The organism is Roseibium sp. AWQ4_290 (assembly GCF_056160985.1).
In genome coordinates this window covers 1-56,224 of sequence record NZ_JBSWYG010000026.1, presented here as the reverse complement: position 1 = coordinate 56,224, position 56,224 = coordinate 1, and the positions used below count along the sequence as shown (strand labels likewise).

General features: G+C 59.6%; 51 protein-coding genes, 1 tRNA gene and 4 pseudogenes. 29 read left to right on the top strand and 27 right to left on the bottom strand.

Annotated elements, in window-relative coordinates:
• Positions 1–125: 125 nt before the first annotated feature.
• From ACXAH0_RS22130 to ACXAH0_RS22115, 4 genes and pseudogenes are all read left to right on the top strand, one after another.
• Positions 126–803, top strand: a complete 678-nt coding sequence (locus tag ACXAH0_RS22130; RefSeq protein WP_475180554.1) for a carbonic anhydrase — start codon at positions 126–128, stop codon at positions 801–803.
• Between the two features lie 68 nt (positions 804–871).
• Positions 872–1,372: a DinB family protein gene (locus ACXAH0_RS22125; RefSeq protein ID WP_475195100.1), complete on the top strand. Its 501-nt coding sequence runs from the start codon at positions 872–874 to the stop codon at positions 1,370–1,372.
• 187 nt (positions 1,373–1,559) lie between these two features.
• A complete protein-coding gene (locus tag ACXAH0_RS22120; protein ID WP_475195097.1) occupies positions 1,560–2,321 on the top strand; it encodes a hypothetical protein in 762 nt (253 codons plus the stop codon).
• A 96-nt stretch (positions 2,322–2,417) separates the two neighbouring features.
• Positions 2,418–2,468: pseudogene (locus ACXAH0_RS22115) on the top strand (DinB family protein); the annotation flags it as partial.
• A gap of 187 nt (positions 2,469–2,655) precedes the next feature.
• On the opposite strand, the gene ACXAH0_RS22110 reads toward ACXAH0_RS22115, so the two are convergent.
• Positions 2,656–3,450 (bottom strand): MipA/OmpV family protein, encoded by a 795-nt coding sequence (locus ACXAH0_RS22110; protein ID WP_475180358.1) that lies wholly within the window; start codon positions 3,448–3,450, stop codon positions 2,656–2,658.
• Between the two features lie 125 nt (positions 3,451–3,575).
• Between ACXAH0_RS22110 and ACXAH0_RS22105 the strand changes: the two genes are divergently transcribed.
• Both ACXAH0_RS22105 and ACXAH0_RS22100 read left to right on the top strand, forming a co-directional pair.
• Complete coding sequence (locus ACXAH0_RS22105; RefSeq protein WP_475180363.1) at positions 3,576–4,202, top strand: TetR/AcrR family transcriptional regulator; 627 nt, start codon at positions 3,576–3,578, stop codon at positions 4,200–4,202.
• A 358-nt stretch (positions 4,203–4,560) separates the two neighbouring features.
• Entirely contained in the window at positions 4,561–7,353 is a 2,793-nt protein-coding gene (locus ACXAH0_RS22100) for a bifunctional aconitate hydratase 2/2-methylisocitrate dehydratase (protein WP_475195095.1), read from the top strand.
• 366 nt (positions 7,354–7,719) lie between these two features.
• Here the strand turns inward: ACXAH0_RS22100 and ACXAH0_RS22095 are convergent, their stop codons facing one another.
• The gene (locus ACXAH0_RS22095; RefSeq protein ID WP_475195093.1) at positions 7,720–8,040 is read right to left on the bottom strand and encodes a hypothetical protein; all 321 of its coding nucleotides are present in this window, start codon (positions 8,038–8,040) and stop codon (positions 7,720–7,722) included.
• A gap of 42 nt (positions 8,041–8,082) precedes the next feature.
• Here ACXAH0_RS22095 and ACXAH0_RS22090 point away from each other — a divergent pair, with 42 nt between their 5' ends.
• The 8 genes from ACXAH0_RS22090 (at position 8,083) to ACXAH0_RS22055 (ending at position 18,264) form a co-directional block, all read left to right on the top strand.
• Positions 8,083–8,730, top strand: coding sequence for a helix-turn-helix domain-containing protein (locus ACXAH0_RS22090; protein ID WP_475180377.1), 648 nt, complete (start codon positions 8,083–8,085; stop codon positions 8,728–8,730).
• 133 nt (positions 8,731–8,863) lie between these two features.
• Complete coding sequence (locus tag ACXAH0_RS22085; RefSeq protein WP_475180383.1) at positions 8,864–9,751, top strand: class II glutamine amidotransferase; 888 nt, start codon at positions 8,864–8,866, stop codon at positions 9,749–9,751.
• 2 nt (positions 9,752–9,753) lie between these two features.
• Complete coding sequence (locus tag ACXAH0_RS22080; RefSeq protein ID WP_475180389.1) at positions 9,754–10,482, top strand: protein GlxC; 729 nt, start codon at positions 9,754–9,756, stop codon at positions 10,480–10,482.
• 10 nt (positions 10,483–10,492) lie between these two features.
• The gene (locus tag ACXAH0_RS22075; protein WP_475180394.1) at positions 10,493–11,818 is read left to right on the top strand and encodes an FMN-binding glutamate synthase family protein; all 1,326 of its coding nucleotides are present in this window, start codon (positions 10,493–10,495) and stop codon (positions 11,816–11,818) included.
• Positions 11,819–11,889: 71 nt separating this feature from the next.
• A complete protein-coding gene (gene glnT / locus ACXAH0_RS22070) occupies positions 11,890–13,209 on the top strand; it encodes a type III glutamate--ammonia ligase (protein WP_475195091.1) in 1,320 nt (439 codons plus the stop codon).
• 1,027 nt (positions 13,210–14,236) lie between these two features.
• The gene (gene purU / locus ACXAH0_RS22065; protein ID WP_475195089.1) at positions 14,237–15,121 is read left to right on the top strand and encodes a formyltetrahydrofolate deformylase; all 885 of its coding nucleotides are present in this window, start codon (positions 14,237–14,239) and stop codon (positions 15,119–15,121) included.
• A gap of 258 nt (positions 15,122–15,379) precedes the next feature.
• Positions 15,380–16,336, top strand: coding sequence for a TAXI family TRAP transporter solute-binding subunit (locus ACXAH0_RS22060; RefSeq protein ID WP_475180412.1), 957 nt, complete (start codon positions 15,380–15,382; stop codon positions 16,334–16,336).
• 131 nt (positions 16,337–16,467) lie between these two features.
• Positions 16,468–18,264 carry a TRAP transporter permease gene (locus ACXAH0_RS22055; protein ID WP_475195087.1) on the top strand — a complete coding sequence of 599 codons (1,797 nt, stop codon included), beginning with the start codon at positions 16,468–16,470 and terminating at the stop codon, positions 18,262–18,264.
• A 114-nt stretch (positions 18,265–18,378) separates the two neighbouring features.
• Here ACXAH0_RS22055 and ACXAH0_RS22050 read toward each other — a convergent pair whose 3' ends face one another.
• From ACXAH0_RS22050 to ACXAH0_RS22020, 7 genes are all read right to left on the bottom strand, one after another.
• Positions 18,379–20,031 (bottom strand): methyl-accepting chemotaxis protein, encoded by a 1,653-nt coding sequence (locus ACXAH0_RS22050; protein WP_475195084.1) that lies wholly within the window; start codon positions 20,029–20,031, stop codon positions 18,379–18,381.
• A gap of 512 nt (positions 20,032–20,543) precedes the next feature.
• Entirely contained in the window at positions 20,544–21,257 is a 714-nt protein-coding gene (locus tag ACXAH0_RS22045) for a TenA family protein (protein WP_475195081.1), read from the bottom strand.
• An 85-nt stretch (positions 21,258–21,342) separates the two neighbouring features.
• Entirely contained in the window at positions 21,343–22,377 is a 1,035-nt protein-coding gene (locus tag ACXAH0_RS22040; RefSeq protein ID WP_475180435.1) for an aspartate-semialdehyde dehydrogenase, read from the bottom strand.
• Between the two features lie 109 nt (positions 22,378–22,486).
• Positions 22,487–22,636, bottom strand: a complete 150-nt coding sequence (locus tag ACXAH0_RS22035; RefSeq protein ID WP_475195079.1) for a hypothetical protein — start codon at positions 22,634–22,636, stop codon at positions 22,487–22,489.
• 131 nt (positions 22,637–22,767) lie between these two features.
• Positions 22,768–23,517 (bottom strand): maleate cis-trans isomerase family protein, encoded by a 750-nt coding sequence (locus ACXAH0_RS22030; RefSeq protein ID WP_475195077.1) that lies wholly within the window; start codon positions 23,515–23,517, stop codon positions 22,768–22,770.
• A gap of 116 nt (positions 23,518–23,633) precedes the next feature.
• A complete protein-coding gene (locus tag ACXAH0_RS22025) occupies positions 23,634–24,770 on the bottom strand; it encodes a M24 family metallopeptidase (RefSeq protein WP_475195075.1) in 1,137 nt (378 codons plus the stop codon).
• Positions 24,763–25,845, bottom strand: coding sequence for a pyridoxal-phosphate dependent enzyme (locus ACXAH0_RS22020; protein WP_475195074.1), 1,083 nt, complete (start codon positions 25,843–25,845; stop codon positions 24,763–24,765). The genes ACXAH0_RS22025 and ACXAH0_RS22020 overlap by 8 nt, the downstream gene beginning before the upstream one ends.
• Positions 25,846–26,019: 174 nt before the next feature.
• On the opposite strand from ACXAH0_RS22020, the gene ACXAH0_RS22015 reads away from it, so the two are divergent.
• A complete protein-coding gene (locus tag ACXAH0_RS22015) occupies positions 26,020–26,352 on the top strand; it encodes an ArsR/SmtB family transcription factor (protein WP_475180455.1) in 333 nt (110 codons plus the stop codon).
• 84 nt (positions 26,353–26,436) lie between these two features.
• Entirely contained in the window at positions 26,437–26,934 is a 498-nt protein-coding gene (locus ACXAH0_RS22010) for an arsenate reductase ArsC (RefSeq protein WP_475180458.1), read from the top strand.
• Between the two features lie 47 nt (positions 26,935–26,981).
• On the opposite strand, the gene ACXAH0_RS22005 is transcribed toward ACXAH0_RS22010, so the two are convergent.
• On the bottom strand, positions 26,982–28,202 hold the full coding sequence (locus ACXAH0_RS22005; RefSeq protein WP_475195071.1) for a multidrug effflux MFS transporter: 1,221 nt from the start codon (positions 28,200–28,202) through the stop codon (positions 26,982–26,984).
• 232 nt (positions 28,203–28,434) lie between these two features.
• Here ACXAH0_RS22005 and ACXAH0_RS22000 point away from each other — a divergent pair, with 232 nt between their 5' ends.
• Positions 28,435–30,648: an esterase-like activity of phytase family protein gene (locus ACXAH0_RS22000; RefSeq protein ID WP_475195068.1), complete on the top strand. Its 2,214-nt coding sequence runs from the start codon at positions 28,435–28,437 to the stop codon at positions 30,646–30,648.
• A gap of 68 nt (positions 30,649–30,716) precedes the next feature.
• Here ACXAH0_RS22000 and ACXAH0_RS21995 read toward each other — a convergent pair whose 3' ends face one another.
• On the bottom strand, positions 30,717–31,619 hold the full coding sequence (locus ACXAH0_RS21995; protein ID WP_475195066.1) for a LysR family transcriptional regulator: 903 nt from the start codon (positions 31,617–31,619) through the stop codon (positions 30,717–30,719).
• Between the two features lie 184 nt (positions 31,620–31,803).
• Between ACXAH0_RS21995 and ACXAH0_RS21990 the strand changes: the two genes are divergently transcribed.
• Positions 31,804–32,214 carry a DoxX family protein gene (locus ACXAH0_RS21990; RefSeq protein WP_475180476.1) on the top strand — a complete coding sequence of 137 codons (411 nt, stop codon included), beginning with the start codon at positions 31,804–31,806 and terminating at the stop codon, positions 32,212–32,214.
• 77 nt (positions 32,215–32,291) lie between these two features.
• A complete protein-coding gene (locus ACXAH0_RS21985; protein WP_475180481.1) occupies positions 32,292–33,089 on the top strand; it encodes a DODA-type extradiol aromatic ring-opening family dioxygenase in 798 nt (265 codons plus the stop codon).
• 303 nt (positions 33,090–33,392) lie between these two features.
• Here ACXAH0_RS21985 and ACXAH0_RS21980 read toward each other — a convergent pair whose 3' ends face one another.
• The 11 genes from ACXAH0_RS21980 to ACXAH0_RS21930 all read right to left on the bottom strand — a co-directional run bounded on the left by ACXAH0_RS21980 (position 33,393) and on the right by ACXAH0_RS21930 (position 41,548).
• The gene (locus ACXAH0_RS21980; protein ID WP_475195064.1) at positions 33,393–33,797 is read right to left on the bottom strand and encodes a VOC family protein; all 405 of its coding nucleotides are present in this window, start codon (positions 33,795–33,797) and stop codon (positions 33,393–33,395) included.
• A 6-nt stretch (positions 33,798–33,803) separates the two neighbouring features.
• On the bottom strand, positions 33,804–34,223 hold the full coding sequence (locus ACXAH0_RS21975; protein WP_475180487.1) for a hypothetical protein: 420 nt from the start codon (positions 34,221–34,223) through the stop codon (positions 33,804–33,806).
• 75 nt (positions 34,224–34,298) lie between these two features.
• Positions 34,299–35,411, bottom strand: coding sequence for a 3-isopropylmalate dehydrogenase (gene leuB, locus ACXAH0_RS21970; RefSeq protein WP_475180491.1), 1,113 nt, complete (start codon positions 35,409–35,411; stop codon positions 34,299–34,301).
• A 148-nt stretch (positions 35,412–35,559) separates the two neighbouring features.
• Positions 35,560–36,324 carry a sulfite exporter TauE/SafE family protein gene (locus ACXAH0_RS21965; protein ID WP_475180496.1) on the bottom strand — a complete coding sequence of 255 codons (765 nt, stop codon included), beginning with the start codon at positions 36,322–36,324 and terminating at the stop codon, positions 35,560–35,562.
• 4 nt (positions 36,325–36,328) lie between these two features.
• Entirely contained in the window at positions 36,329–37,123 is a 795-nt protein-coding gene (locus ACXAH0_RS21960; protein WP_475180499.1) for an AlbA family DNA-binding domain-containing protein, read from the bottom strand.
• 128 nt (positions 37,124–37,251) lie between these two features.
• Entirely contained in the window at positions 37,252–38,427 is a 1,176-nt protein-coding gene (locus ACXAH0_RS21955) for a M20 aminoacylase family protein (RefSeq protein ID WP_475180503.1), read from the bottom strand.
• Positions 38,428–38,590: 163 nt separating this feature from the next.
• Positions 38,591–39,244, bottom strand: coding sequence for a class I SAM-dependent methyltransferase (locus ACXAH0_RS21950; protein WP_475195124.1), 654 nt, complete (start codon positions 39,242–39,244; stop codon positions 38,591–38,593).
• Positions 39,245–39,266: 22 nt separating this feature from the next.
• Entirely contained in the window at positions 39,267–39,692 is a 426-nt protein-coding gene (locus ACXAH0_RS21945) for an EVE domain-containing protein (protein WP_475180507.1), read from the bottom strand.
• Positions 39,693–39,983, bottom strand: a complete 291-nt coding sequence (locus tag ACXAH0_RS21940) for a YciI-like protein (RefSeq protein WP_475180510.1) — start codon at positions 39,981–39,983, stop codon at positions 39,693–39,695. It abuts the gene before it with no gap.
• A gap of 94 nt (positions 39,984–40,077) precedes the next feature.
• Positions 40,078–41,085, bottom strand: a complete 1,008-nt coding sequence (locus ACXAH0_RS21935) for an NAD(P)H-dependent glycerol-3-phosphate dehydrogenase (protein WP_475195061.1) — start codon at positions 41,083–41,085, stop codon at positions 40,078–40,080.
• Positions 41,072–41,548, bottom strand: coding sequence for an NUDIX hydrolase (locus ACXAH0_RS21930; protein WP_475180518.1), 477 nt, complete (start codon positions 41,546–41,548; stop codon positions 41,072–41,074). Before ACXAH0_RS21930 ends, ACXAH0_RS21935 begins: the two co-directional genes overlap by 14 nt.
• Positions 41,549–42,010: 462 nt before the next feature.
• On the opposite strand from ACXAH0_RS21930, the gene pstS reads away from it, so the two are divergent.
• The 4 genes from pstS to pstB all read left to right on the top strand — a co-directional run bounded on the left by pstS (position 42,011) and on the right by pstB (position 45,903).
• Complete coding sequence (gene pstS, locus ACXAH0_RS21925) at positions 42,011–43,066, top strand: phosphate ABC transporter substrate-binding protein PstS (RefSeq protein ID WP_475180522.1); 1,056 nt, start codon at positions 42,011–42,013, stop codon at positions 43,064–43,066.
• Positions 43,067–43,194: 128 nt separating this feature from the next.
• On the top strand, positions 43,195–44,172 hold the full coding sequence (pstC, locus tag ACXAH0_RS21920) for a phosphate ABC transporter permease subunit PstC (protein ID WP_475195122.1): 978 nt from the start codon (positions 43,195–43,197) through the stop codon (positions 44,170–44,172).
• Between the two features lie 10 nt (positions 44,173–44,182).
• The gene (gene pstA, locus ACXAH0_RS21915) at positions 44,183–45,025 is read left to right on the top strand and encodes a phosphate ABC transporter permease PstA (protein ID WP_475195060.1); all 843 of its coding nucleotides are present in this window, start codon (positions 44,183–44,185) and stop codon (positions 45,023–45,025) included.
• A gap of 86 nt (positions 45,026–45,111) precedes the next feature.
• Positions 45,112–45,903, top strand: coding sequence for a phosphate ABC transporter ATP-binding protein PstB (pstB, locus tag ACXAH0_RS21910; RefSeq protein ID WP_475195121.1), 792 nt, complete (start codon positions 45,112–45,114; stop codon positions 45,901–45,903).
• A 90-nt stretch (positions 45,904–45,993) separates the two neighbouring features.
• Here the strand turns inward: pstB and tsaD are convergent, their stop codons facing one another.
• The gene (gene tsaD, locus ACXAH0_RS21905; protein ID WP_475195057.1) at positions 45,994–47,100 is read right to left on the bottom strand and encodes a tRNA (adenosine(37)-N6)-threonylcarbamoyltransferase complex transferase subunit TsaD; all 1,107 of its coding nucleotides are present in this window, start codon (positions 47,098–47,100) and stop codon (positions 45,994–45,996) included.
• 98 nt (positions 47,101–47,198) lie between these two features.
• Here tsaD and hemC point away from each other — a divergent pair, with 98 nt between their 5' ends.
• Both hemC and ACXAH0_RS21895 read left to right on the top strand, forming a co-directional pair.
• Complete coding sequence (hemC, locus tag ACXAH0_RS21900; RefSeq protein ID WP_475180534.1) at positions 47,199–48,125, top strand: hydroxymethylbilane synthase; 927 nt, start codon at positions 47,199–47,201, stop codon at positions 48,123–48,125.
• Positions 48,126–48,128: 3 nt separating this feature from the next.
• A complete protein-coding gene (locus tag ACXAH0_RS21895) occupies positions 48,129–48,845 on the top strand; it encodes a uroporphyrinogen-III synthase (RefSeq protein ID WP_475195055.1) in 717 nt (238 codons plus the stop codon).
• Here the strand turns inward: ACXAH0_RS21895 and ACXAH0_RS21890 are convergent.
• Positions 48,831–49,460, bottom strand: coding sequence for a hypothetical protein (locus ACXAH0_RS21890; RefSeq protein WP_475195052.1), 630 nt, complete (start codon positions 49,458–49,460; stop codon positions 48,831–48,833). The two genes, ACXAH0_RS21895 and ACXAH0_RS21890, sit on opposite strands and share 15 nt — an antisense overlap.
• 85 nt (positions 49,461–49,545) lie before the next feature.
• On the opposite strand from ACXAH0_RS21890, the gene ACXAH0_RS21885 reads away from it, so the two are divergent.
• From ACXAH0_RS21885 to ACXAH0_RS21870, 4 genes are all read left to right on the top strand, one after another.
• Positions 49,546–50,811, top strand: coding sequence for a COG4223 family protein (locus ACXAH0_RS21885; protein WP_475195049.1), 1,266 nt, complete (start codon positions 49,546–49,548; stop codon positions 50,809–50,811).
• 74 nt (positions 50,812–50,885) lie between these two features.
• Complete coding sequence (locus ACXAH0_RS21880) at positions 50,886–52,892, top strand: heme biosynthesis HemY N-terminal domain-containing protein (RefSeq protein WP_475195046.1); 2,007 nt, start codon at positions 50,886–50,888, stop codon at positions 52,890–52,892.
• A gap of 255 nt (positions 52,893–53,147) precedes the next feature.
• Positions 53,148–53,223: transfer RNA gene (locus ACXAH0_RS21875), tRNA-Thr, on the top strand.
• Between the two features lie 356 nt (positions 53,224–53,579).
• Positions 53,580–54,740 carry a hypothetical protein gene (locus ACXAH0_RS21870; protein ID WP_475195041.1) on the top strand — a complete coding sequence of 387 codons (1,161 nt, stop codon included), beginning with the start codon at positions 53,580–53,582 and terminating at the stop codon, positions 54,738–54,740.
• A 61-nt stretch (positions 54,741–54,801) separates the two neighbouring features.
• On the opposite strand, the pseudogene ACXAH0_RS21865 reads toward ACXAH0_RS21870, so the two are convergent.
• From ACXAH0_RS21865 to ACXAH0_RS21855, 3 pseudogenes are all read right to left on the bottom strand, one after another.
• Positions 54,802–55,558: pseudogene (locus ACXAH0_RS21865) on the bottom strand (IS5 family transposase).
• 140 nt (positions 55,559–55,698) lie between these two features.
• Positions 55,699–55,884, bottom strand: a pseudogene (locus ACXAH0_RS21860) (IS3 family transposase); the annotation flags it as partial.
• Positions 55,885–55,935: 51 nt separating this feature from the next.
• Positions 55,936–56,037: pseudogene (locus ACXAH0_RS21855) on the bottom strand (transposase); the annotation flags it as partial.
• Positions 56,038–56,224 lie beyond the last annotated feature (187 nt).

Below are 56,224 nucleotides of genomic sequence, written 5' to 3'. Positions count from 1 at the left end.
GGCGGAGGCGCTTCTTTTGGCCGCTACGGCGGCTGCCCTTAAACGCGTTGGCCAGCTTGCATTCATTCCGGCAGGTGCTAAGAACCTCCTAATCTCCGGCATGGACCGGCAGAGTAGGAGACGCGCTGTTGAAATTTCCCAAGCCGCTTCTGGACGGCTATGTCCGGTATCTGAACAAGGGCTTCGTCCGTTACAAGGAAACCCATGAGCGCCTCGCGGTTTATGGGCAGACACCGGAAGTTTTGGTGATTTCGTGCTGCGACAGCCGAGTAACGCCGGAAGGGATCTTTCACGCGGGGCCGGGCGAATTGTTCGTGGTGCGCAACGTGGCCAATCTGGTGCCGCCTTATGAGGATACCGCAGGCCAGCACGGCACCAGCGCGGCGATCGAGTTTGCAGTCAACAGCCTTAAGGTCAAACATATCGTGGTGCTGGGCCACGGCCAGTGCGGCGGCGTGATGGCGTTCCGCCAGAATGCCAATGCGCCCATGGCCACGGGTGAATTTATAGGCCGCTGGATCAAGCTCCTGGAGCCGGCGGCCATCGCCATGGCCTGTATGCCGATAGACAAGGCCGACGACCCGCAGCTGGCCATGGAATATGCGGGCATCCGTCAATCCCTGAAAAACCTGCTGACCTTCCCTTTTGTCGACACGGCTGTCGAAGAGGGAGGCCTGATGCTGCACGGGGCCTGGTTCGATATCGGCTCCGGGGAATTGCGCCTGATGGACCCGGACAGCCAGCGGTTTGAAAAGGCGGCTTCCGGCGCTGAAGAAGCGGACGGGGATGCCGCCGCAACCTGACCAGATCCTGCTCCTGAACCTGGGAGCAGACCTTTCAAGAAAGGCCCTCCATGTCAGCAGATCCTGTAATGTATCAACGTCTTGCCGCCTATAATGCCTGGATGACGGACAAGGTCTATGCGGCGGCGTCCCAGATGAGCGATGCACAGCGCAAGGAAGACAGGGGCGCATTTTTCAAATCCGTCCATTCCACGCTGAACCATCTGCTTTTTGGCGACCGGACGTGGCTTGGCCGGTTTACGGGCAAGGCGTATGAGGTCAAAGGCATGGGCGTTGACATTTACGATGCGTTTGATGACTTGCGCGTTGCCCATAAGGAGATCAGCCAGGACATCGTCACCTTCACGGGCGGTCTGTCGCCGGACTGGCTGGCGGCAGACATGAGCTGGAGCCGGAGTGCTGACGGGCTCACGCGCACGCGGCCGCGCTGGCTGCTTCTTACCCATATGTTCAATCACCAGACCCATCACCGGGGTCAGCTGTCGACTCTGCTCACCCAGGCGGGCGCAGATATCGGCGTGACGGATCTGCCCTTCATGCCGGATCTGGTGGAGGCGTGGGGGGACTAGGAAGCAACTCCTTCAGTCTACTCGGACGCGAAATTTGCTCTATCCAAATAGATAAACATCTATATTTACCAATAATATTTTAAAATACTTTTTGTATAAATTTCAATGTTAAAAATTGGCATTTTATTTTATTTTTGACTATTGATTAAATTCTTATAATCTATCAATTTTTAATGGGAGATTTGTTATGAGGTTTAATTCTGTTCTATTTGCTTTGTTTTTTGGTTTTTCAGCTTCTGCTGGGGCTGTTGAGGTTCAGGAGCGAAGTAATACTTTCGTAATTGCAGAAAAAGTCTATTTCAAGAATGTGCCGCTGTCTGCGATGATTGGAGATGTTGGGGTGGCGAGCAAAAGAAGTGGCCGTATTGGCTACGCACTGCAAGAGCGTCTTGACGTTGAGTTCGAAACTTTCGCTCGGACAATTGTTTGGAGCGATGGGAACAAAGTTAGTGGCGACTTTAAAGTAAATTTAGATACTCTAGAGGCGATGAAGGCTGCTCTTGATGGTGAGGCCGAAATTGCAGGAGGTGTTGGTCATGACCGGGAAACGAGTGCTGGGCTGATTGTACTAGATGTTGAGCCGGTAAAATTTAGGATTTATCTTCAAAAGCTATATGAAAGTGACCCGGTTAGGTACGGATACTTCGAAGATCCAAAATTTCGTTTTTTGACCTCTGTGGTGTCTGTGTCGAGTTTTTCTCAAGACGTGGCGAAAAAAACAACCGGTGTTGGGAGCCTTTCTGTCAAAATTGAAAATTTAATTGATGGGCAAGTTGAAGTGAGCGGCGTTGAAGATGCGTCGAGTAAAGTCATTTTAGAAAAGGGTTCCGCGATTGCTGTTAGAATGCAAATGCTCTGCTGGGATGACGATCAAATCGTTGGGCACCAAATTCACCGGCCAAATACGTTGGGCTGGGGGAGGCATCTTTTAAGATGCAAGAATAAATAAAAGGGTTTTCCTCAAGTTTACAATTCGTGGATATGGGAGTGGATCTGATGATCCACTCCTATCTTTTTTGGTAGTGATTTCATTTTCAGAGGTTTTTTGAACCACCAGACCCATCACCGGGGCCAGCTGTCGACACTGCTCACCCAGGCAGGCGCCGATATCGGCGCGACGGATCTGCCCTTCATGCCGGATCTGTTGGAGGCGTTGGGGGGAATAGATCACGCCCAGCAAGAAACGGCCTTCACATGGCCTCTTTGCTGCCGATTTGCGTTCAATGGCCAGATGCATCGTGCGGCCCGGTCTGGTTGGCCGGTCAAGCGGTGCCCGGTGGCCTTTACCAGCGGTACCACAGAAACAGCCCACCCTGGGCGGAGGCCGCCTGACCACGTTCGTCCACAATGGGACTGTCGGCAAAGTCCCCTAGCAGAAGGGAGCCTCCGGCTAAGCCTCCAAGGCCCCAGTTTTCGGTCACCGCATATCGTGAAGTCACGCTAAGCGAAATGTCCCGGAACCCGGCATCGGCTTCATAGGTGTTGAGGCCGCTGGCGGCGGAACTTTCCGAGCCGACCGAATAATAGGTATCGGCATAGGTGCCATCCACAAAGGTGGTGGCAAGGTCTATGCCCAGAGCCAGCCTTCGGGTGGCGTTGAGTTCATACCCGACGCTGAACGTGGCCGTTGTGCCGCTGTCGCCCATCACGTCATGCGCGATCTCGATGCGGGCGCCGATCTTGTCCCGCTGCAGCATGAGCCCGTCATAGCCCGCTCCAAAGGCACCGCCGACCCAAAGTTCCGAGTCTACTTCCGGCAGTTTTTTCAACACCTTGTCAGAGAGGTCCTTGCGTCCGCCGCCGTAGGCGACGAGGGGACCGGCGTAAAACTGGTCGAATGGCAGAATGTTGGCTGTCGCCTTTGGCCCAGTTATTTTCAGAAAATACGGCCCTTTCTGGATCGTGCCGATGACGATTGGCAGGGCGGTGTAGTCAGAAGAGCCAAGAAATTCCGGGGCTGCAAGGGCCCCTGCCCCCACAAGGACGCTCCAGTCCTTGCGTTCGTCTGCAAGGGCGGCGGAACTTAAAAGGCATTGGCTTGCAAAGAATGAGGCTCGAACATAACACTGGGGCCGCATGAAAGCATCCTATGGCTCGTGGAGAGTTGAATGTTGACAGTGTCAATATGCGGTTGTGCGTGCGGTCCGTCAAGTGTTGACGGTGTCTATTTTATGCGGGGCATGACGAGGGGAGGGCTTGGCCGTTGGGCGAAGCGGGTTATCATCACGGCAATCTGAAACAGGCCTTGATTGAGGCTGGGCTGGACATTTTGAAAGAAAAAGGCCTGTCAGGCCTAACCCTGCGGGCCTGTGCGGCCCGTGCCGGGGTGTCCCATGGGGCGCCGAAGAACCATTTCTGCTCCCTGGCGGTTCTCCATGCGGCCATTGTGGCGCAGGGCTTCTATATGTTTGCCGGGAAAATGACGGAAAATATTCCGGCAGTGCAAAATGACGGTGCGGCATATGTTCTGGCGGTTGCCCGGGGATATGTGGCGTTTGCCGACGAAAATCCGGACCTGTTCCGGCTGATGTTTTCCTTGGAGCGGGAGGTGGAGCTCTATCCGGAGCTGGAGCCGGCCGCCCGGGCTGCCTATGATGTGTTGCGCGATATGTGCCGCTGGATCGATTTCGGCACGGCCGGGACGGCGCAGGAGCGGCTGGCGAAGGAAACCATGCTGTGGAGCTGGATCCATGGCTATGCTTCCTTGCGCATCAATGGCCAGTTCTACAAGGCGCACCGGGAAATCGGGCGGAACCCGGAGCTGGAGGAAATCTTGCTGGATCTCACATACCGGGCTACGCCCTTGCCACCGGTGGATGAAGAGGTCTGAGGGGCCTTTGTTGGCGGGACTTCAAACCGCAGGTTTTCAAGGAAGCCTGCCGCCACGGGGTGCGCCTTCAAGGGGGCAGTCTGATTTTGCAACTTTGTAAGAAAGTCGGCGTATCCTGCCCCTTCCTGGATTTCGGCCTTCCAGGGAAGCCTTGAAGCCAGACGAGAGGGGCGGGACCATGCGTTGGCTCAAGACGCCGGACGGGGAAATCCGGGAAAAGGCGGCCCCCTCGCACGGCCGGTGTCTTGCATTTGACACCTTTTTAGTATACGGCCGCATACAATCATAGCGACCGGGGCGCCGAGAGGAGGCAACCCGGGGCTGAAGCGTCGCGAAACACTAGTTGGTAGGGAAAGCCATGAGCCTGTACTCAGCTTACTTGGATGAGATCGAAAGCCGCAAGGAGCAGGGGCTGCACCCCAAGCCGATTGACGACGGCGCGCTGCTGAAGGAGCTGATTGCGCAGATCAAGGAACCGGGCAACGAGCATCGCGAAGCGTCTCTCAACTATTTCATTTATAACACCTTGCCCGGCACTACGAGCGCGGCGGGCGAAAAGGCAGCGTTTCTGAAAGAGATCATTCTGGGCACGGCCGAGGTTGCTGAAATCACGCCCGCCTTTGCCTTTGAGCTTCTCTCCCACATGAAGGGCGGCCCGTCCGTGGAAGTCCTGCTGGATCTGGCCCTGGGAGAAGATGCGGCCATCGCCAAGGATGCTGCCGACGTTCTGAAGACCCAGGTCTTCCTTTATGAGGCGGATACAGACCGGTTGAAAGCGGCTTTTGAAGCGGGCAATCCGGTTGCGAAAGACATCCTGGAGAGCTACGCGAAGGCCGAGTTCTTCACCAAGCTCCCCAATGTGGACGAAGAGATCAAGGTGGTGACCTATGTTGCTGCCGAGGGGGATATCTCCACCGACCTTCTGTCCCCGGGCAATCAGGCCCACTCCCGCTCCGACCGGGAACTTCACGGCAAGTGCATGATCTCTCCGGAAGCACAGGCGGAGATCCGTGAGCTGCAGAAACAGCATCCGGACAAGCGCGTCATGCTGATCGCTGAAAAGGGCACCATGGGCGTTGGCTCCTCGCGCATGTCCGGCGTCAACAACGTCGCGCTGTGGACCGGCAAGCAGGCCAGCCCCTATGTGCCCTTTGTCAATATCGCCCCGGTGGTCGCCGGAACCAACGGCATTTCCCCGATCTTCCTGACCACCGTGGGGGTGACCGGTGGCATCGGCATTGACCTTAAAAACTGGGTCAAGAAGCTGGATAGCGAGGGCAACCCGATCCTCAACAATGATGGCAACCCGGTTCTGGAGCAGAAATACTCCGTTGAAACCGGCACGGTTCTGACCATCAATACCAAGGACAAGAAGCTTTACAGCGCAGCAGGCGACGAAGAGCTGGTTGATGTTTCGGCCTCGTTCACACCTCAAAAGCTGGAATTCATCAAGGCTGGCGGGTCCTACGCGATTGTCTTCGGCAAGAAGCTGCAGACGATTGCTTCCGATATTCTCGGCATTGAGCTGAAATCCGCCTTTGCCCCGTCCAAGGAAATCTCCCTTGAGGGCCAGGGGCTGACGGCGGTTGAAAAGATCTTCAATGCCAATGCGCTCGGCGTTGCGCCGGGCACGGTTCTGCATGCGGGGTCCGATGTCCGCGTCAAGGTGAACATTGTCGGCTCCCAGGACACGACCGGTCTGATGACCTCTCAAGAGCTGGAATCCATGGCCGCGACCGTGCTGTCGCCGACCGTGGACGGGGCGTATCAGTCCGGCTGTCACACGGCTTCGGTCTGGGACCTGAAAGCCCAGGCGAACACGCCCAAGCTGATGGCCTTCATGCACAAATTCGGCCTGATCACCGCCCGCGACCCCAAGGGCGTCTATCATTCCATGACCGACGTGATCCACAAGGTGCTGAACGACATCACCGTGGATGACTGGGCCATCATCATCGGCGGGGATTCCCATACGCGCATGTCCAAGGGCGTGGCGTTCGGAGCCGATTCCGGCACTGTTGCGCTGGCTTTGGCGACCGGGGAGGCGACCATGCCGATCCCTGAATCCGTGAAGGTCACCTTCAAGGGCAAGATGGCCGATCACATGGACTTCCGCGATGTGGTCCACGCCACCCAGGCCCAGATGCTGAAACAGTTCGGCGACAACGTCTTCCAGGGCCGGATCATCGAGGTTCACATTGGAACGCTGCTCGCCGACCAGGCCTTCACCTTCACTGACTGGACGGCTGAAATGAAGGCAAAGGCCTCCATCTGCATTTCCGAGGACGCGACTTTGATCGAGTCTCTGGAAATCGCCAAGAGCCGGATCCAGACCATGATTGAAAAGGGCATGGACAACGAGCAAAAGATGCTTCAGGGCCTGGTCGAAATTGCCGAAAGGCGCATTGCCCAGATCAAGTCCGGCGAAAAGCCGGCGCTGGCGCCGGATGCCAACGCCAAATATTTCGCCGAAGTTGTTGTTGATCTGGACGAGATTTCCGAGCCGATGATCGCCGACCCGGATGTCAACAATCCGGATGTGTCCAAGCGCTATACCCACGACACGATCCGGCCGATTTCCTATTACGGCGCGGAGAAAAAGGTTGATCTCGGGTTTGTCGGCTCCTGCATGGTGCATAAGGGCGACATGAAGATCGTCGCCCAGATGCTGCGCAATCTGGAAGGCCAGAATGGCAGCGTCGAGTTCAAGGCGCCGCTGGTCGTGGCCGCCCCGACATACAACATCATTGACGAGCTGAAGGAAGAAGGGGATTGGGAAGTCCTGCAGAAATATTCCGGCTTTGAATTTGATGATCTGGCGCCCAAAAGCACCGCCCGCGTGGACTATGAGAACATTCTCTATCTGGAGCGTCCGGGCTGTAACCTTTGCATGGGCAACCAGGAAAAGGCGGCCAAGGGCGATACGGTTCTGGCCACGTCCACGCGCCTCTTCAAGGGGCGTGTGGTGGAGGATTCCACCGACAAGAAAGGCGAATCCCTTCTCGCCTCAACCCCGGTTGTGGTGCTCTCGGCCATTTTGGGCCGGACCCCGACAGTGGATGAATACAAGACCGCCGTCGACGGCATCGACCTGACCAAATTCGCCCCGCCGCTGCAAAAGCCGCTGGATACGAAGTCGGTTCACTTCTGATCCCTGTGGCCTGATGGGCCGCAAGCGACCTGAAGAGTGGAAGGGGGCACCGGGTGCCCCCTTTTTGGTTGGGAGGCGTCTTGTGTTTTGGCTGGTCAGCCTTTGGCCGGCGCAAAGCTGGGCCCGACCGACTGGATCGTGGCAAGACTGTGGGCGAATTCGTCCGACTGGAAGATGTCCCGGTCAAAGGTGATCTTGATCGCGTAACAAGTGGAGGCGGAAAACCGGCACGGACTGACAATGACTGCCAGAAATCGGCCGGGTCCAGTCCGGTGCGGAACAGGTCCCGCCGGGCGCCTTCGTCCAGAAACCGGGTGACGATCTCGATGAGGTTGCCGGCCATGAGAGCCTCATGGGGTGCGGGTTTCAGATTCGTGCCCTTGTGCAGGGTTTCAATGGCCTCCAGCATGATGAGTTGTGGTTCTGAAAAAAGCAGCGCAGGATGAATTCGTACGCGTCGTCAATGGCGATCAGCGGGTCTTTTGAGAATTTCCGCTGCACTTCCCCGTCAGCACCGTTTGGACAGATTGGTTTGATTGCTTCAGGTCGTGATTTTGGCTCATCATTGCCATCAAGGAGAAAATGGTGAGCCGACTTGCCTTCGGTTGAACGCGACACGCTGCAAACTGAAGGATAGGCCAAAGGACGTAAGACAGGCCGGTTTCGGTGCAGGTGATGCTGTGGCATGTGGTATCTCCTTCAGGTGATGACCCAGGAAAAAGGCGCGACATGACGCAAAAGCCTAAAGAGATCGAGACCGCCCTCAGCCAGGACCCGCATGCAGTGCGCGAGCTGCGCGAGAAGAATCTCGAAGTGGCCATCGGGCGGCAAGTGCGGGAGTTGCGCAAACGTCAGCGCATGACCGGAGCGGATCTTGCAGCTCATACAGGCCTGTCCGTCGGCATGCTGTCCAAAATCGAAAACGGCCTGATCTCGCCCTCATTGACCACTTTGCAGACCCTGGCCAATGCCTTGCGTGTGCCGCTGGTGCAACTTTTTTCCGGCTTCGAGGAACAGCGCGGCGCCATGCATGTGAAGGCGGGCAAGGGGGTGGAAATCGAGCGGGCCGGGACCCGGGCGGGCCATCAATACAGCCTGTTGGGCCATATCGGCTCCAATGCATCGGGGGTGGTGGTCGAGCCTTACCTGATCACGCTGACCAGCGAGAGCGACCGGTTCCCGACCTTTCAGCATGAGGGAATCGAGATGCTCTACATGCTGGAAGGCGAGGTGCAATACCGCCATGGCGACCAGCTCTATCTGCTGGAGCCGGGGGACTCGCTTCTCTTTGATGCGGACGCGCCCCATGGTCCGGAAGTGCTGATCAAACTGCCGGCCATGTTCCTGTCGATCATCACCTATCCGCAACGGAAATAGGTGCTTTTTCACCGGCTTGCGCGTGCGGAAAATTTTTTTTACAAACACGAAATTTATTTTCTTGATAAGAAAATATTCTTCTGGTTAGTTGTGCTCCCGAGGCGATCCCGCCTGACAATCAACGGAGACAGCTATGTGTGGCATTGTTGGCCTGTTCCTCAAGAAGGACGCATTGCACCCGAAGCTGGGTGATATGCTGACCGACATGCTGATCACCATGACCGATCGCGGCCCGGATTCAGCGGGCATTGCGATCTATGGTGACGAGGGCAGCGGACTGAAGGTGACCGTCCAGTCGGACAGCCCCGATGCAAGCTTTGACGGCCTTGGCGAGGCGCTTGGCGCTGCCTTGAATGTGCCGGTCGAGATCAAGATCAAGGACAGCCATGCGGTGCTGACAGTGCCGAAAGACACCGGTGAGGGGGCTGTGGCTTTTCTGGAGGACAAGGGCCTGCGCATCATGGGGGTGGGCGAGGCCATGGAGATCTTCAAGGATGTGGGCCTGCCGGAATCCGTGGCCGAGCGTTTTGGTCTGCGCGCCATGGGCGGCACCCACGGCATCGGCCATACGCGCATGGCAACGGAATCGGCAGTGACCACGCTGGGCGCCCACCCGTTTTCGACTGCCAGTGACCAGTGCCTGGTCCATAATGGGTCCCTGTCCAACCACAACCGGATGCGCCGGGTGCTCACCCGCAAGGGCTTTGCGCCCAAGACGGAAAACGACACTGAGGTTGCCGCTTGCTACATCTCCTCGCGGATTGCCGAAGGGGCGGATCTGGGCGAGGCGCTTGAGGGCACGCTGGAAGATCTGGACGGCTTCTTCACTTTTGTGACCGGCACCAAGAACGGCTTTGGCGTGGTGCGCGATCCGATTGCCTGCAAACCGGCGGTGATGGCTGAAACGGAAGACTATGTCGCCTTTGCCTCCGAATACCGCGCCTTTGCGGACCTGCCGGGCATTGAGACTGCACGAGTCTGGGAGCCGGAGCCGGCAACCGTCTATTTCTGGGAGCGTTGAACATGACCGCTGCTGATCAAGTATCCTCCGGCCAGGATTCGGCTGGCACACAGACAATCGACATGGCGGCCACTAGCCTGCGAGAGCTGAATGCCGCGCTGCAGGGCCAGGCTTCCGGCACCAATCAGGGCTCCTGGGTGATCGAGAACCCGCGCGGCAGCCATGCGGTGGCCGTCGGCCTGGACGCCCCCATAGACGTGACCGTGAAGGGCTCCACGGGCTATTACTGCGCGGGCATGAACAAGCAGGCCACCGTGCATGTGACCGGCTCTGCCGGTCCGGGCGTTGCGGAAAACATGATGTCCGGCACGGTCATCATCGAAGGCGATGCCAGCCAGTATGCCGGGGCCACCGGCCATGGAGGCCTTCTGGTGATCAAGGGCAATGCCTCCTCGCGCTGCGGGATTTCCATGAAGGGCATCGACATCGTGGTCCATGGCAATATCGGCCACATGTCTGCTTTCATGGCCCAGAAGGGCAACCTTGTGGTGTTGGGTGATGCGGGCGATGCGCTTGGCGACTCCCTTTATGAAGCCCGGCTGTTCGTGCGTGGCTCCGTCAAGAGTCTCGGGGCGGATTGCATTGAAAAGGACATGCGCCCGGAACATCTGGAGATCCTTAAAGACCTTCTGGAGCGCGCCGGAGCTGATGCGCGGCCCGAAGAGTTCAAGCGCTACGGCTCGGCCCGGAAGCTCTACAACTTCGACATCGACCACGCCGGTGACTATTAAGGACAGGACCATGGAAGAGACACCGCACACACTGCCGCGTCAGTCCAGCACGTTTTCAAACGAGATCAATTCCGAAATCCGGCGCGCAGCGGCCACAGGCATCTATGATATCCGCGGTGGCGGCGCCAAGCGGAAGGTGCCCCATTTCGATGATCTCCTGTTTCTTGGTGCCTCCGTCTCCCGCTATCCGCTGGAAGGCTATCGGGAGAAATGCGACACGGCGGTCACGCTTGGCACACGCTTTGCCAAAAAGCCGATCGAGCTGAAAATTCCGGTCACCATTGCTGGCATGAGCTTTGGCTCACTGTCCGGTCCGGCCAAGGAAGCCTTGGGCCGGGGCGCCACGATGGCGGGCACCTCCACCACCACGGGCGATGGCGGCATGACCGAAGAAGAGCGCGGCCATTCGGAAAAACTGGTCTATCAGTATCTGCCCTCGCGCTATGGCATGAACCCGGATGATCTGCGCCGGGCCGATGCGATTGAAATCGTGGTTGGTCAGGGCGCCAAGCCGGGCGGCGGCGGCATGCTGCTGGGCCAGAAAATCACCGAACGGGTTGCGGGCATGCGTGATCTGCCGGTCGGGATCGACCAGCGTTCGGCCTGCCGTCACCCGGACTGGACCGGCCCGGATGATCTGGAAATCAAGATCCTGGAACTGCGGGAAATTACCGGCTGGGAAAAGCCGATCTATATCAAGGTTGGCGGGGCGCGGCCCTATTACGACACGGCGCTTGCGGTGAAGGCCGGGGCTGATGTGGTCGTTCTGGACGGCATGCAGGGCGGTACGGCCGCCACCCAGGATGTGTTCATCGAACATGTGGGACTGCCGACGCTGGCCTGTATCCGGCCCGCGGTTCAGGCCCTTCAGGATCTGGGCATGCACCGGGAGGTGCAGCTTGTGGTCTCCGGCGGCATCCGCACCGGGGCGGATGTGGCCAAGGCTCTGGCGCTTGGCGCCGATGCGGTGTCTATCGGTACGGCGGCTCTGGTGGCGTTGGGCGACAACGATCCCAAATGGGAAGCGGAGTATCAGGCGCTCGGCTCCACGGCCGGGGCCTATGACGACTGGCACGAGGGCCGGGATCCGGCGGGGATCACCACACAGGACCCGGATCTGATGGCCCGGCTCGACCCGGTTGAAGCCGGGCGGCGCCTGCGCAACTATCTCAGCGTCTTGACGCTGGAGTGCCAGACCATTGCCCGGGCCTGCGGCAAGAGCCACGTGCACAATCTGGAACCGGAGGACTTGTGTGCGCTGACCATCGAGGCGGCGGCAATGGCCCAGGTGCCGCTGGCGGGCACTGCCTGGATACCGGGCTCAAACGGACTTTGACCTGCAAAACTGGCGGCGGGGGGCAACCTCCGCCTGATTTGCGACGGAACAAGACAAACAGGGGAACACCGATGACAGATCTGGCCGCCTTCGCGAAAGACAAAGGCATCAAATACTTCATGATCTCCTACACCGATCTTTTCGGTGGCCAGCGGGCCAAACTGGTTCCGGCCCAGGCGATCGCGGAGATGCAGGTGGAAGGAGCCGGCTTTGCCGGGTTCGCTACCTGGCTCGACATGACACCGGCGCATCCGGACATGCTGGCCGTGCCGGATCCGGACACGGTGATCCAGCTGCCCTGGAACCGGGACGTGGCCTGGGTTGCGGCAAACCCGGTCATGGAAGGCGAGCAAGTTGCCCAGGCGCCGCGCAACGTGCTGCGCAAGCTGATCGGGGAAGCGGAAAAGGAAGGCTTGCGGGTCAAGACGGGTGTGGAGGCCGAGTTCTTCCTCCTGACCCCGGAAGGCGACCGGATTTCCGATCAGGCGGATGTGGCGGAAAAACCCTGCTACGACCAGCAGGCGGTGATGCGCCGCTATGACGTCATCTCCGAGATCTGCGACTATATGCTGGAGCTGGGCTGGGGCCCTTACCAGAATGATCATGAGGACGCCAATGGCCAGTTCGAGATGAACTGGGAATTTGACGATGCGCTGGTCACCGCCGATCGGCATTCCTTCTTCAAGTTCATGGTCAAATCGGTTGCCGAAAAGCACGGCTTCCGCGCCACATTCATGCCCAAGCCGATGGAAGGGCTGACCGGCAATGGCTGCCATGCCCATGTCTCCGTCTGGGATCTGGACGGCAAGACCAACGCCTTTGCCTCCACCAACGGCCAGGGGCAGACAGGTGAGGTGGGTCTGTCCCAGCAGGGCGCCCATTTCCTGGGCGGGATCATGAAACACGCCACGGCCTTGGCCTCGATCACCAACCCGACCGTGAACAGCTACAAGCGTATCAACGCGCCGCGCACCCTGTCCGGGGCAACCTGGGCGCCGAACACGGTGACCTGGACTGGAAACAACCGCACCCATATGGTGCGTGTCCCCGGCCCTGGCCGGTTTGAACTGCGCCTGCCGGACGGAGCGGCGAACCCCTATCTGCTGCAGGCGGCCATCATCGCGGCGGGTCTCTCCGGCCTGCGCAGCAAGGCCGATCCGGGCCCGCGCTACGACATCGACATGTATGCAGAAGGCCATAGGGTGACAGACGCACCAAAACTGCCGCTGAACCTTCTGGATGCGATCCGGGCACTGGATGCCGATGGCGAGTTCAAGGCCATGCTTGGCGAGGCTTTTGCAGCCTCTTACATGAAAATGAAACAGCAGGAATGGAATTCCTTCGTGTCCCATTTCTCCCATTGGGAGCGCGAGCATACGCTTGATATCTGAGGCTTAGAAGACCTCATACCAACCTGAATAGATAGGAACCGATCTGACCGTGTTTGGGGACTGTTCGGCAAGGAGCAGGTTGCAGGGCGATATGGTTTATCGTTCAAAACCTGGGACGCAGCTGAACAGTCCTCAAACACGGCCTCGGTGGCCTGGTCCGGCCCGCCGGACTGCGTTGCGCCGCTTGAACGGCCAACCAGGCCGTCCGGCGCAACGCGCCTTGCCGGCCAATCCGGACCAGCGCCATCAGATGGGTTTCTATCTATTCAGGTTGGTATAAGCCATGCGCTTTTCCGGATCCCGAATTGTCAGAGAGGCCTTTGTCCGGGCGCTCAAGCTGCATGTGCCCGGTGCCTCCGTGACCGAGCAGACGGGTGGTTGGGTGATTGTTGAAATCACCGCTCCTCAGGGGGATAGAGCCTGTGCTGCGCCTTCTGGAATGGCTGGTGGACCTTGATCCGGACAGTTTTGGCGCGCGGGCAGGGCAACCTGCACCGGCCTTGAGCAACTGAGCGTTTTCTGATCCGCCGGGCGCCGGATCGGCTGGCGGTTCTTGGCATGCGCTTGCAACGGCAGCGGCGCCATTGGCGTTGCGGGGGCCGTGCACATCCTCCGTCAGGCGATCCGCAATTTCAGCGCGGTTGTGTCGTAAACGGAACAGGACACGCGCTGAAACCGGCTTGCGGGCGCCTTCGAAAGAATGACAGAACGGATGCGGATTTGGTCAGGCGCTGGCTTTATACCAACCTGAACACATAAGACCGTATTTGATGGTTTTTTCAGCTTCTCCGGCAAGGAAAGGCGCGCAGACCGGCCGTGTTGGCCGGGCAAGCGGCGTGACACAGCCCGGCGGGCCTGAAAAAGCCTCCGGAGGCCATGACATGAGAGTGTTCCGCCCTGTCGCGCGTCCTGGACGATCCCCGCATCGCCCTGTGACACGCTCCTTGCTGAACCCGCGCATGTAACAGCCCAATTGGTCTTTGTTGTTCAGGTTGGTCTGAGGCCAGCGGCTTGAAAGGAGATGGACATGAACACCTTTACGTTGACAGTTACCTGCCCGTCCCGGCGCGGCATCGTGGCCGCCATTTCAAGCTATCTGGGCGAGCAGGGCTGCAATATCACCGACAGTTCCCAGTTCGACGACGGCGAAACGGGTAATTTTTTCATGCGGGTCAGCTTTCTGTCCGAACTCGGGGCGGATCTTGAAACGCTGGAGGCTGGATTTCAGAAGGTCGCCGAAGGCCTCTCCATGACCTACACGTTCCATGACGAGAGCACCAAATTGAAGGTCATCATCATGGTCTCCCGGTTCGGCCATTGCCTGAACGACCTGCTCTACCGCTGGCGGATCGGGGCCCTGCCGATCGATATTGTGGGCGTAATCTCAAACCATCTGGACTACCAGAAACAGGTGGTCAACCACGACATCCCTTTCCACTATATCAAGGTGACCAAGGAAACGAAGGTGGCCGCCGAAGCGCAGCAGATGGCCATCATCGAGGAGACCGGCGCCGAACTGATCGTGCTCGCCCGCTACATGCAGGTTCTGTCCGATGAGATGTGTCAGAAAATGTCCGGACGGATCATCAACATTCACCACTCCTTCCTGCCCAGCTTCAAGGGGGCCAATCCCTACAAGCAGGCTTATCAGCGCGGCGTGAAGCTGATCGGGGCGACGTCGCATTATGTGACGGCCGATCTGGATGAGGGCCCGATCATCGAGCAGGACACGATCCGCGTGACCCATGCCCAGAGCCCGAATGACTATGTTTCCCTCGGCCGTGACGTGGAAAGCCAGGTTCTGGCCAGGGCAATCCATGCCCATATCCACCGGCGGGTGTTTTTGAACGGCAACAAGACCGTGGTCTTCCCGGCCTCTCCGGGCTCCTATGCGTCCGAGCGCATGGGGTGAGGCGGCTTGTCTGATCTGGCGGGCCTGGATCAGGAGGGCAGGATCAGGGGAAGCCCCGACGGATTGTCAGCAAACTGCCCTTGTCGGGACGGACCAAATGCGCTGAAAAGCTTTGGGAAAAAGCCGTTGTGTCGCCGCAGCGCGGGAAATACACTTATGCGCCGGTTGATCAAGACCGGATCAAGAGGCGTCGGCCAGGGTCCCTTCGGGGTCTGGGCGGCGCGTTTTGTCATAAAAATAGAGTTATAGGGAGCCCCCATGACATCCAAGTTTCTCACGCTCGCCGCCGGGCTGGCCTTAACCTTTGCCGCCTCCAGCGCCCATGCGGAAACGCGCATCACGTATAAATCCGCCAAGTCCAGCTCGTCCTATTACCAGATGGCTGTCCAGATAGCCGAGGCGGTCAAGGAAGGCAGCAATGGTGAGATGATCGTCACCGTGGAAGAGAGCCAGGGCTCGGTTCAAAATGTCATGGAAGCCCGGGCCCGTGGCGCGGATTATGTGTTCACGACGCCGCCGGTTCTGGTGAAGCTGGCCCAGGGCGGCAAGGCGATGTTCGAAGGCAAGGGCAGCCCGAAATTTGACGAGATCCGGGCCCTGTTCCCGATCCCCTCGCTGACCATGCATTTTGTCATGTCGGACAAAAGCGGCGTAACGGATTTTTCCGGGCTGGAAGGCAAGACGCTGCTGCTCGGCAAAGGCTCTTTCGGGGCCCGCGAAGGCGAAAAATACCTGAAGCTGTTTGGCCTTGAAGGCAAGGTCGACCTGGCCGAGGTGGAACTGTCCAATGCGGTGGCCGCACTCAAAAACGGGCAGATCGACGGGTTCGTGACAGCCGGGTCCTGGCCGGCGCCGAATGTGATCGAGGCGGCCGCCTCGACCGGTGTAAAGGTTCTGTCTCTTTCAGATGACCAGATCAGCAAGTCCAAGCGGGCCAAGCTGGTCATTCCGGCCGGAACCTATGCGGGCCAGAGCGAAGACATCACCACCACGTCCCTGCCGGTGGTGGCGTATACGACCACGGCCATGGATGACGACACCGCCTATGCGCTGACCAAGACCTTCTGGGAGCAGAAGGCGGAAATGGGGGCAGAAGCCCCGTGGTGGAACGGTGTCGATCAGGGACTGATGGCCAATATCACCGGCAAGATCCATCCGGGGGCCGCACGCTACTATGAGGAAGCCGGGATCGCGCTGACCGACGCGCAGAAATAATCTGTCCGCATCCCATCGTGTAAAGGTCTGGCCTCTTGGGCCGGTCCTGCAGCACCGGGTCATTGCCCGGTGCTGCCCCGTCTTCTGAGAGCCGTTGCTCCGGCCCGCCCGCGCCAGTTTCGAAAATTCAAATGATGCTCAACAGCGATCCCGCACAGACGTCCGCCGCGCGCATGGCCATGCTCGGCCTTGCCATCGCCCTGGTGGTGTTTCACCTGGGGCTGATCTTTTCCGGTCTTGTGCCCAATCTCGTCAGCCGCCCTCTTCATCTGGCCCTGGCCCTGCCATGGATCTTTCTGTTTGCCGGAGGCGGGCTGGCAACGCGGGTCAGCGGCGCGGTTTTGTGTCTGGCCGGTGTGTCCGCCTGCCTCTGGATCGCAGGCCATCAGAACAGCCTGTCGGACCAATACGGTTTTCTGGAAGGGGACTTTCAGATCCTTGTTGCCGCGGTGCTTCTGGTCACGGTTCTGGAAGCCGCACGCCGGGCAATCAGCTGGCCCTTGCCCACCGTCGCCCTGCTGGCGCTCGCCTATGGGTTCTTTGGCCAGCATATTCCCGGGGAATTTGGGCATTCGGGCACCCCGGTGGCCAGTTTCCTCGGCACGCTCACTATTGCGGAAGGCGGGATCTGGGGCCCACTCACCGGTGTCTCCGTCAATGTGGTCGCGATTTTCGTGATCTTTGGCGCCGTTCTCAATGCGGGTGAGGCCGGGCAGGGCTTCATGAACCTGGCCGCTGCCGCCGCCGGACGCCTGAAAGGCGGCGCGGCCAAGGTGTCTGTTTTGTCCTCGGCGCTGTTCGGCTCGATCTCCGGATCGGCCTCGGCCAATGTGGCCTCCACCGGCGCGATTACCCTGCCTGCCATGACACGGCTTGGCTATCCGAAACGGCTTGCCGGGGCGGTGGAAGCTGTCGCGTCCTCCGGCGGTCAGATCATGCCGCCCCTGATGGGGGCCGGGGCCTTTGTGATGGTGGAGCTGACCCGGGTCCCCTACACCCAGATCATGATGGCCGCGCTCCTGCCGGCGGTGCTGTATTTCTTTGCCGTGTGGATCGGCATCAACGCCTATGCGCGCAAATTCGATCTGGCGGCCCTCTCGCGCGACGAGCGCCCGGACCTGCGCCGGGTGGCGGTCACCTCCGCGTTTTTCCTGGTGCCGTTTCTGGTCCTGCTCTATGGCATGTTCATCGCCCGGTTCACCCCCCAATACGCTGCCTGCCTGGCCATTGTCGCCGGATTTCTGTTGTTGTTCTTCAATGCCTCCGGCACGTTCAACCGGCCGCAGATCCTCGCCCGGCTGGAAACTGCGGTTTTGACGGCAGCCCGGCAGGTGTCGGTCATCGCCTCCATCATCGTCTGCGCGTCGATTATTGTCGGCGTCCTGTCGGTCACCGGGCTCGGGGTCAAGATCACCTCGCTGATCCTCTCCGGATCCGGAGGCCTGTTATGGCCGTCGCTGCTTCTGACGGCGCTGGCCTGTCTGTTCCTCGGCATGGAAGTGCCAACGACCGCCGCCTATGTGATCTGCGTGTCCGTCGCCGGGCCTGCCTTGATCCAGCAGGGGCTGGATCCACTGCAGGCGCATCTCTTCGTGTTCTGGTTCGCGCTGATTTCCACGATCACGCCCCCGGTCTGCGGCGCCGTTTTCATTGCCGCCGGTATGATCGGCGAGAACTGGCTGAAAGTGGCCCTGACGGCCATGGCGCTCGGAATCGGCCTTTACATCATCCCCCTGGCGATGATCGCCAATCCCTCCGTGATTGCGCTGGCAAACAGCCCGCTGGCCGCCCTTGCGGCCATGGTGAAGATCGGAGTGGGGCTGAGCCTGATTTCCTATGGTGTCATCGGCTTTGAAAGGCCCTTTGCAAAACTCGCCGCCATTGGTGCTGGCGCGGCGGCGATCTTTGTGCCGGTTGCAGGGCTGTGACTTCAACGGGAGGGCCGGGCTCGCTCTTGGCGTCTTTGAAAACGAGTAAAAGGGCCCGTTGCCGTGTGCAAGGCGTTGCGGCCGGCGCTGAGCGCCAGCCGCGAGGTCTCGGGGTCAGGCCGCCGCGACATTTTTCAGGAAGGTTTCAACTTCCTGCTGCAGCTCTTCGGTTCTGGAAGACAGAAGGTCCGAAGCATCCAGTACCGACTGGGAGGACTGGGAGGTGTCGTTGACCGTACCGGACAATCCGGACATCCGCGATGACACGAAGGTTGTGCTTTCGGCCGCCTTCTGCGCGTTCTCTGAAATCTCCCCGGTGGCGGCGCCTTGCTCGTTCACGGCTGCAGCAATGGTGCTTGTGTAGGAATTGACCTCTTCCATGATCGTGGTGATTTCAGCAATCGCGCCGACGGATTCCTTGGTGGCGTCCTGGATGGCGGTGATCTGCGCGCTGATTTCTTCCGTTGCCTTGGATGTCTGGGTCGCCAGTTCCTTCACCTCGGCTGCAACAACCGCGAAGCCTTTGCCCGCTTCGCCTGCGCGGGCCGCCTCGATGGTGGCGTTGAGGGCCAGAAGGTTGGTCTGTTCGGCAATCGCCTGGATAAGGGTAACCACCTCGCCAATCTTGGAGGCGGAGGAGGCAAGGCCTTCAACCTTTTCGTTGGTGATGCGGGTGCCTTCGGTCGCCCGGTCGACGACTTCCGTTGTCTGCGCCACCTTACGGGAGATTTCGCTGATGGAAGCGGACAGCTCTTCCGCGGCGCTGGCAACGGTCTGAACGCTCGAAGTTGCATCGTCCGCAGAGTTGAGCGTTTCGACCGCGCTGGAAGCACTTTGACCGGACAGGTCGGTCAAGGTGCCGGCGGTTCCCGCCAAATTCTGGACCGTGTCGTTGACGGAGGTCAGCACCGCCGAGACATTGGTGCGGAAGCCTTCGATCAGGTGCTGAATAGTGCTCTGCCGGTCGGCTGTTTCACTCTCGCTGTGCCGCTGTTTCTCCGTCAGGAGGATCCGTTCTTCGGCCCTGGTTTTCAAGGTCGCGACGGCCTGGGCCAGAGTCCCGATCTGGTCGCTGCGCTCCATGAAGGGGATGTCGCTTTCCAGATTGTCCTGGGAAATTTGCGATGTGATGTCCGCAAGCCGGGTGATCGGCCGGAGCTGCTGGCGGATGGCGAAAACCAGCAGCAGGACCGAAATCAGGACAACAGGCAGGGCCAGCATGGTATAGCGGCTCATCAGGCTCCAGACATTCGCCTGAACCTGGGCCTTTTCGACACCGGCATAGAGAATCCCAAGTATCTCTCCCGTACCGGAAAAGATCGGCTTGTAGACGGTGAAATAATCTTTGCCGAGGATCGTTGCCTGCCCATTGAAGGTCTTGCCGCTGGTCACCACCGGATAAACAGCGCCTTTTTGTCCAAGGGGGGTGCCAACCGCCCGTTTGCCGTCATTCTTGATGATGTTGGTGGTCTTGCGCCAGAAATCTTTCGTCTCAGGATCCCATGCAAAGACGGTGGCCGTTTCTCCGGTCATCCGTCCGATGCTGTCGATCATGTCATGACTTGTGAACTCCGGGATGCCGGCCAGTTCAATGCGGGACACGTTCCCATCGGAGGTCCAGGAGATGTTGGCGCCGTCTACGCGTTCCTGAAAAATCGTTGCGGCAACGCGCAGGTTTACATCCTGCTTCTTGAGCGCGGCCGTGTTGGCCTGGCCCATGGCAACTTCATACAGAATGAACCCGACGACAAGCATCGAGAGTGTCAAGACACCTGCTGATACGAAGGCCAGCGTTGACGTAATGCTCAGACGAGCGAATAAAGTCCTCATCACAATCCCTCACGAATCCTCTCTCGCCGGGAGTTTACGTAGTTTTTCGTAAATTTTTTGAAAACAACTTTGAGTATAAAAATGACGGCTCTCTAATTTTATATCGTTTGAAATGAGTTAAAATTCCTTTCTGATATCGTTATTTATGTCAATAAATTATAGGAATCTATAAAGTTACGCAGTTTTTCTAAGGAAATCGGATGGTTTTTGCGGTGTTGGAAAATTCTAATACATAGCGGAATTCCAATGGTCGCTTTCCTTCCACGCCTCCTCGGGCCTTTGCCACGATACTCCGTCTTACTCAGGAGAGTGGCTGCCGGAATTGCGCTATGTTCAAAACCCGGCGGCTGACCTGCATAGACTGGCCCCGCGCAGGCGAAGGGGGGGCAAAGACATTGGAACTGGATTTCAAGCCGTGAAAGGCAGGCCGCAATGAAATGCGGCTTGCTTTAAATGGATGCGTCGCCTGTCCAGGCGGTCTCGAAAAAGGCGGCTTCCAGAAGGCTCATCTTCTTGAAGAACTTCGCCAGCCGGTCCTGATCTTCGAGTGGCAAGGCCGGTCCGATCCTGTCGATCTCATTCCTGATCCAGGTCACAAAGGCTTCAAATCCGGGCGTCGCATGCAGTTCGATCCATTCGGAAAGGTAGAACGCCGCGGGCAGAGGGGGCTTGTATTCGCGCTGCGCCCAGGTGAGATAGCACCACTCGGCGCAAAGCAGGCAGGTCAGGCCTTCCGCGTAAGTGCCTTTGCCGGAGGTTGTCAGAAGTAGGTCGGCAAAGGCCCGTGTGACGGGCCCCTGGGCCGCTTGCTGATAGACTTGCGGATCGACCCCCAGCGCCTGAAAGGCACGCAGAAAATAATCGTTTTCGTCCGAGGTCAGCACCGCCAGAAACCCGGCGAGCCGGGATTTGGCTGGCATATCAGGCGCTTTCGCGACCAGGTATCCAAGCGTTGAGGCCAGATCCGTGACGAAAGTGTAGTCCTCGAGCAGATAGCGGATATAGGCCTCTTCGGGCATCGAACCGTCGCCAATGGCGCGGGTGAAGGGATGCCCGGTCGCGCTGGTCCAGTGTGGTTCGGCTTTTGCGGTGAGCCAGCTGGTAAAGCTGGCGTCAGAGTGAAGCGTAAGAAAATCCTTAAAGGAGCCGTGAAAGGGGGGCATTGGCAAGCCGCAAGCCGCTTTGGGGCTGTGAAAGGAGAAGAATTAGGGAAAGGGGCAGGCGCCTGCAGGCGCCTGCCGGACCGCGTCAGGCCGCAGCCTTTTTCGGCGTGATCAGGCCCCGGTTGACCAGAACCTCAGCGATCTGGACGGTATTGAGGGCCGCACCCTTGCGCAGGTTGTCGGAAACGACCCAGATGTTGAGACCGTTTTCGACGGTCGCGTCTTCGCGGATGCGGGAAATGTAGGTCGCGTCTTCGCCGGCAGCCTCATACGGCGTCATGTAACCGCCGTCCTCGTGCTTGTCGATAACGAGGCAGCCCGGGGCTTCGCGCAGAATGCTGCGGGCCTCGTCCGCCGTGATCTCGTTTTCAAACTCGATATTGACGCTTTCCGAATGGCCGATGAACACCGGAACCCGCACGGCCGTGCAGGTAACCTTGATGGCCGGGTCGAGCATCTTCTTCGTCTCGGCCAGCACTTTCCATTCTTCCTTGGTGTAGCCGTCTTCCATGAAGGTGTCACAGTGCGGAATGACGTTGAAGGCGATCCGCTTCGGGTATTTGTTCGGCTCGATCGGGTCGTTGACGAAAACGGCACGGGTCTGGTTGAACAGCTCTTCCATCGCTTCCTTGCCGGTGCCGGATACAGCCTGATACGTGGACACGACAATACGCTTGATCCTGGCATGATCGTGCAACGGCTTCAGCGCGACCACCAGCTGCGCGGTGGAGCAATTCGGGTTTGCGATGATGTTCTTCTTGGTAAAATCGACAACGGCATCGGCGTTCACTTCCGGCACGATCAGCGGCACATCCGCGTCATAGCGCCAGGCCGACGAGTTGTCGATGACGACACAGCCCTTGGCGCCGATCTTCGGAGCCCATTCCTTGGAAACCGTGCCGCCGGCGGACATCAGGCAGATATCGGTGTCTGAGAAATCATAATTCTCAAGCGCCTGAACCTTCAGTGTCTTGTCGCCGAAGGAAACTTCAGTGCCTTGTGAGCGACGAGAGGCGAGTGCAACCACTTCGTCGGCCGGAAAGCCGCGCTCATCGAGAATATCCAGCAGTTCGCGGCCAACATTGCCGGTGGCGCCTGCAATTGCGATCTTGAAACCCATTTTCGGTCTAGTCCTTGTCCGTCTCCCCGCTTCGCCAGCTGCCCGGATCGGATGGGCTGGCCGGCTTCCGGCGCCTCCCATCCCCGGGGAGGCGGGATGAGCGGCACCGTTAGACGGTGGTCTTGGCGGTGGTTTTGGTCGTTTTGGTCGTGCGTTTGAGATCGGTCACGGCAGCCGAACGGGTCCCGCCGGGCAGGAACGCTGCGCTGGCAAGGGCCTTGGACATGATATCCAGAATGTCGGCAGGAAGCCGGGTCATCGGAAGCTCGCAATCGTCAAAACGTGAGACGGCGGAGTTTTTGCCCGGAAATGGCTGGAAGTCAACATGGAATGCTGAGAAAGCGCTCTTTCACGGCATTCACTCCGTCAAGCTGGAAGCGCCGGAGCTGGTCAGGACGAAAACAGCCGGCCCGGTCCGCATCCTTGTGTTGGAAGACCGGCCAGCTGCAGCATGTGCCAGGCAAGGGCCAGATTTGAGCTGATCACCGGCTTGCCGATGGTGCGTTCGCAGTCCTCAATGACTGAAAAGCTGCGCAGATTGGTGCAGGAGGCGAAGACCGCATCAATGGTCTGGTCCCGGCCAAGGGCCTTCACGGCTTCGAAGACGGACGCCGGAGAGATCCGGGCAACAACTTTCTCTTCGGCCTGCCCGAAAGTGCCGACAGAGACCGGGTCGATACCCTGGCCTTTCAGCAGGCCGCAGACCGCATCCGTGACCGGCGCAATATAGGGGGACACAAGGGCGATGCGGCGCGCGCCCAGATGGGTGAGGGCTGCGATCACTGCGCGGGCCGGATCGGTCACGGCGGCGTCCGGGTGGGCCGTGCGGATCGCAGCTGCGACCGCATTCGAGCCGATCAGGGTGGAGGCGGAGGTACAGCCATAGCCGATCACGTCCAAAGGACGGTGCCCCGGCAACAGGGCGGCGGCACTTGCCAGATGGGTTTTCATCTCCATCAGCGTCTCGGTGGTTACGTCCGGGGCACTGGCAATGCGGCTGTGATAGAGGCTGCCCCCTTGGCGCAAGAGAAGCGGGCTGACCTCCGCTTCAAGCGTCTCGTCCGCCTGAAGCACGATCAGGCCAAGGGCCGCTGCGCTGGGCAGTCCGCCATCACAGTCGAAATCCAGCATCCTGACCATTGCAAATCCTCCTCAGAGCAAATTGCGGTTGATTGTCTTTGTCTTTCACTGCCTGACAATCAGAGATCTCTACGCAAAAGACAAAGCAGTTTGAATCCGAGTGCGCGCGACACACTTTAGATAACCGGGATATCAGGACCGGTCCGTTCGCTTAAAAAATCCGGCGGGCCATCGCGCAAAACGATGTTCTCTTCATGCACCAACATTTTTCCCGGGCCCAAGGTCAGGCTTGGCTCGAGCGTCAGCACCATATTTTCGCAAAGCTCTGTCTGGTCAAACGGGGTGAGAGACGGGCCTTCGGTGAGCTGCAGGCCGAGCCCGTGGCCGAGACGGCCCACATCGCCACCGCCCGCGCCGAGACTGTCCGCCATGGCGTGATAAAGATCGGCGCATGTCTTGCCGGGCCGGGCAATGGCTGCCGCCGCCGTGACGGCGTCTACGAGCCGTTCATGGGCGCTGCGGACCCTAGGGGAGGCCTGGCCAAGGGCAAAATTGCGGTCAAAATCGCAGAAATAGCCGGATGTGGTTGCGCCGGTATCGAGCATGAAGACATCGCCCTCCGCCAGTGTCTGATCTGTCGGCGGGGAAATCACATCGCCATAGCCGCCAGCGCCCGCGCCGCCAACAAGATAGGGCACGTCATCAGCGCCCTGGGTTAAAAGCTCGATCCGGAAGGCCCGGAAAGCGTCTTTTAACGTCTGGCCCTCGTGAAAAAGGTGCGGGGCCTTGGCAAAGGCACGCGATGCACTGGCGCAACTTTCCCGGATCAGCGCGATTTCCGGCTCGGACTTGACCAGCCGCAGCGTCTGGAGCAGGCCGGATGCGTCCTTGAATGCCACAATGGGGAGGCGGGCTTGCAGGGTCAGAAAGTCTTCAAGGGGCATGCGCAGCATGCTTTCCGGTCCCATGGGCAGGCCGACCCGGGCGAACGGGGTCAGTGCTTCTTCAAGCAGGCGGAGTTCCTCCCTGCTTGGATGGGGTGAGGCGAAGAGGCGGATATCGTCGATCCAGGTGGAGGCCATCAGCTGGGCGCCAATCTGCGGAATGACGGCCACCGGCTTGCCGCTGCCGGGCACAATCAGGAACCAGGGCCGGGTCGGGCTTTGCCAGAACAGGGTTCTGAAACCGGTGAAATAGCGGATCTCCGCTTCGCCGGTCAAAAACAGGGCGTCCAGCCCCTGCGCCCGCATGGCGCGTTGGGCCCGCTCCGTGCGCGCGGCAAATTCACTCTCTGGAAAGTCCGGCTCAGACATCTTCCGGACCTTCAGAGAGGTAACAGAGCGCGCGGGAGGTTGCCTCTAGTTTCAAGGCCTCAACGTGGCCTGCTGCGTGGCGCAGCGCAGCGAGGCCAGCGGCGCCGGAAGGGGTGGTCTCAAGGCCGTTTTGCGCAAGCCAGGCGACTGTGTCTGCAGCTTCCTCTTCTGAAACCGTCAAAAAGGCATCCGCTTCCCGGGCCAGATAGGTCAGGGCCAGATGTGAGGGCTCCTTGCAGTCGAGGCGCCCCATGGAGGAGACCGGACCGCCAGCTTTCACCGGACGGCCTGCGGCAATGCTCGCCTGAAGCGCGGGGGCTGCCTCCGGTTCAACAATCACGATGGTGACACCATCCCCCCAACTCTGGCGGGCACTGGCCGTGCAGGCAGCAGCCAGGCCGCCGACACCGGCCTGCAAAAACACATGGGTGGGCGGTTCTGCGATCTGCCGGGCGATCTCCTCACCCATTGTCAGATAGCCTTCCATGACATCGCGGCCGGGTGCGGTCATGCCGGGCCAGGTACTGTCAGACAGAAGCTGCCAGCCCTTGTCTTGCGCCGCCTGTTCGGCCGCTGCCATGCTGTCTTCGTAAAGGGCGCCTTCGCGCACCACCTCGGCCCCCCGCGCCCGCAGCCGGTTTGCAAAGGCGTCCGGGACGGTTTCGGCAACATAGACCACCGCCTTAGCTCCGAAAATGCGGGCACCCTCGGCAAGGGACAGGCCGTGATTGCCCGCGCTGGCACAGACAAAGGTCGTGTCTGTTAACGCACTGCCCGCATCCGGGGCTGGCTGGCTTCGGGATCTGTCGTGGGACTGTTTCGCAATTGCATATGCGGCCCCAAGGGCCTTGAAACTGCCAAGCCCGAGCCGGTCGCGTTCGTCCTTCAGATAGAGCGCGCCAATGCCAAGAGCTGCGGCAAGATCGGGGCGGGTCAGCAGAGGGGAGGGGGCAAGGCCTGTGGCGGATTTGAAAAAAGCGCTGGCCGGACCCTGGCTCAGAGAAATCTCACCCGTTGCCAGGCCATCGGCCGGGTCCAGGCCTTTGCCGCGCCAGCTGTTCCCTAATATGTTCATGCCGTGTCCTTCTTTTGCGGGCCCCAGTGTGTGATCTACAGATCATCAGGCCGGACAGGGAAACACAAGCCCGCGCAACCGGCTCTCCCGAGCGGGCTGTTGAGGTTGCTTTTGTCTTTGCTTGGCGGATGGATTTTCCGTTGCGGAAGAATTAAAATCTATATATCATGAAGTATGGATATAAATTCTGCTCTGGCCGCTTTTGCGGCCCTTAGCCAGAAAACCCGGCTGGAGGTCTACCAGCTGTTGATTGCGGCCGGGCCGGAGGGGCGGCTGGCGGGTGAGATTGCGGAGGTGCTGCACGTCCGCCAGAACACCATGTCGGCCAACCTGTCGGTGCTGTTGCAGGCCGGGCTGGTACGCAACAAACGGGAGGGCCGCTCGATCCGCTACTTTGCCGATCTTGAGACCACCGGGGAGCTTTTGACTTTTCTGATGGCCGATTGCTGCGGCGGCCAGCCTGAGCTGTGCGCAAAGGTCATGGAGGCGGTGGCCAGAAAGACCTGACCCAAACCGGAAACGTGACGTTGTTCAAGGGGTATGGCCGGACCGGTCTATTTTAAAAAAATGCCCTGGAAACTGGAGGAAACAATGCCTGAAAATGTTTATAATGTCCTGTTCCTGTGCACCGGGAACTCAGCCCGTTCCATTCTGGCTGAAGCGATTTTGAACCGTGAAGGGCAGGGTAAGTTCAAGGCATTTTCGGCCGGGTCCAACCCGGCGGGCGTTGTGCGGCCGGAGACCCTGGTGCTGCTCAAGAAACTCAACTTCAAGACGGATGGGCTGCGCTCCAAGGACTGGAGCGAATTTGCGGTTCAAGGGGCGCCGGTTCTGGATTTTGTCTTCACCGTTTGCGACAACGCGGCCAAGGAAACCTGTCCGGTCTGGCCGGGGCAGCCGATGAGCGCCCATTGGGGCGTGCCGGATCCGGCGGCGGTCGATGGCAGTGAAAGTGAACGGGGGCTGGCCTTTAGCGATGCTTTCCGGATGCTCAACAACCGGATCTCGATCTTCCTGAATTTGCCAATGGCGTCTCTCGACAGACTGTCCCTGCAAGAGCGGCTCGACGAGATCGGCCGGTCCGGGTGAGACCCGGCTGATCCCGTCATTGCCTTGCCTTTGCGCTGGCGCCGCCGTCAGGCGGGGGCGTTGTTGTCTGGCGTGGAAGCGTCGCCTGCCGGGTCGAGCCGCAAGGTGAGCAGGGCCAGAACAAAGGCGAGCAACGCGCACGTGGTCACCGCACCGGCCAGCGGCAAGGCGGTCCGGTCGAACAGTGGCGTGAACAGGAAGATCATGACACCGCCTGCGACCATCTGGAACGTGCCGCCCAGGGAGGAGGCCATGCCCGCATGTTCGCCATGCTCTTCCAGAGCCATTACCATGGTCGGGGCAATGACAAGGCCAAGGCAGGTATTGCCGAGGAAGAAGAACACCATCAGCACCGGCAGGGAATCGAAGCCCATCCAGATGAGCAGGAACAGGCTTGCATTGGCGGCGGTAAAACCGCAGACGGCCCGGAAGGCCACGCGCCCCATCCCGTAAGCCTGGCCGAGACTGGCCGCAAACTGGGACGCGGCGAAGAACCCGACCGCATTGGCAGCGAAGACCAGGCTGAACTCCGTCGGGGAGAGGTGGTAGCTGGTCATATAAACCAAAGGTGCGGCGGCGATGAACACAAAGAAACTGGCAATGGAAAAGCCGCCGATCATGGTCAACCCCATGAATCTGGCATCTTTCATCAGATAGATGGAGCTGCGGATCAAATCCGTCACATTGATCGGGCTGCGCTTGTCAGCCGGCAGGGTTTCCGGCAAACGGAAGGCGGTCAGAATGATCGCCAGCAGGGCAATGACACCAAGGACGATGAAAATCGTGCGCCAGTCGCCGAAGGCAATGATCGCGCTGCCGCTCAAAGGCGCAAGCAGCGGCGAGATGCTGATGACCAGCATCACCAGCGCCATCAGCCGTGTGGCCTGGGGCCCCGTGGCGAGGTCCCTGACGACGGCGCGCACGATCACCATGGGCGCAGCGGCTCCCAGAGCCTGAACGAAACGCCCGAGCGCCAGCGTGGAAATATCTGCCGCGCTCGCACAGATGGCCGAACCGGCGACGAAGACAGCCAGGCCAATAAAGATTGGCGCCCGGCGGCCGGTCCAGTCGGCCACCGGCCCGTAAAACAGCTGGGACACACCAAAGGCGATGAAATAGACCGTAAAGGTCATTTGTGCACCGGCGTCGTCCGTGTTCAAGTCCTTGACGATTTGCGGTGTTGCCGGCAGGTAAAGGTCGATGGCAAATGGCCCAACGGCGGCCAGCAGCCCAAGCACCATGGCGGCGCGGACAAATCCGATCTGCATAAAACTATCCGAGAATTCTGAGAAGCGCAGCTCGCGCCTTAGGTTTGTTGCACCGCAACCTGAGAGAAAAACGCGGCCATGTCCAGTAAAATCTGACTGCCATCCGCCGGATTCGAGCAGGTGAAAGCTTCTTCAAGGTGTCATGCAAGCTTCACCTGAATGTCACCAATTCGGTAATTTCGGCCACTAGCTTTCGTCCACCTTAACCCAGAACAGTGTGGGAGCTAGTGCAATGTCTGATCTACGCGGACGCTTTTTGAAAGGTGTTAGCCTTGCGGTTTTGTTCGGTCTCGGGGCCGTTTCTACTGCACAGGCCGAGTTTTTTGAGCGGATCAATTCTTACCCGGTCTACAAGACCCTTCCAGAAGGGGCCGACAAGGCGACCGAGACCGTGGCTGAAATCATCTATGCGTCCAAGGATGGCCGGACTCTCGTTTTCACCGACAGCCCGGGTGAGGACATCGTCTTTGTGAATGCGGCGAACCCGTTGAACCTTCAACCGATGGGCCGCACGGCTCTTGGCGGTGAGCCGACCTCTGTCGCCGTTGGCCAGAGCTACGCCTATGCAGGCGTCAATACGAGCGCAGACTATGTGAACGCCTCCGGCCATCTGGCCGTTATTGCCCTGGAGGGTCTGGGCATCACCGCCACATGCGACGCCAAAGGTCAGCCGGACAGCGTTGCCATTTCGCCGGACGGGAAATATGTGGCCATAGCGATCGAGAACGAGCGCGACGAAGATTTGAATGACGGCGAAATCCCGCAAATGCCGGCCGGCCATCTGGCGATCTTCGATCTGGATGACCAAGGCGTTCCGGTCAATTGCGATGCGGTGCGCATTGTCGATCTCACCGGGCTGGCCGAGGTTGCCCCCAGTGATCCGGAGCCGGAATTTGTTTCCATCAATTCCAAGAACCAGGTTGTGGTCACCTTGCAGGAAAACAACCACATTGCCGTTGTTGACCTGGCCTCCGGCAAGGTTGTGTCCCATTTTTCCGCCGGCACTTCGACGGCTGAAAATGTCCCGGTGAAAAAGGCGCGCTCCAGCGATGCTTCGGGGTCTGCGGAAAACGTTGCCCGGGAACCGGATGCAGTGGCCTGGATCGATGACGAGCGTTTCGTGACGGCCAATGAAGGCGACTACAAGGGTGGTTCGCGCGGGTTCACTATCTGGAATGCCAAGGGCGATGTTCTCTTTGATAGTGGCAACCAGATGGAACATCTGGGCATGTCCCATGGCCATTACCCTGCCAAGCGGGCGCACAAGAAGGGCACAGAGCCGGAAGGCGTGGCCGTTGGGGAATTCGGCGGCGACACGCTGATCTTCGTCAACTCCGAGCGCGGAAATTTTGTCGCCGTCTACAAGGACACCGGTGCCGAACCGGAATTCGTCCAGTTCCTGCCGACCCATGTGGGTCCGGAAGGCCTTCTGGCCATTCCGAACCGGGACTTGTTTGCCGTGGCCAACGAAGTGGATGAAGATGGGGTTCGGGCGCATGTGTCGCTGTACCAGTTCGGCGCCGAAGCGCCGTCCTATCCGTCTATCATTTCGGAAATGGATGAGGAAACCAAGGCACCGATCGGCTGGGGCGCATTGTCGGCTCTGGCCGCTGACCCGAAGGACCCGAACAAGCTTTTTGCCGTGAATGACAGCTTTTACGAAAAGGCCCGGATCTACACGCTGGATATTTCCTCCCAGCCTGCCCGGATCACCGGCTACAAGAACGTGACCGGCGCCTCCCAGGCACTTCTGGATCTGGAAGGTATTGCCGTTGCCGGGGATGGCGGGTTCTGGCTGGCCTCTGAAGGCAATCTGGAAAAAGACCGTCAGCATCTGCTGATCAAGACCGATGAGACCGGAGCCGTGCAGCAGGAAATTACCCTGCCGCAGGAACTGATCGATCAATCCAAGCGGTTTTCCTTCGAGGGCGTGGCCGAGTTTGAGATGGACGGGAAGCCGCTTGTGGCTGTTGCGGTTCAGCGCGAATGGAAGGACGATCCGGAAGGCTTGACCAAGATCGCGATCTACAACCCGGACAACAAGTCCTGGGGCTTTGTCCACTATCCGCTCGACGCTCCGCGCAGTGCGGCTGGCGGCTGGGTTGGCCTGTCTGAGATTGTCTCCCTTGGAGACGGCAAGTTTGCCGTTCTGGAGCGGGACAACAAGGGGGGCGAAGACGCTGCTATCAAGCAGATCACGGTTGTGTCGCTGGACGGGGTCACACCCGCTGCCTATGGCGAAGCTTTGCCGGTTCTGGAAAAGCACTTCGCGATGGACATCCTGCCCGCCATGGCCAAGAGCAAGGGCTGGGTTCTGGACAAACCGGAAGGCCTGGCGGTGACTGCTGACGGGCGTCTGATCCTGGTGACCGACAATGACGGCGTGGATGATGCTCCGGGGGAAACCCAGCTGATCGATCTCGGTCCGGCGTCCCGCCTGAACTAGGGCAAACCGGTTTACCCCCTGGGAACGCGGCGCATCTTAAGGCCGTCTGGAGGGATGACCAAAAGATATCAGGGCCCGGCAGCGCTCGCTGCCGGGCTCTTTTTCAGCTCCAGCGCGGTGGCCATGAACGCCTTGACGGTTGGTGGCACGAAGGTTTGGGACGGATAGACGAAATAGACCGACATTTGTGCGCTGCCGAACTCCGGCAGGACAGGGACCAGGGACCCGGTCTCCGTGCTGGCGGACAGAAAGAAATCGGGCAGCATGGCAATGCCAATGCCCCGTTCGGCATAGGTCTGCGTGGTTTGAATGTCGTCGCAGGCAAGGCGGCCGGAAATATCAACATCGGCGCTGGCACCGTCTTGGCCAATCAGCGTGATCTGCGGGCCTGCGGGCACCAGTTGAATGAAACGGTGGGCTTTCAAGTCATCCGGGTGCCTGGGAGTGCCGTGGCGTTTGAGGTAAGCGGGCGAGGCCCAGAGCGAGATCTGTCCGCTAACGAATTTGCGGATGATCAGGCTGGAGGTTTCAAGCTTGCCCACCCGGACGGCCAGATCAATGCCGTCGGCAATCAGGTCCATATGCCGGTTGGTGACACTCAGATCCACGTTCACCTGCGGGTAATGATCCAGATAGCGTTCGATAACGGGGGGCAGCAGGGAATTGGCCAGGTCCGGCGGGGCCGTCAGGCGCAGGGTGCCGGCCGGTTGTCCGGCGCTCTGGGCCAGCGCCTGCTCTCCCGCCTGCAGGGCGTCCAGGGCCTGTTTGCAGGAGCGATAGTAGCGCTGTCCCGCCTCCGTCACGCTGAGCTTGCGCGTGGTCCGGTGGAGTAAGGTGATACCCAGCCGCTTTTCCAGCCGGGCGATCTTGGCGCTGACCGTGGTTGTCGGCATGCCAAGGCGCCGGGCGGCCTGGGAAAAGCTCTGCGCGTTGACGACTTCAACAAAGACGTCGATCCCGTCAAAGGCCATGCTCGGATCCTCTTTGCAGTGTTGATCTTCTACTGTCCCAGAATCAGGATAGTTTTTCCAAATTTTGCCGTCTAGTGCCTAACCAGGCCGTTGTCTATCTTCGGGGCCGCAAGTAATGCCAAGCCGGGCAAGGCATCCAGATGGTGCCGGACGTGAGACCGGCCCAGAACATGGAGACGGCACAATGAAGACGATCGCAATTGAATCGGGCCAGACGAAATGGCTCAATATCGGCCTTTGGACGGCCCAGATCCTGCTGGTGCTGGTCTATGGCCTTGCAGGTTTCATGAAAGTATCGCAGCCGATACCGGATCTTGCCGCCATGATGGTGTGGCCGGGCATGGTTCCAGCTCCTTTCGTCAGGCTTCTCGGGGTGGCTGAACTTGCCGGGGCAGCGGGGCTTGTGCTGCCAATGCTGACTGGTATTCTGCCGAGGCTGACCGTGGCAGCAGCTCTTGCACTTGCTCTGCTGCAAATCTGCGCAGCTATCTTTCATGTGACCAATGCCGAACTTTATGTGCTGCCCGTCAATTCGGTTCTGTTCGCGCTCGCGGTCTTTATCGCCTGGGGACGGGGCCGCAAACTGCCGCTTTGACAACAGTCGAGCCCGTAGGCCGGGCCCGCTGTCCTGGAGCTGCAGACCGCTCCGCACCTGACAAGAGAGACCGGACAATGCCTTCAAAACTGCCAACCTATTTCATTTCTCATGGCGGTGGCCCGTGGCCGTGGCTGCCGGACATGCGGGCCATGTTCGCCACTCTGGAAGCTTCTCTGGTGAATATGGTGGAAGACCTTCCGCAAAGGCCTGAAGCCATCCTCATGGTCTCCGGCCATTGGGAAGCAGAACTGGTGTCGGTGATGGCCTCTCCCAATCCGCCGATGGTCTATGATTATTCCGGTTTTCCGCCGGAGACCTATGAGATCGTCTATCCGGCACCCGGTGCCCCTGCTTTTGCAGAGCGGACGCTGGCATTGTTGAAAGAGGCTGGCATCACAGCGCGTCTTGACCGTGAGCAAGGATTTGACCACGGCACATTCGCCCCGATGGAAATCATGTATCCGAAAGCGGATATGCCGTTGTTCCAGGTTTCTCTGCTGAAGTCCTACGACCCTCAGGCCCATTTCGCCATCGGGCGTGCGCTGGAGGCCTTGCGGGAGGAAGGCGTGCTGATTGTCGGTTCGGGCCTGAGCTTTCACAACCTGGCGCTGATCGGGCCTGGTGCCAAGGCGCCGTCGGAAGCCTTTGACGCCTGGCTCGGTGATGCACTGGCGCTTGCACCCGAGGCCCGGTCACAGGCTCTGATGGATTGGGAACTGGCACCTTATGCCCGGGTTTGCCACAAGAACGAAGATCATCTGGTGCCTCTCTTCGTGGCCCTGGGGGCTGCGGAACAGGAACCGGCAGTGCGGATCTATCACGAAGGGGACATCATGGGCGGTGTCATGGCGTCCAGTTACCGATTTGGATAACGCGCAGGCTCATACCAATCTCAAGCCGGAATCGCTGCGATCTGCGCGACGCGCTTTGCCGAATGAGCTGTGTTCCAACATCAAATCGCGCAGGCTTGTTGCCCGAGGCTTTAGCCAAAAGACCTTTCAAACCGGTCAGATGGATTTCTATCAGGCGAGATGGGCATCAATGGTTTCCCGGATGGCCTGCGCAAAGGCAATCCGAACTTGGTCTCAGGCAGGGTGGCCATAGGTCTCATTGAGGCGTTTGAAGGGACCAAGATCCTGGAGACAGGCCGTGCCGCTCGGTTAGCGCATGATGCTCTAAGCGCGGTTTGCACCCGCCGGTTCGATCAGGTCCCAACGGTTGCCAAATGGATCTTCAAAGACCGCAACCTTGCCATAGGGCTCCTGGCGGGGGGCTTCAAGAAAGACAACGTGCTTGGCCAGCATGGCCTGATGATCCCGGTCAAAATCATCTGTGTTGAGGAACAGGAAGACCCGTCCGCCGGTCTGGTTACCGATGGTGGCGGACTGGCGGGGGCCGTCGGCCTTTGCCAAAAGCAGCCGGGTTTGTGTGCTGCCCTTGGGCGCGACCAGAACCCAGCGCTTGGTTTCCGACACTTGCGTGTCTTCAATCAGATCAAAGCCGAGCTGGCCGACATAAAAGGCAATGCCCGCCTCATAGTCGGGAACCAGAAGCGCGATCGCGCCGATATGCTGTGGCATGAGCGTTTACTGCGCTTTCCGGTAGACGGAGGTGTTGGTGAAACTGGCGACATCCACCAGATGCACGGTTTGCGTTACGGTCAGGGTCCGGCCGTCTTCGGAGAGCTCCCGGTCGGCCTTCATGATGGTCAGGCCGCCGCGCCGGGCTTCGGAAATCAAGTTCCTGCTGCCTTGGAACACCAGCCGCATGGCATCCACCAGCCCGCTTTTGCCAAGTTTGACTTCCGGACCGTCCGGAACCGCCTCGAAACTGTCGCTGGTCTCACTGCCATCGGCGGCAATCTGATTCATGGTGAAAGAGACCATGCCGAAGGTGTCTTCGATCTTCAGTGTCGCGCTTTGCGGCGGGTCCCCCTGTTCAAACTCGCTTTCATCCGCGTCCAGAATCCAGGTTCCGAGAAAGGGGGCGATTTTGTCTTCGGTCATGCGGCCAACTGCCTTGGAATGAAAAACCGCCCACGGGATACCTGCGGGCGGTTTTCTTTGCAATCGGAATTGCGGTCAGGCGCTGAGCGCGGTCAGTTCGGTCAGGATGGCATCGCCCATTTCGGAGGTGGTGACGACCGTATCGCCGTCCTTGGCGATGTCCTTGGTGCGAAGGCCCTTGTCGAGCGCCGCTTCGATGGCTTTTTCAACCTTGTTGGCCGCATCGGCTTCCTCGAAGGAATAGCGCAGCGCCATGGCGAAGCTGGCGATCATGGCGATCGGGTTGGCTGCGCCGGTGCCGGCAATATCCGGGGCCGAGCCATGGACCGGCTCATAAAGCGCCTTGCGCTTGCCGGTCAGCGGGTCCGGGGCGCCGAGGGAAGCGGAGGGCAGCATACCCAGGGATCCGGTCAGCATGGCGGCAACGTCGGACAGCATGTCGCCGAACAGGTTGTCGGTGACGATGACGTCAAACTGCTTGGGCCAGCGTACCAGCTGCATGCCGCCGGCATCGGCGAGCATGTGTTCCAGCACCACATCTTCATAACCGTTTTTGTGGGTCTCGGTGACCACCTCGTTCCAAAGCAGGCCGGATTTCATGACGTTCCGCTTTTCCATGGACGTGACCTTGTTGTTGCGCGTACGCGCCAGTTCAAAGGCAACCTTGGAAATGCGTTCGATTTCGTAAGTGTCGTAAACTTGGGTGTCGATGCCGCGTTTCTGGCCATTACCCAGATCGGTGATCTCCTTCGGCTCGCCAAAATAGACGCCACCGGTGAGTTCGCGCACGATCAGGATGTCGAGCCCTTCCACCACGTCCGGCTTCAGGGAAGACGCATCGGCAAGGGCAGGGTAGCAGATGGCTGGGCGCAGGTTGGCAAAGAGCTTCATTTCCTTGCGCAGGCGCAGCAGACCGGCCTCCGGGCGCACGTCATAGGGCACTTTGTCCCATTTCGGTCCGCCGACAGCGCCGAAAATGACCGCATCTGCCTCCAGGGCTTTGGCCATATCCGTATCGGAAATCGCCTGGCCATGGGCGTCATAGGCCGCCCCGCCCACGAGGCCATCGGTCGTGTCAAAGCTCATGCCGCTGTTCTCGTTGAACCAGGCGATGACCTTTTCCACTTCCTTCATGATTTCGGCGCCAATGCCGTCACCGGGCAAAAGCAGAAGACTGTGAGAAGCCATGGACGTTCCATCCCGCATTATTGAAAACTGATCGCGCTGAGTTACCCCGTCACGCCGGGGCTTGCAAGGTCACGTCAGTTGCGAAGAATTCAAGCATGGCCCTGCTGCGGGTCAAGAGAGGCCAGAGATCCGTCTCTTCGAAGGGGGGCTAGAGGATCCCTTCTATGGACTGCCAAAGGAGATTGAGCGCCAGGGCGGTCATCACCCATTTGAAACCGGTCCGGAAGGTGGCTTCGTTCATCTTGCCGAGCAGGCGCGATCCGGCCAGCGTGCCCAGAAAACCGCTGAAGATCATCAGGACAATCAGCCACACCCAGGGGGCAAAGGCAAAGCCGAGCAGGCCGAAGGCAAAGATCTTGAAAATATGCATGGTCAGGGCGGTCACGGCCTGATTGGCGACAAAGCCGTGGCGGGGCAGGCCGAAGGTGGACAGAACCGCCCCGCCAATCGGACCGGCGGCCCCGAAAAACATGGACAGGAACGTTGAGGCAAACCCGGCAGCGGCCATGGCGCGTTTTTGCATATTGCCGAATTTCGGCGGTTTGCCCCAGACCACCCAAAGCACGAAAGCAGCCAGGCCGAGCCGCAGGCCTTCGGCCGGAAGCTGGATGGCAAGGGTGCCCCCGAGCGCTGCCCCCAACAGGGCACCAAGGGTGAACCAGGCTACGATGGTCCAGTCCACGTGTCTTATCTGCACGAGGGCGCGCCCGCCATTTGAGCCGATCTGAACAACCCCGTGGACCGGAACAAGTGCGTTCAACGGCATCAGACTGGCCATGACGGCGATCAGCGCTACGCCGCCCCCAAGGCCGACGGCGGCGGTCAGGGCGGAGGTGAAAAAGCTGGTCAGGATGAGAAGGGAAGCAGCAGGCAGGCTGACAGGATCCGGCAGCAGCGCGGACAGGAAATCCATTTGGTCAGGTCCATCGGGTTTTGGCGTAGTTCAGCGCTTCACGCACATCCAGTTGACGGGTCGAATTGCCGCTGCGCACATAGAAGATCGAGGCCTTGCCCTCTTCCATATAGACGGCGCGCGGGGCCGGACGGATGATGATCATCGCCACGTCGAAGGTGTTGATCCTGGCAAAGACGGTGTGAATGAAGGGACAGAGATCCCCGCCGAGGTTCTTTGAGACGATATCATTCACCGTGCGTTCAAAGGCATCAAGATCCGGGCTCTTGAGCGTCGACAGGTCCTTGTCGAGGCCAAGCGGTGTGCCGTTGTCATCCACCCCGACAACAAGATGGCCGCCCTCGGCGTTGAAAAATCCGGCGACCGTCTTGGCAATGACCTTTTCCAGGCCCCGGTTGATCCGGTTCTCCTTCACGTCCCAGCGCAGGGTCGACTTGAATTCCACATTGTCCGATTCCCCATTCTGCAACAGGCTCGGAATGAGCGCGACCTGTTCTTCGCGCAAGGACCGGTAGGCTTCTGTGGTCATCATGTAGTTGCGGGTGAAGATGCCGAAGGCCAGGCCGACAACGGCGCCGACACAGGTATAGGCCATCGCAACGTCCATGTGGCGCGGCAACAGAACCAGCCAGAGGCGGGCACTCAGGAATTCCATGAGGCCAGGCGCCGTTTCGGAAAAACGGGCCAGCTCCCACCAGACCACAATCAGATTCAGCGGGTGAATGACAAGGACGCCAACCACAGCGCCAACAAGAAGATAGATCGCAAGAAAGGGAAGTTTGAACCGGGAAAGAACCATCGTGAAGTGCCTGTTGGGGACATGCCGGCCCGAGGCCGGGCCAGCATCTGTTCTACAGGTAAACAGACGTAACGTCATCCCGGAGGTGGCGGCCTGTGGGGCCACCCAAAACGGGTTGCCGGACCGGCTCAGGCCGCCTTGGCAGGCAGAGCGGTTTCCACCAGCTTGACCCAGTAGGAAGACCCGAAAGGGATCAGCTCGTCATTGAAGTCATATTCGGGGTGATGCAGACCGGCGCTGTCGCCATTGCCTGCAAAGATGAAGGCGCCGGGGCGCTCTTCCAGCATGTAGGAAAAGTCTTCCCCGCCCATCATCGGGTCGATATTCGTATTGACCTTGCCGACACCGGCAATGTCCTCGGCGATTCCGGCGGCAAAATCCGTCTGGGCGTCGTGGTTGGCGGTGACCGGATAGCCCCGGCGGAAGTTGAAGTCGGCGGTCGCGCCGAAGGCTTCGGCAACTGATGTGACAATGCCAGCCATGCGCTTTTCGGCCAGATCGCGCATTTCCGGGCTCAGGGTTCTGACCGTGCCACGCAAGGTCGCTTCCTGCGGAATAACGTTGAAAGCGTTGCCCGCGTTGAACATGGTTACAGAGACCACCACGGAATCAAGCGGATCGGCGTTGCGGCTGGCAATAGTCTGGAGCGCATTGACCATGTTGGCGCCGATCACAACCGGGTCGATGGTTTGGTGCGGTTTGGCCGCGTGGCCGCCAAGGCCCTTGATCGTGATGGCGAATTCGTCGGTCGCAGCCATGATCGAGCCTTTGCGGATGGCAAATTCCCCGACCGGCATGCCCGGGAAATTGTGCATGCCGTAAACTTCGTCAATGTTCCAGCGGGTCATCAGGCCATCGTCGATCATGGCCTTGGCACCGGCGCCGCCCTCTTCGGCGGGTTGGAAAATGACGATTGTGGTGCCGTCGAAATTCCGGGTCTCGGCAAGGTATTTGGCCGCGCCAAGCAGCATGGCCGTGTGGCCGTCATGGCCGCAGGCATGCATCTTGCCGGGCACTTTGGACGCATAGGGCTTGCCGGTGGCTTCCTCAATCGGCAGGGCATCCATGTCGGCGCGCAGGCCGATGGTCTTGCCTGCCCCGCCATTGCGGCCCTTGATGACGCCGACAACGCCGGTCTTGCCGATGCCGGTCGTGACGTCGTCAACCCCGAAACTTTGCAGCAGCTCGGCAACCTTCTCGCCGGTGCGGACGGTTTCATAGAGGATCTCGGGGTTTTCGTGAAAGTCGCGGCGCCAGACGGCGATCTCGTCAGCCAGGTCTGCGAGGCGGTTAACGATGGGCATGTGGAACTCCTGAAAGCACCAAAGGGGGAGGGGGGAGCGCAAATCGCTTGGCGGCTAACCTATCGCAAGCGCGAAAAAGGGAAAGTCCCGACAGGAGAAAACTTTTGATTTTTCATCCACTTTGAATCTTTGACCCAAGGAAACGGACTTTCTTGGGTCAATTTCACTCGTATCGGAAGACCCGCGTCTTTTTCACGTCGCTGTCTTCCAGCGCTCCGACCACAGGAACCTCATAGACACCAAGTTCCCTCAAGCGGTCTTTCGGTAGATAGGAGCGGCCCGGATCCCCGACATAGACCGTTGAGCCGCTGGTCAGCAGCCTGTCTAGAAAGGGGAGCACAGCCTCCGCCATGGGCTTGTCATAAAAGACATCGCCGCAGAAAACGACCTCTGCATCCGGCGGCGGAGCGCTGGTGATGTCGCCGGTCTGAAGGCTGAGTGTGACCCCGTTCAACTCCGCATTCAGCCTGGTGGCAGCAATGGCGAACGGATCGATGTCGACACCGTGGCAGGTCTTTGCACCGGCCATTTTGGCCGCGATGCCGACCAGTCCGGAGCCGCAGGCAAAATCCAGCACCTTTTTGCCGTGCACCAGAGCGGGCGTGTCCAGAATATGCCGTGCCAGCCCCTGTCCCCCCGCCCAGGCAAAGGCCCAGAAGGGTGGGGCGAGGCCAAGCACGCCCAGATCTTCTTCCGTCTTCTGCCACAGCGCCAGGGCTTCATCTGCCAGGTGAAGCCGGATCTCCTCCGCATGGGGCACGGGTTTGATCCGGGTCTCCTTGCGGATGAAGGCGGCAGCATCCTCAATCGGGTGCATGGTCACGGGTCATGAAACATCCTCAGACCGGCTCTTCGAGGCCGCCCATCTCGCAGACAATGGCCCATTCGTCCGGTGTGACCGGCTGCACGGAGAGGCGCATGGAGGTGACGAGGGACATTTTTTCCAGCCGGGGCTCGGCCTTGACGTCTGCCAGGGTGACGGGCTTGGGCATGTCGCAAACGGCTTTGAAGTCAACGCATTCCCAGCGCGGATCGTCTGTGGTGCTGTCCGGATGGATGCCGCTGCACACTGCGACAACTCCGACAACTTCTTTACCGATATTGGAGTGATAAAAGAAGGCCTTGTCGCCGATCTCCATGGCGCGCATGTTGTTGCGGGCCTGGTAGTTGCGGATGCCGTCCCATTCCTCACCGGCTTCGCCCTTGGCTTTCTGCTGGTCCCAGGACCATTTGTCGGGCTCGGACTTGATCAGCCAGTACTGCACTTATGACACCTCCGGGTTCTTCACCACCCAGTTCCAGGGGCGGATTTCAACGCTTTCAAACAAACCGGCCTTGGCATAAGGGTCCTGCTCTGAAATTGCCAGCGCTTCGTCGCGGTTCGCCGCCTCAATCACCACAAGCGAGCCGGTCATGGCGCCGTCATCGTCCAGAAACGGGCCTGCGGCCTTCAAGCCATCGCCAAGGCCTTTTAGGAAGGCAAGGTGCTCGCCGCGTGTGTCGAGACGGATTTGCAGAGCACCGGGTTTGTCGGTGCAGATCAGGGCATAAAGCATGAGATGAGATCCCGGGTCAGAAAAACTGGCACGACCCTATGGGGACGCTCCGGGAAACTCAATGGGCAAGTGCTGGGGGACAAAGGGGGAGCCGTCAAAGACCCTCGGTCTCCGCCTTCAGCGGCCGGGCCATCAGAGTGTTGAGCGCATCGTCAATCAACAGGTCCTCGTCAATCATCCGGGCGACCGTGTCACAGATCGGCACGTCGATGCCGTGTTTCTGAGCCAGTTTGACCGCCACTCGGGCCGAATAGGCGCCCTCGGCGAGTTTGCCCCCGGCGGCGATCAGTTCGGAGGCCATGAAGCCTTCGCCAAGGCGCAGGCCGAAGGAGAAGTTCCGGGACTGGCTGGACGAACAGGTGAGGACGAGATCTCCCAGGCCGGACAATCCGGTAAGGGTTTCCCCTTGGGCGCCCATCGCGGCGCCAAGGCGGGAGAGTTCGGCAAAGCCGCGGGCGGTCAGGGCCGCCTGGGCACTGGCTCCCAGCTTGCGCCCGACCACGGCCCCGCAGGCAATGGCCAGCACGTTTTTCAAGGCGCCGCCAATCTGCGTGCCCAGAATGTCGATCGAGGCATAGGGGCGGAAACAGGCTGATTGCAGCGCCTCGCACAGACTGAGTGCCGACTTCGCGGAACTGGCTGCGATGGTAACGGCAGTGGGCAAGCCCCGGGCCACATCATCGGCAAAGCTCGGGCCGGACAGCACGCCCGTTTCGATGCCGGGCAGTTCCTCGCTGACGACCTTGGACAGAAGCTTGCCGGAGGTCTGTTCAATCCCTTTGGCGCACAAGACCAGGGGACCGCGCACCTTGCCAGTGTCCTTCAGTGCAGCCAGGAGCGCACGCGTCGTCTGCGCCGGGGTGACCAGCAACAGGGCATCGGCATCGGCCACTTCGCCCAGGCTGGCCGTTGCATTCAGCGTTTCGTCAAAAGTGATACCCGGCAGATAGCGCGGGTTCTGGCGGCGGGAGCGGATATGGGAGACGGTTTCCGGTTCCCGTGCATACAGGCGGACGTCCCGCCCGGCCCGGGCGGCTGTCAGCGCCAGGGCCGTGCCCCAGGCGCCGCCTCCGATGACGCCAACTGTTTTAATGGCGCCCATTGCTCTGCCTTTCCACGCGCGTCCGTAATGTTTCAAGCTGCGCTCCAAATTCTTCAAAGAACAGGGTCACGTCAGCTGCTTCATCTGAAAACAGATCAATCCAGAACAGGCGGAACCTTATCGGGGCGCCACCGCTGCTTGGAGAGGTTTCGAAATGTTCCCAGGTGTCCGCGGGCTTTTCCCGGATTGTTCCGTGAAAATGCCGCCGCCGGTGCAGGCCGTCGAGACAATGGGGCACATTTTCGATGATGCGGTCCTGGTCTGCGAACGATTCGATTGCGATATCCAATGAAAGTCCGGTCTCTTCGCAAAACTCCCGCCGTGCGGCCTGAAGATAGCTCTCGCCCGGGTCCAGCGTTCCGCCGGGAACCTGAAGGCCAACATGCGGGAAGTCCGGTTCGGAGAAAACCAGAAGGTCACGGCCGCAGGTCAGATAGACATAGGCCTTATGGTAGACGCGCATTCTTTCAAAGTCTCCAAGGGCGAGCCGGACCAGGATGAAAGGGCCGGAAAGGAACCAGTAGGGGAGGGACTGGAAAATTTCCACCTTCAGGTGCCAATCGGACGCAGAAAGTCAAGGACAAGGCTGCGAAGCCATGCATGCCGACGGGCTCACCCTAGTCCAAACCTTGGTGTGGGAATATGGAAATCATTGAAAATGAACTTTATTTAACGCGGTGGTTTGAAGACTTGAACGCAATGCGTTCTCAGATCTTTTTATTTAGCCAAATAAGTAGAATTTTTCAGGGCTCCAGGAAAACACTTTCTCGCCACATATCATGCGCACCTACCGACTGCGCGGGCCAGACTTCTCCGGCAAGACCGGTGTGGCCAACCCGGCAGACTGCCCGGTTTCAGACCGGACATCCTTCCTGAAATCAGAACTTACATCCCAGTCCTACTTTCGAAACCACGGAGCAAATCCATGAAATTTTCGAATAAATTGGCTGTCGTGGCCACTGCTCTGGCCATGAGCGCTGCTGTCGCGTCACCGTCCTTTGCCTCCGACATTGTCGGGGCCGGATCAAGCTTCATCTATCCGGTTTTTGCCAAATGGGGCGATGCCTACCATAGGGAAACCGGCATCAAGCTGAATTACCAGTCCATCGGTTCCGGCGGCGGCATCAAGCAGGTTGAGGCCAAGACAGTCACCTTCGGCGCCAGCGACAAGCCGCTGTCGGATGCCGAACTCGACAAACACGGCATGACCCAGTTCCCGATGGTGATGGGAGGCATTGTGCCGATGTACAATATTCAGGGCATTAAGCCGGGAGATCTCGTGCTCGATGGGGAGACGCTCGCCAATATCTATCTGGGCAAGGTCACCAAATGGAACGCCCCTGAAATCGCAGCTCTCAATCCGGGTCTGAAACTGCCCAACCAGCCGATCGTGGTTGTTCACCGTTCTGACGGGTCCGGCACCACCTTCAACTTCACCAACTACTTGTCCAAAGTCTCTTCAAAATGGAAAAGCCAGGTTGGCTCCGATACGGCAGTTCAGTGGCCTGTCGGTCTGGGGGCGAAAGGCTCTGAAGGGGTGGCCAACACCATTAAGCAGACCGCTGGCTCCATTGGCTATAATGAATATGCCTATGTCATCCAGAACCATCTCGGCTACGCCCGGATGAAGAATTCTGCGGGCAAGGTGCTGCAGCCTTCGCTGAAAACCTTTGCGGCGGCTGCAGCCAATGCTGACTGGGCCCATGCGAAGAACTTCCGTCTGATCATCACCGACCAGCCCGGCGACCAGAGCTGGCCGATTGCCGCCTCCACCTGGGTGATCATTCACAAACAGCCCCAGGATCCGGCTGCAGCAGGCGAAGCGCTGAAATTCTTCGACTGGGCCTATCAGCATGGCCAGAAAGAAGCCAAGGCCCTGCAATATGTTGCGATCCCCCGTTCGGTCGTCAAACTGATCGAACAGTCCTGGTTGTCCATCCAGTCCAACGGCAAACCGGTCTTTACCAAAAACCACAGCTGAGCGCTGCCCGGACTGAAACACGTTCGACAGAGCGGGCCGGCCGCCCGGCCCGCTCTGCCGCTGCCAGCATCCCCCCGCAAGATCTTTCATTGCCTTCACCAGACGCCCAGCTGCAGGTTATCACCAACATGGCTTTTCAGGATCTTTCCAGCGCACCTGTTCCTGCCATTGAAGAGGGGCAACGGTCCCGGCGCGGTCCCACCGCCGATACCGTGTTCATCCGCCTGACCTGGGGCGCCGCCACCCTCACGGCTCTGGTCCTCATCGGTATTCTGCTGTCCCTCCTCCATGGCTCCCTGCCAGCCTGGCGCGCATTCGGCACCGGATTTCTGGTCAATGAGAACTGGAACCCGGCCAAGGATGTTTATGGCGCTGCCGCGCCGATTTTCGGGACGTTGGTCACATCGGCCATTGCCATGGTGATCGGGGTTCCGGTCAGCTTGGGCATTGCCATGTTTTTGACCGAGATGTGCCCGGACCGGCTGCGCATACCCATCGGCATTGCGATTGAACTCCTGGCCGGTATCCCGTCCATCATTTACGGCCTTTGGGGGTTCTTTGTATTCACGCCCTTCTTGCAGACAATCGTGCAGCCGGTCCTGATCAATTATTTGGGGCCGCTTCCGGTGATCGGGCCTCTGTTTGACGGGGCGCCCTATGGCATCGGCCTTCTGACCGCCGGTCTGGTTCTGTCTGTCATGATCCTGCCCTTCATGACATCCGTCTCCCGCGATATCTTCCTGACCGTTCCGCCGATGCTGCGCGAGTCGGCCTATGGCATGGGCATGACGACCTGGGAGGTCACGCGCTCCATCGTGCTGCCGTATACGCGCCGGGCACTGGTGGGCGGGTTGATGCTCGGTCTTGGCCGGGCGCTCGGGGAAACCATGGCGGTCACGTTCGTGATCGGCAATGCGCACCGGATCTCCGCATCGCTGCTGTCACCGTCCACCACCATTTCCGCTTCCATTGCCAACGAATTTTCCGAAGCGACTACACCGCTCTACACCTCAAGCCTTGTGGCGCTGGGGCTGGTTCTGTTCGCCATCACCTTCGCCGTCTTCTCCGCCGCCAAGATCCTGATCAGCCGGTCAGCACAACACTGAGGGTCCTGAGATGTCCAAAGCACTTTTGCACCGGCGCTATCTGGTCAACCGGCTCATGATGGGCGCTGCCCTTAGCGCAACCGCCTTCGGCCTGTTCTTTCTCTTTGCGATCCTCTGGTCCCTGGTCCAGAAGGGGCTGCCCGCGCTGACGCTCTCGCTCTTTAGCGAGATGACCCCGCCGCCCGGCTCTGATGGCGGTCTGGCCAATGCGATTTACGGCTCCGTGGTGATGACCGCGCTGTCAATCGTGATTGCGACCCCGCTGGACCTTCTGGCCGGAACCTATCTGGCGGAATATTCAAACCAGTCGAAGGTCGCCGCCGCAGCGATTTTCCTCAATGACATTCTGTTGTCCGCCCCGTCCATCGTCATTGGCTTGTTTGTTTATGCGACCGTTGTTGTCACCACCGGGCATTTTTCCGCCTATGCGGGCGCGCTCGCTCTGGCCCTGATCGGGCTTCCCGTCATCAATCGCACCACACAGGACATGCTGACCCTGGTGCCGGTTGAAATGCGCGAAGCGGCGGCCGCCCTTGGAACACCGCGGTGGAAAATCATGGTGTTCATCATCTGGCGGGCGGCGGCCAATGGCATCCTGACCGGGGTGCTGCTAGCGCTTGCCCGTGTCAGCGGCGAAACCGCTCCCCTTCTGTTCACGGCGCTGAACAACCAGTACTGGACCGCCAATCTCGGCCACCCCATGGCCAATTTGCCTGTGGTCATCTTCCAGTTTGCCATGAGCCCCTATGACGACTGGCAGCGGCTGGCATGGGGCGGGGCCCTGCTGATCACCCTGTCTATTCTCGCCTTGAACCTTGCATCGCGCCTTTTGGCCAAACGCCGGTCCCGGTGACGCCGCTGGACCTGCCCTGGAGATCTGCCATGACCACATATCTGGAGACTGCGCCGCTGACTATCACCGCGCCGCCGGTGCCACCCATGGCCGCCGGGGACGAGGCCCCGGGGGCCGAAAGGCCCGTCAAGATCGAGGTGAAGAACCTCAATTTCCACTATCAGAACGGGCACCATGTTCTCAAGGACATCAACATTTGCCTGCGCGACAAGAGCGTGACAGCCTTCATTGGTCCATCCGGCTGCGGCAAGTCCACTTTGCTGCGGACTTTCAACCGCATTTATGACCTCTATCCGGGCCAGAAGGCGGACGGGGAGATCCGGATCGGGGGGCAGAATATTCTCTCCCGCACTGTCGACCTGAACTGGCTGCGCTCCAGTGTCGGCATGGTGTTTCAAAAGCCGACCCCGTTTCCCATGTCGATTTTCGAGAATATTGCCTTCGGCATCCGGCTCTATGAAAAAGTTCCAAAACAGGAGATGGCCAGCCGGGTGGAGAACGCTTTGAGGGAAGCCGCGCTTTGGGACGAGGTGAAGGACAAGCTGCACCAGAGTGCGCTGGGCCTGTCCGGGGGGCAGCAGCAACGGCTGTGCATTGCACGGGCAATCGCGGTGAAACCGTCGGTCCTGCTTCTGGACGAACCGGCCTCCGCGCTGGATCCGATTTCAACCGCCAAGATCGAGGATCTGATCGAAACCCTGAAAAGCCACTATTGCATTGCCATCGTGACCCACAACATGCAGCAGGCCGCGCGGACTTCCCAATACACGGCCTTCATGTATCTGGGCGAGCTGGTGGAATTCGGCAGAACCGATATGCTTTTCAGTGCGCCGCAGGAACGGCGCACCAGCGACTATATTACCGGCCGGTTCGGATAGCTGGTCCCAGCCGGGGGAGCCGGAAAGCGGAAGACCCAGCCGGCAGAAGGCAGATCCGGCGGGCGGATGGACTGCGTGCAAACGGAAAGATCAGACCTTGGCGCCCTTCTTGCCCGCGCCCAGCACACCGGCCTGGTGCGCATCCAACGGCCAGCGGGGGCGGGGGGGCAGGCCCATATCGTCAACGGGGCCTTGCTGCAACCGTTCAATGCCCGCCCACGCAATCATGGCCGCATTGTCTGTGCACAGGCGCAGCGGCGGGGCCACAAACCGGGCGCCGGCGGTTTCGGCTGCGGTGGTCAGCGCTGATCGGATCTCCTGATTGGCCGCAACCCCGCCCGCAACCACGATCACTGGCCGGATGCCCGGGTGGCGGGTTTCGAACAGCTCCAGCGCGGACCGCGTCCGGGCGGCCAGCACATCGGCTACAGCGCGTTGAAAACCGGCACACAGATCCGCAATGGTCTGTTCATCCACAGGCTCCAGCTTTTTGGCCTGGGTGCGCAGGGCGGTTTTCAGACCCGCAAAGGACATGTCGAGGCCAGGCCGGTCGAGCAAGGGGCGGGGCAGTTTGAACCGGGTGACATCGCCCCTTGCTGCCATCTTTTCCACATGCGGGCCACCGGGATAGGGCAGGCCGAGCAGTTTGGCGGTTTTGTCAAAGGCTTCGCCAATGGCATCGTCAATGGTTGTGCCGAGGCGTTCATAGTCGCCGACGCCGCGCACCAGGAGAAACTGGCTGTGGCCGCCGGAGACCAGCAGCAGCACAAAGGGAAAGTCCAGGTCGTCGGTGAGCCGGGCGGTCAGGGCGTGGCCTTCCAGATGGTTGACACCAACGAGCGGTTTGCCAGAGGCCAGTGAGATGGCTTTTGCGGTCATGAAACCGACAATGACGCCGCCGATCAGGCCTGGCCCGGCGGTGGCGGCAATCGCGTCGATCCCGTCCCAGCCGCAATCTGCCTCGTCCAGGGTTTGCTGGATTATCCGGTCGAGGATCTCGATATGGGCCCGTGCGGCAATCTCCGGAACGACGCCGCCAAACTCCGTATGTTCATCAATTTGCGAGCGGATCGTATTTGATAAGATGGTCTTGGCGCGGGGCCCCCGGACAACCGCGGCTGCGGTTTCATCGCAGCTGGTTTCGATCCCCAGAACGGTCAGATCGCTTGGCATGGCATCTTGATTGACTGAAGTCATTGGTTTTGCAATCGCGGCCTGTGATAGGACAATGGCACGAACACTTCATTTCCGGTCCGGCGGCTGGTCTGCCGGGCGTAGCATCTGGACGGTAAACCTTGCAATCAAATCCTTTGCGTATCGGCACCCGGGGCAGCGCGCTGGCGCTGGCACAGGCCCATGAAACCCGTGACCGGCTGATGGCGGCCCATGATCTTGCTGAAGAGGCCTTTCAGATCGAGGTGATCAAAACCTCCGGTGACCGCATCCAGGACCGGCCCCTGTCGGAAGTGGGCGGCAAAGGGCTCTTTACCAAGGAAATTGAAGAAGCGCTTCTGGACGGGCGGATCGATCTGGCCGTTCATTCGTCCAAGGATATGCCGACAGTTCTGCCGCAGGGGCTGGCGCTGACCGCCTTCCTGCCCCGCGAAGATGTCCGTGATGCCTTTCTGTCCCCCAAGGCGAAGACCCTGAATGACCTGCCTCAAGGGGCGGTGGTCGGCTCCAGTTCCCTGCGCCGCCAGGCCATGATCAAACGGCTGCGGCCGGATCTTGAGGTGGTCATGTATCGCGGCAATCTCCAGACACGGCTGCGCAAGCTGGCAGAGGGGGAGGTGGATGCCACACTGCTGGCGGCGGCTGGGCTCAACCGGCTTGGCCTGCAAGGGGAAGTCACCAGCCTTCTGGAAACGGACCAGTTCCTGCCGGCGGTCGGGCAGGGCGCGATCTGCATTGAAAGCCGGGAAAATGATAGCGCCACCCTGGACATGCTGGCGGCAATCCATGACCGGGAGACCCAGATCCGGTTGGAGGCTGAGCGCGCCTTTCTGGCCGTTCTGGATGGCTCCTGCCGGACGCCCATTGGCGGTCTGGCGGTGATCCGGGGGGATCAGATCCATTTTCAGGGTATTGTGCTGAAACCCGATGGCAGTGCCGCGCATGCGGCCGAACAGACAGGCCCATTGGAAGAGGCAGTCCAGATCGGGCTTTCCGTCGGAGAGACCCTGAAGGCAAAGATGGGGCCGGGTTTCCTGGCGGGGAACTAGGGGATGCGCTTTCTGGTGACACGGCCGCAACCGGATTGCCACCGGACCGCAGATGCGCTCCGGGCCGCTCACCACCGCGCTGATGAAGCGCCGCTCCTGACCTTCTCGGCCAGACCCCCGGAGCAGTTTGATCTGACGAATGTGACTGCAATGGCCATCTCCAGCCGCCGCACGGTCTCCGTATTGCGCGGCCATGCCCAGTTTGCCGATCTGGCACGGCTGGCGGTTTACACCGTTGGCGATTCGACTGCGGAGGCCAGTCGTGCGGCGGGATTTTCAACCGTTCGCTCTGCCTCGGGCAATGTGGCGGCCCTTGCACAGCTGATCGCAGAGGATCCGCAGACGGTCGGCAGCGGCAGTATTCTTTATCCGGCGGCCCGGGACCGGGCGGGAGATCTGGAGGGGCTGCTGCAGGCGCGGGGCATTTCCTGCCGCGTGTGCCCGGTCTATGCGATGATGCCCGCGCAGGCCTTGCCCGGGGAGGTGAGTCGCGCCCTGGCTGGCGGGCTTTATGACGGCGTTCTGATCTTTTCCAGGCGCACGGCTGCCACGTTTTCAAAGCTGCTGGGCGCGGCCGGGCTCGATCACATTTTGCCCCGATTGCGGGTCTATGCGCTCTCTGAGCAGGCCGGCGCACCGCTGGCCAGCCTTACGCAGGTGGAAGTCGCTGAGTTTCCGGCGGAAAAAGCACTTCTGGAGCTGGTTTTAGGAGAGTCTTAACCAGAACCGGGGGAGTCGTTGTTTTGCAGCGCGCAAAAGTCTGGGCCGCAGCGGTACCGCTTCGCAAAGAGGTGTGTATAGTGAAGGGTGGAACCTGAGCAAAAAGGGTTCAGGAGGAGTAGAGATGGCGACGGACAACAAATCTTCTGGCGGAACATCCTCTTCAGGCGGCGCCAAAGGCGGAGCCTCGGACACGCCGGGCAGCAGCGCCAAGCCTTCTGCGAGCGCGGGGGCGGCATCCAAGCGGCCCGTGACGATTGATCTGAAAGCCAAAGAAGTTGCCGACAAGCCGGGCAGTGCGTCTTCCGGCAGCAGTGCGTCAGCCAGCGTGCCGAAATCCGGATCCGCCTCAACGGCTGCAGGCAAGCCGGGCGCATCCAGTGCTGGCGCGGCAGGGGCCGCCTCATCCCCCCCGCGGCCGGGGGCTGCTGGAAGTTCTTTGCCGAGCGGGGGCAGCGGCCTCAGAGCAGCCGATACGTCTTCGTCATCATCATCGTCCCGGCCTTCGACTGCCGCTTCATCCTCCAGTTCGTCTGCTTCGGGCAGTTCGGCGCCGTCTTCCGCTTCCTCCTCCGGGACCAAACCGGGATCTGCTTCGGGCAGCAGTGCTTCCAAACCCTCCGCAAGCTCAAGCTTTTCCAATCCTCCGGCTGCCGAGGATCGGGGTGGAGTTGGAGCCTTCGGTGTTCTGATTGCCGCTGTGATTGGCGGGATCATCGTGCTGGGCGGTGGTTTCGGGCTGCATCAGGTGGGTCTTTTGAAGATGACGCCGGAGAAGGATCAGCAGCTGGTCAGCGCGCTGTCACGGGCAGAAGGACGGATTTCCGAACTGGAACAGGAGCTTGGATCCGTTCGAACTTCGGTCCAGGGGCAGGATGCCAGCCAGGCGGTTGCCGCTTTGGAGCGCAAGCTGGCGGCTTTGGAGAGCGATCTGGAAACGGCTGTTTCCTCAGCAACTGACGGGGCAGGCTCTGCGGTGGAGGCTTTGAAGTCCGACTTTGAGACTTTCCGTAATTCCGTTGAGATCGGGGCAGGTGGCGCCGGGGTCACCGTCAACCTTGCGCCCCTGGAAGAGCGGCTTGCCAAGCTTGAAAGTGCGACGACCTCGTCTAGCAGCGAGGCAGATAGGCTGACAGGGTCCCTGTCCGGGCTGGAAGGCCAGCTCACCAGCCTCAAGACGCAGATCAGCGAGGTGGAGGCCCGATTGCAGACGACAGAAGCGGCTGCCAAGACGGCCCAGACGGCTGTGTCCACAGCGGATGTTTCCTTGAAAACCCTCGCCGACAGTCAGGCCCGGGCCTCGGAAACTCTCTCTGGTCTTTCCGCTGACCTCAGCGCGGCAGGCGCATCCAGCAAGAACGCGCTGGATCAGATCCGCAGTGAACTGACGGCCCTGTCTGCGCGGCTCCAGCAGGTGGAAACCACCATGGGCGATGCCACCGCCCGCGAAGTGGCAGCGCGGGCGCTGTCCGTCTCCGCGCTGAAATCGGCGGTGGATTCCGGCCGGCCCTATGAAACGGAACTTGCAGCGGTGAAAGCCGGTCTCCCGGCGGATATCGATCTTGCCGCGCTGCAGGCCCACGCCAACACCGGTGTCGAGCCCGTCTCCGTTCTGATTGCCCAGTTTCCGCCAGTGGCGCGGGAGATCTACCAGACCTTTTCCCAGCCGGACCATTCAGAGGATGTTCTGGACAGCCTTCTGGCGAGCGCAAAGTCGATCGTGTCGGTGCGCGGGCCCGGAGATGCGGAGGGTACAGGTCCGGAAGCGGTGTTACGGCGCATGGAAAATGCGGTCTCCAGGGGGGATCTGCAGGGCGCGGTTGCCGCCTATCAGGACCTGCCGGAAACGGCAAAGGCGGTTGGCAATGACTGGATTGCCCGTGCAGACGCGCGCGTCGAGGTGGATGCGCTGACAGACAAGGCGTCGCAGGAAGTGCTGAAAGCACTTGCGGCGAAGGACAGTTGAGTGGCTGTCAGCCACCAGCACCGCCAAATGATGTTTGAGCCGGGCAGGCCCGGCAACGCTTGGGAGCGAGCTACATGATCCGCGTCTTTCTCTTTTTCGGGATGGTGTTTCTCCTTGCGCTGGGATTCACCTGGATGGCGGACTTGCCCAGCATGGTGCGGGTCAGCTGGAACGGATATGTCTGGGAACAGCCGCCGGTGGTTGCGGCGCTGGTGGCTGGCATTTTGCTGGCGGTGTTTCTGGTTATTGTCTGGGCGGTCCGGGTGGTTCTCAAATCGCCCCAGATTGCGGGCCGTTTCTTCCGGCAGCGGCGCAAGGACAAGGGCTATGCCGCTCTGTCCGCAGGCCTGATTGCCCTGGGGACGGGCGATGCGAAACTGGCCCGGCGCCATGCTCTTGAGGCGGACAAGCTTCTGCCTGTTGAACCGGCAGCCAAGCTTCTGCTGGCCCAGACCGCTCAGCTTGCGGGCAAGGATGACGAGGCTCGCCAGCGCTTTGAAGCCATGCTCGATGCGCCTGAAACCAAGGCGCTTGGCCTGCATGGGCTGTTTGTGGAGGCCGAACGCCACAAGGAACCGGTCGCGGCCCGCCATTATGCGGAAGAAGCGGCCAAGACCGCGCCCGGCCTGGAATGGGCCGGAAAGGCGGTGCTTGGGTATCAGGCCGTGGCCCATCACTGGGACGAGGCGCTGAAGACCCTTGAGCGCAACTATGCCGCCAAGCTTCTGGACAAGAAGAGCTACCGGCGCCAGCGGGCGGTGATCCTGACCGCCCTGGCCATGAAACTGGAAGACGGCGAGCCGGAACGGGCTTATTCCCTGGCCAAGGAAGCCCATGGCCTGGCGCTGGATCTGGTGCCCGCCGCCGTTCTGACCGCGCGTCTGGCAACCCGCCGGGCGGATCTGCGCAAGGCCGCCAAGGTTCTGGAAGCCACATGGCGTCTGGCCCCCCATCCCGAGCTTGCGGCCGCCTATGCCCATGTGCGCTCCGGTGATTCGGCTGTCGACCGGCTGAAACGGGTGAAATCACTGGCTGCGCTGCGGGCGGGCAGCCCCGAGGGCGGGCTGGCCGTTGCCCGGGCCGCGCTGGAAGCCCGTGAATTCGATGAGGCCCGGGGCGAACTGAAGAAGGTGCTGCAAAGTGATCCCTCCCGGGCCGCCTTTTTGTTGATGGCCGAGCTGGAAGAAGCAGAACATGGCGATGAGGGCCGCATGCGCGGCTGGCTTGCCCGGGCCTTGAAGGCGCCGCAGGACAAGGCCTGGATTGCAGATGGCCTCGTCTCTGCCGACTGGCACCCGGTCTCCCCGGTCACCGGAAAGCTGGATGCCTTTCAATGGCAGGTGCCCGGCAGCGCGCTGGAAGAAGACGAAGAGCTTGTGCTGGAGGACAGCCTGTTCGAGGCGCCGGCGCTGCCGGTTGCACCTGCTGTCCCTGCCGCAGCCGCGCCTGCAGCGGCAGCCGCTGACGCGGCCACGTCGGCTGAGGCCGCTGACATGCCTACTGTTGACCTGACGCCGGTCGGAAAAGCGGACCCGGTTCAGCCGTCAGAAGCGCCCGCAGCCGAAGCGCCCGCTGCTGACGGTCCGGCAGCACAGGCGGCTCCCGAGCCGGCGGCACAGGCCGCCCCCTCTGATGCCAAAAAGGGTTATGAGGGCACGACAGATGATGTGCGCCACAGCCCGCCGCTTTCGGACCTGCCGGACAGCTCTGCAGCTTCCGGCAGCCCTGCTGCTGCGGCGACCGGGGCAGACAGACCAGAGACAGCAGCTACATCTGCCACCGCCAAGGCGGCCGCACCGCCTGCACAGAGCAGCGCCAAAGACAGTGCCGCTTTCGCTGAAACGGCCTCAGACAGGGATCCCAAGGGCGCCAATACTCCAAAGGCTTCTGTTCAGCCCGCTGCCGCCGCCCACTCTGCGGCGGGACAGGACGCAACACCGGGCAATGGTGCCTCCGAGGAGAAGGCGGACCGTCTCAACCAGCCGATCCAGTTTCCCCTTTCCCGTATGCCCGACGATCCGGGGACCGAGGAGGAGGACGACACCTTGGCAAAGAGCCCCCGTCCGCGGTTCTTCAATTGACGGCGAACTCCCGCCTGGCTGCCCGTCTGATCTGCCCGGCTGATCTGTCTGGGCTAGGTGCGTGTTGGCTCATGGGCACGGGCTGAGCCGTTTCAGGTCAGGTGGGGTGTGCTTCTTTTGGGAGCATGTGGATTTCCGGCAAAGATCCTTTGCCAAGCCTCTTGCATCTCGGTCAAAGCTCCGGTAATTAGCGGCCCACTCGAGAGCGTTCGAGACGGCGCACCAACCGGTCGCCAAGCCTGGTTTTCAAGGCATGCTGCTGTAGCTCAGCTGGTAGAGCACGTCATTCGTAATGATGGGGTCGGGGGTTCGAGTCCCTTCAGCAGCACCATCTTCCCCAAGCGACCAAAACTGCAAAATGACGAGCTTGGCGGGACCTGCGCCGAGTGTCGTTTTTACACTCCATCAAGACATACTTTGCTGCTGATGAAAGTGGCGCTTGGTATTATCCAAAGTCTCAAATGCGGACAAAGCAGACGCCGTTCCGCCTCGAAAGCACTTTGGGATCTATCCTGCTATGAAGAGGGCGGATTATGAAGAGGGCGGATCGTCAAGGGAGCAATTGAGCACTCGGGACGGAAGGGTTGACCAATGAGAGAATGTCGCTAAGCACTGTGCGGAGGCTAGGTCTCAGTAACCCGGTTTCCATCGGATATCATTCCTTCCAAGGTTGAGGAAATTGAGAGAATGAATGAGAAGAATTTGGTCGTTAACGATTTCCGCGTCGCAACGACAGAAGGAGGAGTGCTAAGGACTTCGTGCTCAATCCAGAATGACGGTGTAGCCGTAGACATGTGGTTTGAGGTGTCAGGCTTTCCCAAAGACAGCACTATCGAATCTGCAGATGCATTTTTTGCGCCGTGTCTACTTCTTGGCCTTAAGCACAACTTGCCAATAGTTTTCGACGTTCCTGTCTCTGAGTGTATTGCTCATCAGCGTGCCGACCTGATCTACATTTTTGGGACACAGTTGGGCTTTAACCCTAGGCTAAAGGTTAAAGTCTCCGAGCCAATAGCGATTGATCGCAAGGTGACAGGTGCTATTACTGGTTTCTCTGCAGGTGTCGACAGTTGGTTCTCGCTCAAAGAAAATCTCATTGAGTGTCAACTGCACACAAAAAAGTTAACACATTTGCTTGTGAGTGACGTTGGGGCAAATACCACGGAAGAGAAGCAGCAGCAGGTGCTCGCCCAAGCAAGGGATGTCGCAGCTGAATTTCGGTTGGGACTGGTAAGTGTGAAGAGCAATATGGCCGACGTTCTAAAAATGAATTTTCAACGTACACACACCGCTCGCAATGCGTCTGTAGCGCATCTGCTAACGTCGATCGCCAACACCTACTATTATTCTTCAGCAGACACTTATGATTACGCAGGCGTATTTCCAACGGACGACATGGCGTACGCAGACACGATAATCCTTCCACTTCTTTCTACTGTTTCGATGACCCTTCGCTCTACAGGCTCCGCTTTCACCCGGGCTGAGAAGACGCGTGAGATTCTCAGTATTCCTGGAATTGGCGAGCGCCTTGACGTTTGCGTCGCTCACAATCACAAAGGAGAGAAAATCAATTGCGGGGCTTGTTGGAAGTGCTCTAGGACTCTGTTGACGCTCGAAGCCTTTCAGGCCCTTGATCAGTTTGAGCATGCATTTGATTTAGATGCCTACGGCAAAAAACGCAGCCAACGTATTTCAGAATTTTCCGCGAGTAAAAAACCAACTGAGCGCGAAGCGTTCAAGCTTGCTAGCGAAGCCGGTCTGACTGGTCCTATATTGCTTCATCAGGCACAATCGGTCGGAGTAAGAGCGGCGAAGCGCCTAAAGCGCGCCTTGAAAGTATTGCTGTAAAGAGGGTCTCGGCGGTGATTGCATACGTTGCTTTCGGGATTTTGCTAGGGTCTGTGGACATTTAGCGCAATGCGATGATCGTTGCTGCCAGGTTCCATGAGGCTTGATAGCTGGTATCGGTTTTATCGTATCTTGTATTTATGCCTCTGAACTCTTTGATTTTGCTGAAATAGTTTTCGATCAGATGACGCCACTTGTAGGTTTCTTCGTCGTGCGGAATGTGAACGCGACGATTGGTTTTAGCCGGAATGATGGCTTGTGCCTGGCGAGCATCGAGGTCTTCGCGCAAGGAATTGGCATCGAATGCCTTATCGGCAAGCATGGCGCTAAATTCCAGACTGTCGATTAGGTCTGGCACACCAACGATTTCACTGCGCTGGCCGGGTAGAAGCTTGAAGCGCACCAGATTGCCTAACGCATCGGTGAGTGCCAGAACCTTGGTGGTCAATCCGCCTTTCGAACGCCCGATGGCCTGATTGAGAGTCCCCCTTTTGCGCCACTCGCTTTCTGGTGGACGCTGATGATCGTGCCATCGACAAGAACATTTTCAAAGTCGGGATCACCGATACAGCCTCGAAAAGTCGCTGAAACACACCGCGTTGGGCCCATCGGCGGAACCGCCGAAACACACTGTTCCATTCGCCAAATCCTGATGGGAGATCTCGCCAGGGACCGCCAACGCGAACCTTCCACAGCACCGCTTCAAGAAACAGTCGGTTGTCCCTTGATGTCCGGCCTCGATCCCGGATGCTGCCGGGAAGCAACGGTTCTATGACCGCCCAGCTCTTATCCGTGATGACAAAACGTTCGCTGCGCATGGGAGCCTCCTCAAAAGGAAGCTTGATGATGTGGACGCCCCTGCCTGGACCTGTCACGGTTTGATTCCGCCCCGAGTTCTCATTTAAGCGGCCCTGGCTTCGAATGCCAATGGGCTTTTCCATGCCAAAGCCGAGTGTCTTCAGCGCGGATTGTAGAAACCGTTGATATATTGGAAGATGGCTATCTCTGCATCGAGACGTGTCGGCCATGACCATTGCCACAGAAACTTGGCCTTGACCGTTTTGAAATAGGTTTCGACCGCTGCATTGTCATAGCAGTTTTCGGTCCTGCTCATCGACACCTGGAACACGTGCTGGTGTGGGATCGTCCGTATGCAGGAAAAACGAGAGGAATTTTAGGGTCTCTGGTTACGGCCGGTTGAGACATTTACCTTCTTGCGATGCATGCAGATCCGCTCGCAGGCAGTGACCAGAGCATCCCGGTCATGAAAGGCATAGTCCAGATCCGGCAGTGTCCGACCCGAAGACACGGGTGAAGGTTCGGACCGCAGATATAGGATGCCCTTATGACTGAAGAGATATTAATTGCGCTTGGTTGTCTAATTCCGGCCTCACAGTCAAGTCCCAAGCCTTGTTGCCTCCTCACCAGGTCCACGGTTGTCTTCGAAGTCGCTGCCAGCAGGGTCTGTGGAGCGCTTCATGATA

What these genes read in the sequence shown, in the direction of transcription:
- ACXAH0_RS22125 (WP_475195100.1), top strand. Translation starts at nt 872, where the DNA reads ATGTATCAACGTCTTGCCGCCTATAATGCCTGGATGACGGACAAGGTC.
- ACXAH0_RS22120 (WP_475195097.1), top strand. Translation starts at nt 1,560, where the DNA reads ATGAGGTTTAATTCTGTTCTATTTGCTTTGTTTTTTGGTTTTTCAGCT.
- ACXAH0_RS22110 (WP_475180358.1), bottom strand. Translation starts at nt 3,450, where the DNA reads ATGCGGCCCCAGTGTTATGTTCGAGCCTCATTCTTTGCAAGCCAATGC.
- ACXAH0_RS22100 (WP_475195095.1), top strand. Translation starts at nt 4,561, where the DNA reads ATGAGCCTGTACTCAGCTTACTTGGATGAGATCGAAAGCCGCAAGGAG.
- ACXAH0_RS22095 (WP_475195093.1), bottom strand. Translation starts at nt 8,040, where the DNA reads ATGCCACAGCATCACCTGCACCGAAACCGGCCTGTCTTACGTCCTTTG.
- ACXAH0_RS22090 (WP_475180377.1), top strand. Translation starts at nt 8,083, where the DNA reads ATGACGCAAAAGCCTAAAGAGATCGAGACCGCCCTCAGCCAGGACCCG.
- ACXAH0_RS22085 (WP_475180383.1), top strand. Translation starts at nt 8,864, where the DNA reads ATGTGTGGCATTGTTGGCCTGTTCCTCAAGAAGGACGCATTGCACCCG.
- ACXAH0_RS22080 (WP_475180389.1), top strand. Translation starts at nt 9,754, where the DNA reads ATGACCGCTGCTGATCAAGTATCCTCCGGCCAGGATTCGGCTGGCACA.
- ACXAH0_RS22075 (WP_475180394.1), top strand. Translation starts at nt 10,493, where the DNA reads ATGGAAGAGACACCGCACACACTGCCGCGTCAGTCCAGCACGTTTTCA.
- glnT (WP_475195091.1), top strand. Translation starts at nt 11,890, where the DNA reads ATGACAGATCTGGCCGCCTTCGCGAAAGACAAAGGCATCAAATACTTC.
- purU (WP_475195089.1), top strand. Translation starts at nt 14,237, where the DNA reads ATGAACACCTTTACGTTGACAGTTACCTGCCCGTCCCGGCGCGGCATC.
- ACXAH0_RS22060 (WP_475180412.1), top strand. Translation starts at nt 15,380, where the DNA reads ATGACATCCAAGTTTCTCACGCTCGCCGCCGGGCTGGCCTTAACCTTT.
- ACXAH0_RS22055 (WP_475195087.1), top strand. Translation starts at nt 16,468, where the DNA reads ATGATGCTCAACAGCGATCCCGCACAGACGTCCGCCGCGCGCATGGCC.
- ACXAH0_RS22045 (WP_475195081.1), bottom strand. Translation starts at nt 21,257, where the DNA reads ATGCCCCCCTTTCACGGCTCCTTTAAGGATTTTCTTACGCTTCACTCT.
- ACXAH0_RS22040 (WP_475180435.1), bottom strand. Translation starts at nt 22,377, where the DNA reads ATGGGTTTCAAGATCGCAATTGCAGGCGCCACCGGCAATGTTGGCCGC.
- ACXAH0_RS22035 (WP_475195079.1), bottom strand. Translation starts at nt 22,636, where the DNA reads ATGACCCGGCTTCCTGCCGACATTCTGGATATCATGTCCAAGGCCCTT.
- ACXAH0_RS22030 (WP_475195077.1), bottom strand. Translation starts at nt 23,517, where the DNA reads ATGGTCAGGATGCTGGATTTCGACTGTGATGGCGGACTGCCCAGCGCA.
- ACXAH0_RS22025 (WP_475195075.1), bottom strand. Translation starts at nt 24,770, where the DNA reads ATGTCTGAGCCGGACTTTCCAGAGAGTGAATTTGCCGCGCGCACGGAG.
- ACXAH0_RS22020 (WP_475195074.1), bottom strand. Translation starts at nt 25,845, where the DNA reads ATGAACATATTAGGGAACAGCTGGCGCGGCAAAGGCCTGGACCCGGCC.
- ACXAH0_RS22015 (WP_475180455.1), top strand. Translation starts at nt 26,020, where the DNA reads ATGGATATAAATTCTGCTCTGGCCGCTTTTGCGGCCCTTAGCCAGAAA.
- ACXAH0_RS22010 (WP_475180458.1), top strand. Translation starts at nt 26,437, where the DNA reads ATGCCTGAAAATGTTTATAATGTCCTGTTCCTGTGCACCGGGAACTCA.
- ACXAH0_RS22005 (WP_475195071.1), bottom strand. Translation starts at nt 28,202, where the DNA reads ATGCAGATCGGATTTGTCCGCGCCGCCATGGTGCTTGGGCTGCTGGCC.
- ACXAH0_RS22000 (WP_475195068.1), top strand. Translation starts at nt 28,435, where the DNA reads ATGTCTGATCTACGCGGACGCTTTTTGAAAGGTGTTAGCCTTGCGGTT.
- ACXAH0_RS21995 (WP_475195066.1), bottom strand. Translation starts at nt 31,619, where the DNA reads ATGGCCTTTGACGGGATCGACGTCTTTGTTGAAGTCGTCAACGCGCAG.
- ACXAH0_RS21990 (WP_475180476.1), top strand. Translation starts at nt 31,804, where the DNA reads ATGAAGACGATCGCAATTGAATCGGGCCAGACGAAATGGCTCAATATC.
- ACXAH0_RS21985 (WP_475180481.1), top strand. Translation starts at nt 32,292, where the DNA reads ATGCCTTCAAAACTGCCAACCTATTTCATTTCTCATGGCGGTGGCCCG.
- ACXAH0_RS21980 (WP_475195064.1), bottom strand. Translation starts at nt 33,797, where the DNA reads ATGCCACAGCATATCGGCGCGATCGCGCTTCTGGTTCCCGACTATGAG.
- ACXAH0_RS21975 (WP_475180487.1), bottom strand. Translation starts at nt 34,223, where the DNA reads ATGACCGAAGACAAAATCGCCCCCTTTCTCGGAACCTGGATTCTGGAC.
- leuB (WP_475180491.1), bottom strand. Translation starts at nt 35,411, where the DNA reads ATGGCTTCTCACAGTCTTCTGCTTTTGCCCGGTGACGGCATTGGCGCC.
- ACXAH0_RS21965 (WP_475180496.1), bottom strand. Translation starts at nt 36,324, where the DNA reads ATGGATTTCCTGTCCGCGCTGCTGCCGGATCCTGTCAGCCTGCCTGCT.
- ACXAH0_RS21960 (WP_475180499.1), bottom strand. Translation starts at nt 37,123, where the DNA reads ATGGTTCTTTCCCGGTTCAAACTTCCCTTTCTTGCGATCTATCTTCTT.
- ACXAH0_RS21955 (WP_475180503.1), bottom strand. Translation starts at nt 38,427, where the DNA reads ATGCCCATCGTTAACCGCCTCGCAGACCTGGCTGACGAGATCGCCGTC.
- ACXAH0_RS21950 (WP_475195124.1), bottom strand. Translation starts at nt 39,244, where the DNA reads ATGCACCCGATTGAGGATGCTGCCGCCTTCATCCGCAAGGAGACCCGG.
- ACXAH0_RS21940 (WP_475180510.1), bottom strand. Translation starts at nt 39,983, where the DNA reads ATGCTTTATGCCCTGATCTGCACCGACAAACCCGGTGCTCTGCAAATC.
- ACXAH0_RS21935 (WP_475195061.1), bottom strand. Translation starts at nt 41,085, where the DNA reads ATGGGCGCCATTAAAACAGTTGGCGTCATCGGAGGCGGCGCCTGGGGC.
- ACXAH0_RS21930 (WP_475180518.1), bottom strand. Translation starts at nt 41,548, where the DNA reads ATGCGCGTCTACCATAAGGCCTATGTCTATCTGACCTGCGGCCGTGAC.
- pstS (WP_475180522.1), top strand. Translation starts at nt 42,011, where the DNA reads ATGAAATTTTCGAATAAATTGGCTGTCGTGGCCACTGCTCTGGCCATG.
- pstC (WP_475195122.1), top strand. Translation starts at nt 43,195, where the DNA reads ATGGCTTTTCAGGATCTTTCCAGCGCACCTGTTCCTGCCATTGAAGAG.
- pstA (WP_475195060.1), top strand. Translation starts at nt 44,183, where the DNA reads ATGTCCAAAGCACTTTTGCACCGGCGCTATCTGGTCAACCGGCTCATG.
- pstB (WP_475195121.1), top strand. Translation starts at nt 45,112, where the DNA reads ATGGCCGCCGGGGACGAGGCCCCGGGGGCCGAAAGGCCCGTCAAGATC.
- tsaD (WP_475195057.1), bottom strand. Translation starts at nt 47,100, where the DNA reads ATGACTTCAGTCAATCAAGATGCCATGCCAAGCGATCTGACCGTTCTG.
- ACXAH0_RS21895 (WP_475195055.1), top strand. Translation starts at nt 48,129, where the DNA reads ATGCGCTTTCTGGTGACACGGCCGCAACCGGATTGCCACCGGACCGCA.
- ACXAH0_RS21880 (WP_475195046.1), top strand. Translation starts at nt 50,886, where the DNA reads ATGATCCGCGTCTTTCTCTTTTTCGGGATGGTGTTTCTCCTTGCGCTG.
- ACXAH0_RS21870 (WP_475195041.1), top strand. Translation starts at nt 53,580, where the DNA reads ATGAATGAGAAGAATTTGGTCGTTAACGATTTCCGCGTCGCAACGACA.